The organism is Salsipaludibacter albus (genome assembly GCF_019798055.1).
Taxonomy (GTDB): Bacteria; Actinomycetota; Nitriliruptoria; order Nitriliruptorales; family Nitriliruptoraceae; genus Salsipaludibacter; species Salsipaludibacter albus.
In genome coordinates, this window is the sequence record NZ_JAHOPH010000022.1 from 1 (window position 1) to 42,887 (window position 42,887).

The 42,887-nt window shown below is 70.1% G+C and carries 34 protein-coding genes; 15 read left to right on the forward strand and 19 right to left on the reverse strand.

Annotation, left to right across the window (positions count from 1 at the left end; translation table 11 throughout):
- Positions 1-523: LysM peptidoglycan-binding domain-containing protein (locus tag KR546_RS13160; protein WP_238445179.1), on the forward strand; the 523-nt coding region annotated here is incomplete at its 5' end.
- Positions 524-864: 341 nt separating this feature from the next.
- On the opposite strand, the gene nrdR is transcribed toward KR546_RS13160, so the two are convergent.
- Positions 865-1,329 carry a transcriptional regulator NrdR gene (gene nrdR, locus KR546_RS13165; RefSeq protein ID WP_238445180.1) on the reverse strand — a complete coding sequence of 155 codons (465 nt, stop codon included), beginning with the start codon at positions 1,327-1,329 and terminating at the stop codon, positions 865-867.
- A 68-nt stretch (positions 1,330-1,397) separates the two neighbouring features.
- Entirely contained in the window at positions 1,398-2,522 is a 1,125-nt protein-coding gene (locus tag KR546_RS13170) for a CaiB/BaiF CoA transferase family protein (RefSeq protein WP_238445181.1), read from the reverse strand.
- A gap of 142 nt (positions 2,523-2,664) precedes the next feature.
- Between KR546_RS13170 and KR546_RS13175 the strand changes: the two genes are divergently transcribed.
- The 3 genes from KR546_RS13175 (at position 2,665) to KR546_RS13185 (ending at position 5,966) form a co-directional block, all read left to right on the forward strand.
- Positions 2,665-4,431, forward strand: coding sequence for an SLC13 family permease (locus KR546_RS13175; RefSeq protein WP_238445182.1), 1,767 nt, complete (start codon positions 2,665-2,667; stop codon positions 4,429-4,431).
- A 105-nt stretch (positions 4,432-4,536) separates the two neighbouring features.
- Positions 4,537-5,442: a hypothetical protein gene (locus KR546_RS13180; protein WP_238445183.1), complete on the forward strand. Its 906-nt coding sequence runs from the start codon at positions 4,537-4,539 to the stop codon at positions 5,440-5,442.
- Entirely contained in the window at positions 5,439-5,966 is a 528-nt protein-coding gene (locus tag KR546_RS13185) for a DinB family protein (RefSeq protein WP_238445184.1), read from the forward strand. Before KR546_RS13180 ends, KR546_RS13185 begins: the two co-directional genes overlap by 4 nt.
- A 49-nt stretch (positions 5,967-6,015) precedes the next feature.
- On the opposite strand, the gene KR546_RS13190 is transcribed toward KR546_RS13185, so the two are convergent.
- The 3 genes from KR546_RS13190 to KR546_RS13200 form a co-directional block, all read right to left on the reverse strand.
- The gene (locus KR546_RS13190) at positions 6,016-6,948 is read right to left on the reverse strand and encodes an LppM family (lipo)protein (protein WP_238445185.1); all 933 of its coding nucleotides are present in this window, start codon (positions 6,946-6,948) and stop codon (positions 6,016-6,018) included.
- Positions 6,949-6,995: 47 nt separating this feature from the next.
- Positions 6,996-7,964, reverse strand: a complete 969-nt coding sequence (locus KR546_RS13195) for a GNAT family N-acetyltransferase (protein WP_238445186.1) — start codon at positions 7,962-7,964, stop codon at positions 6,996-6,998.
- 104 nt (positions 7,965-8,068) lie between these two features.
- Positions 8,069-9,403 (reverse strand): AI-2E family transporter, encoded by a 1,335-nt coding sequence (locus KR546_RS13200; protein ID WP_238445187.1) that lies wholly within the window; start codon positions 9,401-9,403, stop codon positions 8,069-8,071.
- Between the two features lie 287 nt (positions 9,404-9,690).
- Here KR546_RS13200 and KR546_RS13205 point away from each other — a divergent pair, with 287 nt between their 5' ends.
- The 3 genes from KR546_RS13205 to KR546_RS13215 are packed head-to-tail and all read left to right on the forward strand — an operon-like array spanning position 9,691 to position 13,575.
- Positions 9,691-10,695 (forward strand): extracellular solute-binding protein, encoded by a 1,005-nt coding sequence (locus KR546_RS13205; RefSeq protein WP_238445188.1) that lies wholly within the window; start codon positions 9,691-9,693, stop codon positions 10,693-10,695.
- Position 10,696: 1 nt separating this feature from the next.
- Positions 10,697-12,406, forward strand: a complete 1,710-nt coding sequence (locus KR546_RS13210; protein ID WP_238445189.1) for an ABC transporter permease — start codon at positions 10,697-10,699, stop codon at positions 12,404-12,406.
- Positions 12,406-13,575: an ABC transporter ATP-binding protein gene (locus KR546_RS13215; RefSeq protein ID WP_238445190.1), complete on the forward strand. Its 1,170-nt coding sequence runs from the start codon at positions 12,406-12,408 to the stop codon at positions 13,573-13,575. Before KR546_RS13210 ends, KR546_RS13215 begins: the two co-directional genes overlap by 1 nt.
- A 352-nt stretch (positions 13,576-13,927) precedes the next feature.
- Here KR546_RS13215 and KR546_RS13220 read toward each other — a convergent pair whose 3' ends face one another.
- Positions 13,928-14,212 (reverse strand): hypothetical protein, encoded by a 285-nt coding sequence (locus KR546_RS13220; protein WP_238445191.1) that lies wholly within the window; start codon positions 14,210-14,212, stop codon positions 13,928-13,930.
- Positions 14,213-14,395: 183 nt separating this feature from the next.
- Between KR546_RS13220 and KR546_RS13225 the strand changes: the two genes are divergently transcribed.
- Both KR546_RS13225 and KR546_RS13230 read left to right on the forward strand, forming a co-directional pair.
- Positions 14,396-15,325, forward strand: a complete 930-nt coding sequence (locus tag KR546_RS13225; protein WP_238445192.1) for an ATP-binding cassette domain-containing protein — start codon at positions 14,396-14,398, stop codon at positions 15,323-15,325.
- Complete coding sequence (locus tag KR546_RS13230) at positions 15,325-16,128, forward strand: hypothetical protein (protein WP_238445193.1); 804 nt, start codon at positions 15,325-15,327, stop codon at positions 16,126-16,128. Before KR546_RS13225 ends, KR546_RS13230 begins: the two co-directional genes overlap by 1 nt.
- A gap of 33 nt (positions 16,129-16,161) precedes the next feature.
- On the opposite strand, the gene KR546_RS13235 is transcribed toward KR546_RS13230, so the two are convergent.
- From KR546_RS13235 to KR546_RS13250, 4 genes are all read right to left on the reverse strand, one after another.
- A complete protein-coding gene (locus KR546_RS13235) occupies positions 16,162-17,004 on the reverse strand; it encodes an MBL fold metallo-hydrolase (protein WP_238445194.1) in 843 nt (280 codons plus the stop codon).
- 41 nt (positions 17,005-17,045) lie between these two features.
- A complete protein-coding gene (locus KR546_RS13240) occupies positions 17,046-17,867 on the reverse strand; it encodes an alpha/beta hydrolase (RefSeq protein WP_238445195.1) in 822 nt (273 codons plus the stop codon).
- A 62-nt stretch (positions 17,868-17,929) separates the two neighbouring features.
- A complete protein-coding gene (locus KR546_RS13245; protein ID WP_238445196.1) occupies positions 17,930-20,677 on the reverse strand; it encodes an ATP-binding protein in 2,748 nt (915 codons plus the stop codon).
- A gap of 155 nt (positions 20,678-20,832) precedes the next feature.
- Positions 20,833-21,672 (reverse strand): alpha/beta fold hydrolase, encoded by an 840-nt coding sequence (locus tag KR546_RS13250; RefSeq protein WP_238445197.1) that lies wholly within the window; start codon positions 21,670-21,672, stop codon positions 20,833-20,835.
- Positions 21,673-22,288: 616 nt separating this feature from the next.
- Here KR546_RS13250 and KR546_RS13255 point away from each other — a divergent pair.
- The 3 genes from KR546_RS13255 to KR546_RS13265 all read left to right on the forward strand — a co-directional run bounded on the left by KR546_RS13255 (position 22,289) and on the right by KR546_RS13265 (position 26,765).
- On the forward strand, positions 22,289-25,105 hold the full coding sequence (locus tag KR546_RS13255; protein WP_238445198.1) for a vitamin B12-dependent ribonucleotide reductase: 2,817 nt from the start codon (positions 22,289-22,291) through the stop codon (positions 25,103-25,105).
- A 29-nt stretch (positions 25,106-25,134) separates the two neighbouring features.
- Positions 25,135-26,262 carry a DUF262 domain-containing protein gene (locus KR546_RS13260; RefSeq protein ID WP_238445199.1) on the forward strand — a complete coding sequence of 376 codons (1,128 nt, stop codon included), beginning with the start codon at positions 25,135-25,137 and terminating at the stop codon, positions 26,260-26,262.
- Between the two features lie 272 nt (positions 26,263-26,534).
- Positions 26,535-26,765: a hypothetical protein gene (locus tag KR546_RS13265; RefSeq protein ID WP_238445200.1), complete on the forward strand. Its 231-nt coding sequence runs from the start codon at positions 26,535-26,537 to the stop codon at positions 26,763-26,765.
- Positions 26,766-27,184: 419 nt separating this feature from the next.
- Here KR546_RS13265 and KR546_RS13270 read toward each other — a convergent pair whose 3' ends face one another.
- The 4 genes from KR546_RS13270 to KR546_RS13285 form a co-directional block, all read right to left on the reverse strand.
- Entirely contained in the window at positions 27,185-28,168 is a 984-nt protein-coding gene (locus tag KR546_RS13270) for a hypothetical protein (RefSeq protein ID WP_238445201.1), read from the reverse strand.
- Positions 28,168-29,856: an Eco57I restriction-modification methylase domain-containing protein gene (locus KR546_RS13275; RefSeq protein ID WP_238445202.1), complete on the reverse strand. Its 1,689-nt coding sequence runs from the start codon at positions 29,854-29,856 to the stop codon at positions 28,168-28,170. The genes KR546_RS13270 and KR546_RS13275 overlap by 1 nt, the downstream gene beginning before the upstream one ends.
- A gap of 77 nt (positions 29,857-29,933) precedes the next feature.
- Positions 29,934-30,968, reverse strand: a complete 1,035-nt coding sequence (locus KR546_RS13280) for a hypothetical protein (RefSeq protein WP_238445203.1) — start codon at positions 30,966-30,968, stop codon at positions 29,934-29,936.
- A gap of 135 nt (positions 30,969-31,103) precedes the next feature.
- Positions 31,104-32,126: a hypothetical protein gene (locus KR546_RS13285; RefSeq protein WP_238445204.1), complete on the reverse strand. Its 1,023-nt coding sequence runs from the start codon at positions 32,124-32,126 to the stop codon at positions 31,104-31,106.
- Positions 32,127-32,539: 413 nt separating this feature from the next.
- Between KR546_RS13285 and KR546_RS13290 the strand changes: the two genes are divergently transcribed.
- Positions 32,540-33,217: a DUF4062 domain-containing protein gene (locus tag KR546_RS13290; RefSeq protein WP_238445205.1), complete on the forward strand. Its 678-nt coding sequence runs from the start codon at positions 32,540-32,542 to the stop codon at positions 33,215-33,217.
- 569 nt (positions 33,218-33,786) lie between these two features.
- On the opposite strand, the gene KR546_RS13295 is transcribed toward KR546_RS13290, so the two are convergent.
- Positions 33,787-34,545 (reverse strand): LbetaH domain-containing protein, encoded by a 759-nt coding sequence (locus KR546_RS13295; RefSeq protein WP_238445206.1) that lies wholly within the window; start codon positions 34,543-34,545, stop codon positions 33,787-33,789.
- Positions 34,546-34,700: 155 nt separating this feature from the next.
- Between KR546_RS13295 and KR546_RS13300 the strand changes: the two genes are divergently transcribed.
- The gene (locus KR546_RS13300) at positions 34,701-35,900 is read left to right on the forward strand and encodes an exonuclease domain-containing protein (protein ID WP_238445207.1); all 1,200 of its coding nucleotides are present in this window, start codon (positions 34,701-34,703) and stop codon (positions 35,898-35,900) included.
- A 221-nt stretch (positions 35,901-36,121) separates the two neighbouring features.
- Positions 36,122-39,052 (forward strand): SNF2-related protein, encoded by a 2,931-nt coding sequence (locus KR546_RS13305; protein WP_238445208.1) that lies wholly within the window; start codon positions 36,122-36,124, stop codon positions 39,050-39,052.
- 24 nt (positions 39,053-39,076) lie between these two features.
- Here KR546_RS13305 and KR546_RS13310 read toward each other — a convergent pair whose 3' ends face one another.
- The 4 genes from KR546_RS13310 to KR546_RS13325 form a co-directional block, all read right to left on the reverse strand.
- Complete coding sequence (locus tag KR546_RS13310; RefSeq protein WP_274388076.1) at positions 39,077-40,477, reverse strand: PTS ascorbate transporter subunit IIC; 1,401 nt, start codon at positions 40,475-40,477, stop codon at positions 39,077-39,079.
- A gap of 66 nt (positions 40,478-40,543) precedes the next feature.
- Positions 40,544-40,828 (reverse strand): PTS sugar transporter subunit IIB, encoded by a 285-nt coding sequence (locus tag KR546_RS13315; RefSeq protein WP_238445209.1) that lies wholly within the window; start codon positions 40,826-40,828, stop codon positions 40,544-40,546.
- The gene (locus KR546_RS13320) at positions 40,825-41,280 is read right to left on the reverse strand and encodes a PTS sugar transporter subunit IIA (RefSeq protein ID WP_238445210.1); all 456 of its coding nucleotides are present in this window, start codon (positions 41,278-41,280) and stop codon (positions 40,825-40,827) included. Before KR546_RS13320 ends, KR546_RS13315 begins: the two co-directional genes overlap by 4 nt.
- 173 nt (positions 41,281-41,453) lie before the next feature.
- Positions 41,454-42,887: FG-GAP repeat domain-containing protein (locus KR546_RS13325; RefSeq protein ID WP_238445211.1), on the reverse strand; the 1,434-nt coding region annotated here is incomplete at its 5' end.

The window sequence follows — 42,887 nt, forward strand, 5'->3', positions numbered from 1 at the left end:
CCCTGACCCCGACCCCCTGACCCAGGAGCACCGCATGAGCGCCGCCATCCACCCCTTCCCGGGTCGCGACCCCAACCGGGCTCCGCACCACGGCACCGAGGCGGATCTCCTGGCCGAACTCGCCGCGGCCGTCGGTGCTCCAGCCCGGGCCTCGGCCGCGCGCCGGCCCTCGACCGTGACGGCCCTGCCCCCGGTGGGTGCGGCCGGCTCCAACGACCTGGTCGTGGTCGGGTCGCCGGTGCGTGGCCGGCGGGCGCTGGTGGTCGTGGTGGCCACGCTGGTCCTGGCGATCGCCTTCGCCCTGCTGGCCGGGTTCGGTGGTGCCAGTGCCGACGGGGACGCGCCCGTGGCGGCGACCGTGACGCTCGAGGGCGGCGAGACCCTGTGGGGGATCGCCCAGGAGATCACGCCCGCCGACGACGACGTCCGCACCACGGTGGCCGCGATCATGGACCTCAACGACTTCACCTCGCCGACCCTGCCCGCGGGCACGATCGTGCGACTGCCCGAGATGGCGGGCTGAGGCGACCGTCGTGGATGGCTCGAACGAGCTATTTGCGCGTTCAGCGCACGGTTTCGTTGGTTTCTGACCCGTCGAGCAAACCGCCGACGTTCAGGCTGCGAATCACCTCATGAGCCCGGTGCCTTGCGCCGCCCCGTCAAGTCACCGGGCCTCCCTGGTCGATGCGCCGGCGACATCAGTCGCCGGCGCATCGCCGTGTGTCACTCCGTGACACATTCGAGTTTGCTCGCCGCGTGTTGCTTCGCAACACATGGAGTTTGCTCGCCTAGGGGCTCGCAAACGTCCACGGGCGCCTGCGGTGCATGCTGAATGTCGGAGGAAGTGACTCTGGGCGGCTGGGTTCAGGGTTTTGGGGGGGCGTCCTTGCGGAGCTCGGAGAGCTCGGACTCGAAGTCCTCGGGTCCCTGGAAGTTCTTGTAGACCGACGCGAACCGGACGTAGGCCACCGGGTCGAGGTCACGCAGCTCGCCCAGCACCGCCAGCCCGACCTGCTCGGACGTCACCTCGTTGCCGCCCTCCCGTCGCAGCCGCGCCTCGACGGCCACGGCGGCCGCCCGCAGGTCCTCGAGCGGGACCCGGTTCTTGGCCGCACGCGACATCCCCTCCAGCACGTTCTCGCGGGAGAACGTCGTCGTGGTGCCACTGCGCTTCACGACGACCAGCGGGGGCTGCTCGATCCGCTCGAAGGTGGTGAAGCGCCGTCCGCAGGTGCCGCACTCACGCCGGCGGCGGATCGCGGTGCCGTCGTCGGCGGGTCGCGAGTCGACGACGTGGTCGTCGTCGGCCGCACACACGGGACAGCGCACGACAGGGACCTTTCGGAGGAGAACCGGAATCCTGGCCCGGCACCGAGGCGAACGTACTCGGGGCAGGGTCAGATGAGGATGCCGCGGTCGCGCAGGCCGGTGACCTCGTCGGGGTCCATGCCGGCGTCGCCCAGCAGGTCGTCGACGGCCCTGACGTCGGACCGGGTGGTCGGGACGGCGCTCGGCGTGGCCGAGAACCGTGGCGCCGGGGCGGGCTGCATCCGCCCGTCCACCTCGACGTGGGTCTGGCGGGCGGCGAGGTGGGGGTGGGACGGCGCCTCGTCCAGGGTCAGGACGGGGGCGTAGCAGGCATCGGTCCCCGCCAGCAGGTCGTCCCACTCGGCCAGCGGTCGCGTGGCCACGACCGCTGCCAGCGCCTCCGACAGCTCCTCCCAGTGGCGTGGGTCGTCCCCGTCCTCGAAGCGCTCGTCGAGGTCGAGCAGGCGGACGAGTTCCGCCCGAAACCGTGGCTCGATCGGTCCGAGCGCGAGCCAGCGTCCGTCGGCGCAGCGGTAGGTGTCGTAGAACCACGCCCCGGAGTCGAGCAGGTTGGTGCCACGCTCCGGGCGCCGCAGCCCCGTGTCGGCCAGGTCACGGGCCATCGCCATCAGGCTGCTCGCGCCGTCCACCATCGCGGCGTCGACGACCTGCCCGGTGCCGGTGGCACGGGCGTGCAGGATCCCGGCCAGCATCCCGATGACCAGGTAGGTCGCGCCGCCCCCGAAGTCGCCGACCAGGTTCAGCGGCACGGTCGGTGGTGCCCCGCGTCGCCCGATCGCGTCCAGGGCGCCCGTCACGGCGACGTAGTCGATGTCGTGGCCGGCGGCCTGCGCCCACGGTCCCTCCTGGCCCCAGCCGGTCATCCGCCCGACGACCAGCGCCGGGTTGTCGGCCAGCAGGACATCGGGTCCCAGCCCGATCCGCTCGAGCACGCCCGGGCGGTAGCCCTCCACCAGGCCGTCGGCGACGGTGGCCAGGCGTCGGACGACCGCCACCCCGTCCGGGTCCTTGAGGTCCACGCCCAGCCGCACCCGGCTGCGATTGATGATCCCGTGGCCCACTGGGTCCACGGCGCCGGGCCGGTCGACGCGCACGACCCGGGCCCCGAGGTCGGCCAGCAGCATCCCGGCGAACGGCGCCGGTCCGATCCCGGCCAGCTCCACGATCGTCGTGCCGGCCAGTGGTCCCGCCATCCGCCGCGTCCTGTCGTCGGGTCGGGACGCTAGCGGCGCAGGTGGTGGGGGGACAGCCCGGGCCGTCCGCCCGAGTGCTATCGTCTGGCCGTTTCCTCGTGCGAGAGGCGGCGTGGCCCGGCCACGCCCGAGGGTCACCCCGATGGGCACGGACGCCTGGATCACCGTCGCGGTGCTGGTCGTGGCGTTCGCCGCGCTGGCGTCGGATCGCCTCCCGCCGTCGGCGATCGTGCTGGCGGCCACGGTCTCGCTGCTGCTGCTCGACGTCATCACCGTGGACCAGGCGCTGGCAGGCTTCTCCAGCCCCGCCCCGCTGACCGTGGCGGCGCTGTACGTCGTCGCCCGGGCCGCCCAGAAGACCGGACTGCTCGCCCCGGTGACCGCCCAGCTGATCGGCGAGGGGCGGCGCTGGACCGACCTGGTCCGGCTCGTGGTCCCCACGGCCGGCGTGTCGTCGCTGCTGAACAACACGCCCCTGGTGGCCATGCTGGTGCCCGACATCGTCAAGGCCTGCGAGCAGCGTCGGATCGCGGCGTCGCGCTTCCTCATGCCCCTGTCCTTCGCCGCGATCCTGGGCGGGACGCTCACGGTCCTGGGCACCTCGACCAACCTCGTCGTGTCGGGTTTGCTCCAGGAGGTCGGCGAGGAGCCGTTCGGCCTGTTCGAGTTGACCCCGGTGTCCGGCCCGACGGCCGTCGTCGGGCTGGCGGTGATGGTCGTCGTCGCCTGGTGGCTGGTCCCGGTCCGGGTCAGCGCCGCGGGCCAGGCGACCGAGGACGTCCGCGAGTTCGTGATGGCGATGGAGGTCGTCGCCGGGGGACCGCTCGACCGGGCCCGCCTGGGTGACACGACGCTGGTCGGGCGACGGCACGTGTTCGTCGTGCAGGTCACCCGCGGGGACACGGTCATCGCGCCGGTGGACCTCGACGTCGTGCTGGCCGGGGGCGACCGGATCGCGTTCGCCGGGCAGGTCGAACAGGTCGTCGACCTCTACCGGGTCGCCGGGCTGCGTTCCAGTGCGGGCGAGCGGGTCGAGGAGGTCGCCCGCCCCGGCCAGCGCCTGCACGTCGCGGTCGTCGGCCGCACGTCGCCCGCGGCAGGCCACACGCTGGAGGAGGTCGACTTCCTCGCCCGGTACCAGGCCGCCGTGCTCGCGGTGCACCGGGACGGCCACCGCCTGACCGACGAGCCCCGCGACGTGCGGCTGCGTGCCGCGGACACGCTGATCCTGCTGGCTGACGAGGACTTCCCCGAGCTGTGGCGCGAGCGACCCGACTTCCTGGTCATCGCGCCGACCGGGGGCGACCCACCCCACGCCGGCAGGCGTGCCCCGCTCGTGGCGGCCATCACCGTCGCCATGGTGGCGATCGCGGCCTTCGGCTGGCTGAGCATCCTCGAGGCGGCGCTGCTGGCCGCGGGCGCCCTGGTGGCGACCGGCACGCTGTCGGCCACCGACGTCCGCGAGGCGATCGACCTGGACGTCATCGTGCTGATCGCCGCGTCGTTCGGCCTCGGCGCCGCCCTGGAGGTGACCGGGGTCGCCGACCTGCTGGCCGGCGCGATCGTGGGCGCCTTCGACGGGTTCGGGACCGCCGGGATCGTGTTCGGCCTGCTGCTGTCGGTGTCCCTGCTGACCGAGCTGGTGACCAACAACGCGGCGGTCGTGGTCGTGTTCCCCATCATGACCGGGATCGTGGGCCGGACCGGGCTGGACCTGCGGACCATGGCCGTGGGCATCGCCATCGCCGCGTCGGCGTCGTTCATGACCCCGATCGGCTATCAGACCAACACGATCGTGTACGGGCCGGGCGGCTACCGGTTCACCGACTACCTGCGGGTGGGCGTCCCGCTCAACTTCGCCGTGGTCGCGATGGCGACGGCGATGATCATGGTCGTGGCACCGGCCTGACCGACCCGACCGGCATCGGCGTCGGCGCCGCGCCGCGTCCCATTAGCCTCGGGGTCCGAGGTCCGCACCGGACCGCGACACCGAGACCAGGACGGGGCCGACGCCATGGACCAGCTCGCGGTTGGCACGGCCGTGGAGACCGAGCACGGTCACGACGTGGCGGTGTCCGCCCCCGGTGCCCTGTGCGGACCACCCGGCGTGCTGCAGGGCGGCCTGTCGACGGCCGTGCTGGCCCGGGCAGCCGTGGCGGTCGACGACGGTCGGCCGAGCCGGGTCGTGGCCCGGCTGCATCGGCCCACCCCGACCGACACCGAGCTCGTCGCCACGGTCACGGCCCCGTCCGACGACACCGAGGCGCCGGTCGCGTCGGCGCGCTCGACCTGGCAGGTCGCGACGTCCGTCGCAGGTGGGCCACCCGACGAACCGCTCGTCACCGGCCTGGTCGCCATCGGGGGACGCGCGGGCGACGCCGACGACCACGACGACCTGGTCGACATCGCCCTGCGTGACCCGCTGCCTCGTCCGCAGGCGGTCCCGGCCGCTCCCCACTGCGTCGTGTGTGGCGCGCGCAACCCCGACGGCCTGCACCTGTTCCCGGGTTGGTGCCCCGACGGTGCGGTGGTCGAGGCGTGGGAGGGCGAGGAGGCCCAGGCCGGGCCGGGCGGCACGTTCGTCCGCCCCGAGGTCGTCGCCGCGATCCTGGACTGCCCGACGGTGTGGGCGGCCCGGGACCACCTCCGCGCCAACGGCCATGGCGGGGCGATGCTGGGGGGCATGGACGTGACCTGGTACTCCCGGCTGCCGGTCGGCGAGGCCGTCCGGGTCGGGGCCGTCATGGACCACGCCGACGGTCGCAAGATCCGTGCGCGGGCCGGCCTGGTCGGGCGCGACGGGATGCTCTACGCGGTCGCCTCGTGCTTCCAGGTGGGCGTGGCGACCTTCCCCGGCGCCGACCCCGACCTCGACCCGTTCGGCGACGACCTCGATGAAGAAGAAGAGGGTTGGTCGTGATCGTGGAGGACCCGCGTGCGGACGAGCGCACGACCCTGACCCAGTCGCTGGACCTGCAGCGTGCGATCTTCCGGTGGAAGTGCCGTGGCCTCGACCGGGCCGGCATGACCGCGACCCGGGAGCCGTCGACGCTCCACCTGGCCGGCCTGGCCAAGCACCTCGCCGTCGTGGAGGAGGGCTGGTTCGCCGACTTCTTCGCCGGCGAGGACTCCTCGTCGCCCTGGGCCGACGTCGACTGGGACGCCGACGAGGACTGGGACTTCACGTCGGCCGCCGACGACGACCCGGCCGCGCTGATGGGCTGGCTCGACGCGGCCTGCGAACGCAGCCGGGCGATCGTCGCCGACACCGCGAGCCTCGACCAGCTGTCGGTCCGCGAGAACGTGCGCGGTCACGTCAGCCTGCGCTGGATCCTCGTGCACATGATCGAGGAGTACGCCCGCCACAACGGCCACGCCGACCTGCTGCGCGAGGGCGTCGACGGCGCGACGGGCGACCTGCCACCCGAGCACCCCCTCCACTGACCCCCGGGCCCGGGCGGGCCCGGCCGGACCTCGGCCCGGGCGCCGAGGTTCAGGCGGGCGGGGGAGGTGGTGGCATCGGCGTGGTGTCGTCGCGCGCGCCCGGGATCTCGACGGTGTCGTCGGATGACGACGTCGACGGCGGGGGTGGCGGCGGCGGTGGTGCGGACGACGGGCCGGTCCCGGTGGTGGGTGGCGGGGCTTGGCCCGAGGACGTGGCGGGCGGCGGCGCGGTCGTCGGCCAGCCCGAGGCGTCCGCACCGTCCACCGGTGCGCCGTCGGCCGTCGCCGGCTGACTGCGCCGACGCATCAGCAGGAACGCGACCGCGGCGAGCACGAGCAACAGGACCACGGCCAGCAGGATCCACAGCAGGTTGTTCGCGCCGCCCGGCTCGGCGTTGGCCACGGCCATGAACTCGTTGGCCCCGGTCAGCGACGGCTCCCACGTGACGGTCGTGCCCTCGACCTCGCCGTTGGTCTCGAGCACCTCGCCGGGGAAGGTCACCGAGACCTCGAGTTCGGCGTCGCCCAGGAACAGGCTCGGGTCGATCCCGAGGTCCTCGGACCCGGCCAGGTCCTCGGTGCTGCCCATGTCCATGTTCCCCGACATCCGGAACACGTCGCCGTCCCGCTCGATGCGAAGGGCACCGGCCTCGCCGTTGTTGTTGAACTCCTCGAGCGGGACGGCCTCGACGACGAAGCGCTGGCCGATGAAGTCCTCGTCCTCCCACTCCTCGACGGTGACGCCCTCGACGTCGGACGGCACCGGCGCCAGGTCCTCGCCCATCAGGTCGTCCAGCGATCCACCACCCATCTCGAGCAGGGCACGGTCGAAGCCCAGGATGATCTCGCCGCTGACGGTGTCGTCGGACGACACGGTCAGGTCGGTGTCGAACTTGATGCAGCCGGCCAGCAGCAGCGCCACCGCCGCGACCACCAGCAGCCGCGCCCCCGAGCGCCGACGTGTCGTTGTCTGTCGTGACATCCCGGTTCCCCTCGGATCGTTGGCCTCGATCCTAGGCGAGGACCTCGTCAGGCATCGACGTCGGCGGGCAGCGGCATGCGATCGCGTTGCGCCGGGTCCTCGGCCGTCACGACGGGGGAGGGGTCGGCACCCCTGCGGTGCAGCAGGGTGCGTCCCTCGCGGCCGTCGTCGTCGGTCCAGTCGTTGATCAGCTGCAGGTTGCCGTCCGCGCCGGTCTGGATGACCAGGCGTCCGGTGCCGGTGATCAGCGAGCCGTCCTCGATCCGGTGGTAGTCCTGGACGTAGCGGTAGTCGACGACGTCGTTGTGGAGGATCCCGGCCAGCTCGCCGTCGGAGACCTCGTGGGAGGCGAAGGTCGCGGTGACCCGCGCGCCCTCCTGCAGGAACCGGAAGGTCAGCCCGTGGGAGCCGACCGTCGGCCCGTCCAGGACGTCCTCGACGTCGAACACCAGGCCGTGCAGGTCGTAGCTGCCGCCGTCGGGGCGGTGGCGGTCCGCCTCCCAGTCCCGCCGGGTCAGCGCATAGGCCCACAACTCGGCCGGTGGGGCGTCGTCGCTCGTGACCCAGTCGCGGTAGCGGGCCTCCATCCGGAAGCCGGCGGCGTTGAACGCACGCTGCATCGGGAGGTTGCGCTCGTGGACCTGGCCGGCGATCCGCGACAGGTCGGGGTCGTCGGCGAAGTGGTGGTCGGCGATCTTGCGCAGGACCTCGCGCCCGATGCCCTGGCCCCGCCGGTCGGCCAGCAGCCGGATGTGCAGCACCGCGTCACCACTGTCGATCCCGGTCAGCAGGATGAATCCCACGGGTTCGCCGTTGAGCATGATCGCCCAGCCCCACCGGTCCTCGGCGGCCCAGCGACCCGTGTCGAGGTCGTCGGCGAGGCTGGGGAGGTCGAAGCCCAGCGAGGGTGCGAGCGTGGACGACGTCGCGTCGTTGACGGCGAGGACCCAGTCCAGGTCGGACAGGGTCAGCAGTCGCAGCCGGATCTCGTCGGCGAGGTTCGGTCGGTCGGCCATCTCGGCCCCTTCCTCGGGTCGCTCGTTCCCGGCACGTCCAGCGTGCCAGACGGGGTGGCCGGTTGTCTCGGCCACTCGGGGGGAACGGTGATTCGCGCCGCCGCTCAGGTGTCGTCGTGACCGGGGGTGATGTCGCCCGGCAGGTCCTCGCGCGCGGCCGGGTCGGCGGCGGCCTCCTCCGGGTCCTCGACCTCCGTGTCCAGGCTGCCGCCGGGCCCCCCCAGTGGTGCTGAGGGCGCTGCACCGGCGGTCGCGGCCGTCAGCAGGCCGGCTCGACCACGCAGGCGCAGCTCGTTGCCGACCGCCGCGAGGACGGCGGCGATCGGGACCGAGATGAACGCCCCGATGATGCCGGCGATCGCGGCTCCGGCGCCCAGGGCGACCAGCACCACGATGGGGTGCAGGGCCACCGCGCGACGCATGATGATCGGCTGGAGCACGTTGCCCTCGACCTGCTGGACGCCGATCACGACCGCCAGGGCCAGCAGCGCGGTGACGATCCCACCGTCGGCGAGCGCCACGAGCACGGCGACGAGCCCGGCGATGAAGGCGCCGATGACCGGGAGGAAGCCACCGAAGAACACCAGCAGCATCAGCGGCAGGACCAGCGGGACCCCGAGCAGCAGCAACCCCAGGCCGATCCCCAGGGCATCGATGGCGGCGATCGCCGCGGTGCCGCGCACGTAGCCCGACAGGGCCGACCAGGCGCGCTGGCCGATCGCGCTGGCGGTGGGCCGGTGGTTCGACGACAGCAGCCCCCGGACCCAGGCCACCATGACGTCGCCGTCCTTGACGATGAAGAACAGCAGGACGACGGTCAGGGCCAGCCCGGCCAGGAACTGGCCGGCGACCGACAGTCCGGACACGATGCTGCCGACGACCTGGGAGCCGCCACCCCCACCCGAGAGCATCGCGCTGCGGACCTGGTCGAGCACCTGTCCGAGGTCCACCTCGATCCCGAACGGGCTGTCCTCCAGCCAGGCGATCACGGCGTCGGAGCCGTCCTGGATCGTCTCGCCCAGCTCGCCGATCTGGTCCACGAAGCCCGGGCCGATCGCGGCGAACAGGCCGACCAGCACCACCAGCCCGCCGATGACGACGATCGCCGCCGACAGGGCCGGCGGCACGCCGCGCCGCACGAGGCGCTCGCGCAGCGGCCAGCACAGCGTCGTGAGCACGATCGCGATGATGAGCGGGAGGGTGACGACCAGCAGTTGGGCCATGAACCGCAGCACGACCCACGTGACCACGCCCAGGATCCCGAGGCGCCATCCCCAGCCGGCGGCGAGCCGCAGCCACGCCGGGGGCTGGGCCACCATCGAGTTGTCGGCGTCGGCCCACCGTTGACCGCGCGGACCGTCGGGATCGGCCACCGTGGACGGGTCGTCCCGGTCGCGGTCGGGCGCCGCCTCGGTGGAGGCGTCGGGGGGGAGGTCCATGACCATCCTCGGGTCGGGGCGTCGCGCGTGCCGTCGGCGACGGGACATGGCACGTCGCATCGCGACGGGGCACGGCGGTGGCGATCATAGGCTCCCGGTCGAGGACGGACCCCGGGGGGACCCCCCGCCTCGGTCGTGGCCGTGTGCGGGTCGATCGGCGGGCCGAGACAGCCGACCTGCGGGGATCGCCAGCGGTGGGGTAGGTTAGGGATACCTAACTTGGCGGGTTTCGCCCCGTCGACGCCCCGGTCCCCGTCCGCTTCCCCGTCCCCAGAGGTCGCGTCCGCATGCCCGTCCCCGCCCGCCGCCTGCTGGTGCTGCTGTCCGTGCTGGCCCTGCTCGCCTCCGGGTGCTCGGGGTTCGGCGACGATCAGGTCGTGCGGGTCTACTCCGGCCGCCACTACGACCTCGAGACCGCCTTCGAGCAGTTCGCCGACGAGACCGGCACCAGCGTGGAGTTCCTGTACGGCTCGGACGCCGAGCTGCGCGAGCGGATCGTCGCCGAGGGCGAGGACACCCTCGCCGACGTCTACATGACCGTCGACGCCGGCAACCTCGCCCTGGCCGCCGACGAGGGCCTGTTCCAGCCGATCGAGTCCGAGATCCTGGACGAAGCCGTCCCCGAGAACCTCCGTGACCCCGACGGACTGTGGTACGGGCTGTCGTTGCGCGCCCGCACGATCGTCTACGACCCGGCCGACGTCGACCCGTCCGAGCTGTCGACCTACGACGCGCTGGCCGAGCCCGAATGGGCCGGTCGGCTGTGCCTGCGACGCTCGACCAACGTCTACACCCAGTCGCTGGTGGCCAGCCTGATCGCCAACGAGGGGCAGGAGCGGGCGCTGGAGATCGTGACGGGCTGGGCCGACAACGCGCGCATCCTGAACAACGACGTCGCGATCCTGGAAAACATCGCGGCCGGCTCGTGCGACGTCGGGATCACCAACCACTACTACCTCGCGCGACTCCTGGAGGACGACCCGGACTTCCCGGTCGAGGTGTTCTGGGCCAACCAGGACACCACCGGCGTGCACGTCAACGTGTCCGGCGCCGGCGTCACGGCCGAGGCCGACGACCCCGAGCTCGCCCAGGAGCTGATCGAGTGGCTCGCCACCGACGGCCAGGAGGCGTTCGTGTCGGGCAACCACGAGTACCCGGTCAACCCCGACGTCGCGCCGGACGAGCTGATCGCCGACTTCGGCGACTTCACGGTCGACCCGCTCAACGCGGCCGAGTTCGGCTCGCTCAACGCCGAGGCGATCCAGCTGATGGCCGAGGCGGGCTACGAGTGACATGAGCACCGCACCCGCCACCGAGGCCACCCCCGCCCACGCGCCGCTCCCACCGGCGCCGGGCTCGGCACGCCGACGCGGGGACGGGCGCCGCGGCTGGCGGCTCGCCACCGGCGTGATCGCCGTGCTGGTCGTGCTGCCGGTGGCGCTGGTCGCGGGCAGCATCCTCACCCCGAGCCTGGACGTGTGGCGCTTCCTGGTCGATGCGGGCCTGGGCTCGATGGTCGTGTCGACCGTGGTGCTGATGGTCGGCGTCGTGGCCGGCACGACCGTGCTTGGTGCCGGGCTCGCCTGGCTCGTGTCGACCTACACCTTCCCGGGGCGACGGGCGTTCGCGTGGCTGCTGGTGCTGCCACTGGCGGTGCCGTCCTACGTGCTCGCGTTCGTCGCGGTGTCGCTGCTGGACGCACCCGGTCCGCTGCAGACCTTCGCCCGCGACACCCTCGGCTGGTCGATCAACGTCGCCGCGCCGCAGGGCATGGGCATCGCGATCGTGGTGATGAGCCTGGCGCTGTACCCGTACGTCTACCTGCTGGCCCGGGCGGCGCTGGCCGAGCAGGGCGCGACCACCTACCTCGCCGCACGGACCCTCGGACGCGGACCGATGGAGGCCGCCCGCCGGGTCGTGCTGCCACTGGCCCGGCCGTCGCTGGCCGCCGCCGGGGCGCTGGTCGCGATGGAGACCCTGACCGACTTCGCGACGATCCAGTACTTCAACGTCCAGACGGTGTCGGTGGCGATCTACCAGGTGTGGAACGGGATGTTCGACCGTGCAGCCGCGACCGAGCTGGCCGCGCTGGTGCTGGTGTTCGCCGTCACGATCATCCTGGTGGAGCGCGCGATGCGGGGCCGGGCCCGCTACTCCCAGTCCGGTGGCCAGTCGCCCACGATCGAGCCGGTGCACCTGGCCGGGTGGAAGCGCTGGGCCGCGACCGGGGTGTGCACGCTGGTCGTGGGCGTGGCGTTCGTGGCGCCGGTGTTGCGGCTGGTGACCTGGTCGAGCATCTCGGTGCTGCAGTCCGCCGACGGTGGGTTCGACCCGCGCTACCTCGGCTACCTCGGCAACAGCGTCATGGTCGCGGTGATCACGGCCGTCGCCTGTGTCGCGGTCGCCGCGGTCGTGGTCAACGCCGCCCGGCTGACCCCCGACCGCCTGACCCGGACCTTCGCCCGCCTGACCACCATCGGCTACGCCGTGCCGGGCCCGGTCGTCGCCATCGGCGTGCTGCTGTCGCTGGCCGGCATCGACGCGGTGCTGGACGCGGCCGGGATCGGCTGGGGCGCGGCACTGGTCACCGGCTCGGTCGTCGGACTCGTGATCGCCTACGTGATCCGCTTCCTCGCACTGGCCACCAACTCGATGGAGGCCAGCCTCGACAAGGTGACCCGCTCGACCACCTCGTCCGCGCTGTCGCTGGGCGCGTCGCCGGCCCGGGTGGTGCGTCGCATCCACCTCCCGCTGATGCGCTCGGGCGTCGGGGTGGCGCTGGTGCTGGTCGCCGTCGACGCGCTCAAGGAACTGCCCGTCGTCCTGCTGCTGCGACCGTTCGGGTTCTCGACCCTGGCGGTCTGGGTCTACGAACTGGCCTCGGAGTCACTGTGGAACCTCGTCGGACTGCCCGCCCTGACCATCGTCGTGGTCGCCAGCATCCCGGTGCTGCTGCTGTTCCGCGCCCAGGTGCGGGTCCCGCGACCGGGGGAGGCGTCCTGATGGTCGATCGCCCGGACCAGCGCACCACGGCCACGGCCCCGACCGGGCACCCTGTGGGCATGCACGAGCACCCGACCGACCCGATCCCCACCACGGACCCGATCCTCCAGCTCGACGGTGTCACCCGTCGCTACGGATCGGTCGTGGCGGTCGACGATGTGTCGCTTCAGGTCGGGACCGGCGAGCTGCTGGTCATCGTCGGCCCCAGCGGCTGTGGCAAGACCACCCTGCTGCAGACCATCGCCGGGCTGACCGCCCCCGACGCCGGCCGGATCACGATCGCCGGCGAGGTCGTGACCGGCGACGGCCCGATGGTCCCGCCCGAGCGTCGCCGGGTGGGCGTCGTGTTCCAGGACCACGCCCTGTTCCCGCACCTGACCGTGGCCGACAACGTCGAGTTCGGGATCGCCCGGGACGCCGATCGTGCCGAGCGCCGACGCGAGGTGCTCGACCTGGTGCAGCTGCGCCACCTCGCCGACCGCTACCCCCACGAGCTGTCGGGCGGCGAGAAGCAGCGCATCGCGCTGGCCCGGGCGCTGGCGCCACGCCCGGCCGTGATGCTGCTGGACGAGCCGTTCTCGAGCCTGGACCCCAACCTGCGCACCGCCCTGCGCCAGCAGACCGCCGCGGTGTTGCGCGAGTCCGGCACGACCGCGGTGTTCGTCACCCACGACCAGGTCGAGGCGCTGTCGATCGGGGACCGGGTGGCGGTGCTGAATGCCGGCCGGCTCGAGCAGGTCGACCGTCCCCACACCGTGTTCGACGCCCCCGCCAGCCGGTTCGTCGCGAGCTTCCTGGGCGAGGCCGACATGGTCGCCGGGGTCGTCGTCGACGGCACCGCCGACACCGTCGTGGGTCGCGTCGGCGTGATCGACCCGGAGCTGTCCGGGCTGGCCGAGGTGATGGTGCGGCCCCACGAGGTCGTGCTGGACGCCGACCCCGAGGGTCTCGGCACGGTCCTGGGCTCGGAGTTCCGGGGCGGGCTGGTCCAGCACCGCGTGCGGCTGGCCGACGGCACCGTCCTGCGGGCCGACCGTCGTCACAGCGAGCAGCTGGCTGCCGGGTCCCGTGTCCGGGTCACCGTCGACGCCGGCCACCCCCTGGCCGCGTTCCCCGCCGGCGACGACGTCTCGTCGTCCTCCCCGGACACCGCGCCCACCCCCACCTGACACCGGCTCCCCGGCTCGGGGCGGATCCTCCGTCTTCTCGGGCTCGAAGCCTCTCCTCCGTCGTCGCCGGCCCGAAGCCGATCGTCCGTCGTCGCAGGCTGCTGGTCCGTCGTCGCGGGCCGCGACGTCCGGCCCGTTCGCCCCACCCGATGTGAGTTGGACGCAGCGATGTGAGTTCGACGCGTCACGGCGAGGAACTCACATCGCGATCACGAACTCACATCGCGATGGGTGGTCGGGCGCCCGGGGGCCCGAGGGCGCGGTGCGGTGCGACGGGAGTTCGCAGGGAGGTGGGGGCGGCGACGGCTGGCCCGTGGCCGCCGGCCCGGGCGCGGTGCGGCTCGCCGACGAGCTACTCGGAGGGCGACTCGCTGACGCCGGAGCCGCTGGCCGACTCGGACTCGGTCATCTCGGAGCCGGAGCCGCTGCCGGAGGCGTCCTCGGACTCGCTCATGCCCGACCCGGAACCGCTGCCCGACCCGGAGCCGGAGCCCGAGCCGCTGCCGGACCCGGAGCCGTCCTCCTCGGTGCCGATGTTGGTGACGTCGCCGTCGTCGTCAGCACCCCCGCAGGCGGCGGTGCCGAGCACCAGGGCGGCGGCGAGGGTGGCGTGGGCGATGGTCCTGGACGTGCGCATCATGACTCCGGGAACGGCGTCGGGAATGGGGGAGAGGTGAGCCTAACCTTCCCTCGGCCCCACCCGCCAGTCCGGGCGGACACCCCGAGTGGCTCAGGGGAGACCCGGGGTGCCTCACCCATCGGGGGGACGCGAGTGCGGTCGTAGCGTGCTCCGAGTTGGTCGCCGAACCCGGAGACGCCCGTGATCACCCTCGACACCCTGTCCAAGCACTACGGCGAGACCGTGGCCGTCGACCAGCTGACCGCCGAGGTCGCGCCCGGCCGGGTCACTGGCTTCCTGGGTCCCAACGGGGCCGGCAAGTCCACGACCATGCGGATGGTCGTGGGGCTGGACCGTCCCACCGCCGGCCGGGCGCTGGTCGGCGGCCACGCCTACAGCGACCTGCCGACCCCGCTGCGCCACGTCGGCGCCCTGCTGGACGCCGAGGCCTTCCACCCGGGCCGCCGCGGCCGCACCCACCTGGTCGCACTGGCCCGCAGCAACGGGATCCCGCTGGCCCGCGTCGACGAGGTGCTCGAAGAGGTCGGGATGGCGTCGGTCGCCCACCGCCGCGTCGGGGGCTACTCGCTCGGGATGCGCCAGCGGCTGGGCATCGCCGCGGCCCTGCTGGGCGACCCCGGCGTGCTGCTGTTCGACGAGTCGGTGAACGGCCTGGACTCCGACGGCGTGCGCTGGGTCCGTGACCTGCTCCGACGCCTGGCCGCCGAGGGCCGCACCGTGCTGGTCTCCAGCCACCTGATGAGCGAGATGCAGCAGACCGCCGACCACCTGCTGGTCATCGGCCGTGGGCGCCTGTTGGTCGACGCCCCGGTCGGCGAGGTGCTGGCCGGTGGTGCCGTCCTGGCGGTGCGGGTGCGCACCCCGGAGCCGGACCGCTTCGTCACCGCCATGGAGGGGCTCGCCGAGGTGCACCCGGCCGACGACGGTGACCCGCACGACCTGCTGGTGCACGGCACGACGGCGGTGCAGGTGGGTGAGGCCGCCTTCCGGGCCGGCGTGCCGTTGCACGGCCTGCGCGACCTCGAACGCTCGCTGGAGGACGCCTACGTCGACCTCACCACCGACAGCGTCGAGTACGTCGCCCGCCCGACCGTCCTGGAGAACGCCTGATGACCACGACCCTCAGCCCCACCCGCCCCGGCCAGGCCGGGGCCCGATCCGACCTGGCAGCGCCCGGCACGATGACCGTGCTGGCGCGGGCCGTCGCGGCCGACGCCGTGCGGCTGCGCAGCCTGCGGTCGACCTGGTGGTCGCTGGCCGCCGGCGCCGCCATGATGCTCGCCCTCGCGCTGGCCGTCGGGCTGGACGGGGAGGAGGTGGCCCCAGCGTGGCTGGCCGGCGAGATCGGGATCGTGTTCGCACAGTTCGCCCTGCTGGTGCCCGCCATGCTGCTGGTCACGTCGGACCACGCGACCGGGACGGTGCAGTCCACCCTGCTGTCGGTCCCGCGACGGGGCGTGCTGGCCGTCGCCCGCCTGCTCGTCGCGGTCAGCTCCACGGTCGTCGCGGCGGTCGTGCTGGCCGCGATCGCCGACGCCACGGCGTGGGTGGCCATGGGGCAGCCGGCGGACACGACCATCGGCGAGGTGGTCGCCAGCCTCGGCGACGTGGCGATCGTCATGGGGGTCGGGACCGTCCTGGTGGTGGGGACCGCGACCGTGTTGCGCAACGCCGCCGGCACCCTGACCGCGGCCTTCCTGGGCCTGCTGGTCCTGCCGGCGATGCTGCCCGAGTTCGGGGTGCCGTGGCTGGCCACGATCGGCGAGTCCCTGCCGGGTGCCGGGACGATGTCGATGCTCCAGGCGTTCGGCGACCCCCTGCTGTCGACCTCACGCGCCGTCGTGGTGATTGTCACCTGGGTGGTCGTCGCGGTCGTCGCGGCCACGTGGTCGCTGGTGCGTCGCGACGCCTGAGACGCCGCCGCGGACGAGCCCGCCCGACCGTGCTCAGCCGGTGACCGGCGCCGACACCACGGTCGGCGTCCCGTGCGCCAGCCAGCGGACGCGAGCCTCCACGTCGGGCGGGGCGCCGGCGAACGCCCGCTCGACGTCGGCACGTCCGTCCGCGAAGTGGCTCCAGCCCTCGTAGTGCACCGGCACGACGACCCGTGGCCGCAGCGCTGCGACCAGTTCCACGGCGTCGGCCCCCGTCATGCTGTAGCGCAGCGGGCCGGTCAGCCCGAAGCGGACCCCGCCCAGGTGCAGCACGGCCACGTCCACGTCCAGCCGTCGCACCACCTCCCGGGTGCCATCATGGGCGACCGTGTCACCCGAGACCCACACGTCCACCGGCTCCCGGCCGGGTCCCGACCCGGCCCCCGACGCACGGTCGTCCCACCGCAGGGCGAACCCGACCACCGCCCCCGCCACCGGGCGGCTGAGCGGCGGACCGTGGCGACACGGCGTGGCGGTCACGACCAGGTCCGGCCGGCCGGGCCCGACCACCCGGGTGGTGGCCCACGCGGCCAGGCCCCGGACATCGCCCGTCGTCTCGTCCAGTCTCCGTGCACCGGGCCGGGTCGTGACGACGATCGGCACGTCGGCCAGCAGCGCCCGCCCGGCGTCGTCGAGGTTGTCGGCGTGGTGGTCGTGGCTCAACAGGACGAGGTCGACCCGGCCCAGGTCCCCCATGGCCACGGCCGGGCCGACCAACTTGGTGGACGACGTGCCCCACCCGAACCCGTAGCGGCGCCCGGGCGGGTCGAAGGTCGGGTCGGTGAGGATCCGCCAGCCGCCGACCTCGAGCAGCACCGTCGGACCGCCGACATGGGTGATCGTCAGGTCGTCCATGCGTGCTGCCTCCCCGTCACGACGGTTGGCAGGCCAGCAGGTCAGGCCGGCTGGGCCCGTGGTGCGCCGGCGTGCTCCTCCGCCCAGTCCAGCGCGAAGTCGGCGATCTCCTCCCACCCCGGCGAGGCCGGGAGCAGGTGCGGCTGGCCGTCGTACTCGACCACCTCGGTGACGGTCGCGTCGTCGTACTTCTTCGCGTTGGCGCGTTGCACGCTCGGCGGCATGATGTGGTCCTCGGACCCCGAGATGAACAGCAGCGGGGGACGGTCGGCCCGGTGGAAGTCCACGTGGGCGTCCTGTGGACCGGGCATGAAGTTCGCCAGCACGCTCGACCACAGGATCCGGCCGGACGCCGGGACGTGGTAGCGCTCGTACAGCCGCAGGGACTCGGCGTCGTCGAAGGTGTTGGTGAAGGCGTAGTGCCACTGCTCGGCGCTCAGCGGCACGGGGCGGTGGCGGTTGGCCGGGTTCTTGAACGCCGCCCAGGTCGAGCGGAGTTGCGACAGCGGCGTGGTCCGCACGCCCTCGGGCGGCGCCGAGTTCAGCCCCACCCCGACCGCCCCGTACCCACGGTCCAGCAGCAGCTGGGTCAGCGCGCCGCCGGCCGAGTGGCCGATGAGGATCGGGGGGGTGTCGAGCTGGCCGACGATGGCGGCGAGGTGGTCGACGATCGTGTGCAGCTCGAGGTCGCCGATGAACTGCGGGTCGGCGTTGATCGCCTCGACCTCGACCTCGAAGCCGGGGTAGGCGGGCGCCAGCACGGTGTAGCCGCGGGCCTCGTAGTGGGTGATCCAGTGCTCCCACGAGCGTGGGGTGACCCAGAAGCCGTGGATCAGGACGATGGTGTCGGGGGCGGTGGTCATGGCGGTGCCTTTCGGGCAGGAGGCTCGTCGTCGACGCTACGAACGGGCCCCGGGGCACCGCATCAGTCAGTCGACTGCACGTCCGTCGGCCCGTCGTGGGTGGCCAGCACGTCGCGCAACTGGGTCCGGGACGTGATGCCCAGCCGGGGGAAGATCCGGTAGAGGTGCGAGCCGATCGTGCGGTGTGACAGGTACAGCCGCTCGCCGATCTGGCGGTTGGACAGCCCGCTCGCGGCCATCCGGGCGACCTGCAGCTCCTGGGAGGACAGGTCGTCGAGGACCGAGCGGGCCGGGGTCGTGCTGGCCACGCCCGCCGCGCGCAGCTCGATCCGGGCGCGTTCGCTCCACGGCCGGGCGCCCAGGGCGTCGAAGGTCTCGCGGGCCGTGCGCAGCGGTCCACGGGACTCCGACGTGCGGCGCATCCGGCGCAGCCACGTCCCGTGGGCCAGCTGGGTCCGGGCACGCAGGAACGGCCACGTTGCGACCGGTCCGGCCAGGGCGGCCGTGAACGCGTCGTCCGCCGTCGCGTCCGGCGCCACCAGGGCGTCGGCCAGCGCGAGCACGGCACGCATCCACGGCGACGGGTCGTCGCGGTGGATCGTGTGCTGGTCGGCGAGCACCGGCAGGACGACGGACCGGCGGTCGGCGTGCAGGGCCGCGTCGACCAGGTCGGCGACCGCCCACCCGGCGATGAACGGGTGGCAGGAGGGGTCGCCTGGCGTGACCAGCCGGGTGAGCTGCTCGCAGGCGCCGACGTGGTCGCCGTCGGCGGTGGCTGCCGCGGCGCGCACCATCTGCACCGAGCTCAGCAGGAAGCTGATGCCGTGGGCCACCAGGACCGGTTCGGCGTCGTCGACCATCCGGGTCGCCTCGGCGCCGTCGCCGTGGAGCGCGGCCACGTAGGCCCCGACGATCCGGCCGGCGGCACCCCAGACCGGGTCGTTGGTCTCCGCCGCCAGCGTGACGGCCTCGTCGGCAAGGCCACGCGCGGTCTCCCAGTCCCCACGGTGCAGTTCGCCCCACGCCGTCAGGAACAGCACCCGCGGGAGCTGGCCCAGTCGGCCCCGGTCACGGAGCGTGGCGGCGACGTCACCCAGCAGCGCCGCACCCTCGACGAACGACCCCGTCGCCACGGCGGCCGTGCCCAGCAGTTGGCGCGGGCCGACGCGGTCGTCGAGCTGAGCGGCGTCGACGCGGATCGCCCGGGCCACCAGCTCGCCATGGGTCGGTGGATCGGCCACGGCCAGCGAGACGACGACCCGGGGGTCGTCGACCGGTCCGAGCCGGCGCGCGACCTCGACGACCTCGGCCCGGGCCGTCGCTCCGGGATCGGCCCACCAGGTCCGCAGCGCCACCAGCCACATCAGGTCCAGCGCCAGCTCGTGGTCGCCGGAGCCGGCCGCGGTGTCGACCGCGCCGAGCAGGGCCCGCCGGACGCCCTCGGGCAGGACGCGCGGCTCGGCCTGCTCGCGGACGAGCGCAACCCGGGCCTGCTCCACCGGGGCCAGGCCCAGCGCGACCGCCTCGGCGAGCAGGTCGGTGACCATGCGGGGCCGGCCGAGTTCGAGACCCTCTTCGGCGGCCGCCACCAGCCGGCGGGCACGCTCGGTGCGGGTCGTCGACAGGTCGGCCGCGCGACGCAGCGCCTCGACCGAGCTCGCGACGGCACCCCGTCGATGTGCCCGTGCGGCCGCCTCCTCCAGGGTCTTGGCCACCGCGTCGTCGGGGCCGGTCGTCCCGGCGGCGAGGTGCCACGCGTGCCGGTCCGGCCGGTCGACCAGGACCGACGCCAGGGCGAGGTGGGCGGCACGACGGACGTCTTCGGGCGTGGCGTGGTGCACCGCCGAGCGCACCAGGGGGTGGTGGAACCGGACCCGATCGTCGTCCAGGACCACCAGGCCCGCGTCGACGGCCGGCAGCACGGCGGCCAGGTCCAGTCGGTCGTCGCCCAGGGACCGGCCGGCCGCGAGGACGTCGCCGAGCCGTCCGTCCGGGACCAGTGCCGCGATCTGGACCACCTCGCGGGTCCGCGGGGGAAGGTCGGCCAGCCGCGCGGCGAACGCCCTCTCGAGTCGTTCCGACAGGGGCAGCACGGCGGGCACGGGCTCGCCCCGCTCCAGGAAGCCGGTGAGGATCCGGGGCAGCTCGACCAGGGCGAGCGGGTTGCCGGCCGCCTCGGCCAGCACGCGTGTGGCCAGGGCGGGCTCGAGGTCGGGGGCGACGTCGGACAGCAGTGCTCGCGCGGCCGGCCCGGCCAGTCGGCCCGGGGTCAGCACCTCCAGGTCGGCATGCAGCAGCGGCGAGTCGCGGTCGGTCCGGACCGTGGCGAGCAGGAGCACCCGGTCACGCTCCAGCCGCCGGGCGACGAACGCCAGCACGTCGCCGGTCGGCCGGTCGAGCCACTGCGCGTCGTCGACCACCAGCACGATCGGGCGGGTCGCGGCGGCCTCGGTCAGCAGCGACAGCGTGGCCAGCGCGATCAGGAACAGGTCCGGCGTGGCGTCGACCTGCCCGAACGCGGCCCCGAGCGCGCGGGCCTGCGGGGCGGCGAGGTGTGCGACGCCGTCGCGCAGCGGATGGAGGAGCTGCTGGAGGCCGGCGAACGGCAGCCGTGTCTCGGCCTGGACCCCGGTGGCCCGCAGCACGGTCGCGCCACGGGCGTCGGCGGACTCGGCGGCAGCGCTGACCAGGGCGGACTTGCCGATGCCGGCCTCGCCCCGCAGGACCAGCGCGCCGCCACGTCGGTCGAGGTCGGCCACGAGCGCCCGGAGCCGTGCGAGCTCCGCATCACGCCCCACCAGCCTGCCCACGGCGGTCCCGCTGTCCGGCCCCGTCGCGGGACGGGGCGCCGGCGGGCGGACCGGACGGGCCGCCCTGCCGCTCGAACCCTAATCCGTCGGGTCGGGCGAGGGGACGGCGATGTCGCGGGGCCGCACCTGCGGCCCCGCGACGACGATCCCGAGGGTCACGACACGGCCAGCGCCGCCTGGTGCACGAACCGGGCGAAGCGGCCGGCGTAGTGGGTGTAGCCACCGACGTGGCTGGCCGACGGGAAGGTGATCACCTCGGCCCCGGCACGAGCCGCCATCCAGCGTTGCAGCGGCTCGTCGATGACCAGGTCCGCGGCCGACACGGCGTAGAACGTCGGCAGGTCACGCCAGGCCACCGGGCCGGAGGGCGACACCAGCAGGGCAGGGCTGGCCGGTCGCTGCCCGGCGTCCAGCTCGGCCGCCTTGGACGGGGAGAGGTCCGCCGCGAACACCTCGCGGAACGCGTCGTGCTCGATGTAGACGGGCGACGCCCACGGCTCGCCGGTCCACAGCAGGTGGTCCAGCACGGCCGGCGGCGCGTACTCGACCTGGCCGGCGCCCATGTGGGCGATGTCGTCGCCGACGTCGGGGACGTAGGCCGCGGTGTAGACCAGGCCGACCACGTCGTCACGACCGACGGCGGCGTTGGACACGACCACCCCGCCGTAGGAGTGGGCGACGAGCAGCTTCGGTCCCTCGATCGCGTCCAGGGTCGCCCGCACGATCGCGACGTCGGCGTCGATGGTCACCAGGCCCAGTTCCGGCGCGGCGGTGGCGTAGCCCTGGCGCGCGAGGTGGTCGGCGAGCTGGTCCCAGCCCGGGGCACTGGCCCACGCGCCGTGGACCATCACGATGGTCGGTCGCTCGCCGGCCGCGTCGGCACCCGACGGTGGGAACGTCGTGACGAGCACGGCCACGAGCAGGAGCAGGGCGAGCAGGATGCGGGTCGGTGCGGCACGGCGGATGGCCGGCGCAGGGGCCGGGGTGGTGGACACGGTGGTCTCCTCGAACGGTGAGGTGCCAGCGTCCGTGCGGGGGTCCGTCCCGTCTTCGGTCAGATGACTGCGTCATCGACGTCCGTGCCACGTCCGGGGACGAGCGGCCGCCTCGCGGGTCCCAACCACCGGTGTGCACCCAGCGCGCTGTCGAGAAACTCGTGAGTGGTGTGCACCGGGTGTTGACGACAGGCTCGAGGATGTGGACACGTTGGGGACAAGGCTGGGGATGAACCAACCAAACCACAACATGTAGTGGTTCGCACTGGGGACGAACCCCAACAGGTTGTGTTGTGCGGCTGACGTCGTGCCGATTCAATGGTTGACATCACCCGCCCCCAGCCGCTGTAATCACACAGGTGTTGTTCCCCGGATCGCGGAGGTCCGGGACGGCCCGCGGGACGTCCTCAGGACTTCCCCGTCGGTCACCGGCGCACTCGACGGCCAGTTTCGTCACTGCGCCAGGGTCACGACCCGTGGTGATCGCGTCCCGCGCCCGACCCATGAGCGACCGCCGAGCACGACCACCCCGACACGACCGCCCAGTACGACCGCAGAGTCCCATACGACGTTCGCATCGTGCGCTGAGCCGGTGCGGGAGAGAGAGCCAGCACCGATGGCAGCCACCGAGACCCCCAGCCAGACCACGTCCACGGATCCGTCGCAGCCGCTGACGGTCGACAAGACCGACACCGGCCAGGGCCTGACCTTCGCCCGCCACTTCACCCACGAGGGCATCCATCCGTACGACGAGGTCACCTGGGAGCTCCGTGACGCCGTCATCAAGAACTGGCGCGACGGCACGATCTCCTTCGAACAGAACGACGTCGAGTTCCCGTCGACCTGGTCGATGAACGCCACCACCATCGTGGCCCAGAAGTACTTCCGCGGGACGCTGGGCACGCCGCAGCGCGAGTCGTCGGTCAAGCAGATGATCGACCGGGTCGCCGACACGATCACCGGCTGGGGCCGCGCCGGTGGCTACTTCACCGACGAGGCGTCGGCCGAGGTGTTCAACGCCGAGTTAAAGCACCTGCTGGTCAACCAGAAGGCCGCGTTCAACTCGCCCGTGTGGTTCAACGTCGGCACGACCGACAAGCCGCAGTGCTCCGCCTGCTTCATCCTCCAGGTCGAGGACACGATGAGCTCGATCCTCAACTGGTACGTCGAGGAGGGCACGATCTTCAAGGGCGGCTCGGGGGCGGGCATCAACCTGTCCAACATCCGCTCGTCCAGGGAGATCCTCAAGGGCGGCGGCGAGGCGTCGGGCCCGGTGTCGTTCATGCGGGGCGCGGACGCGTCCGCGGGAACGATCAAGTCGGGCGGCAAGACCCGTCGCGCGGCCAAGATGGTGATCCTCGACGTCGACCACCCCGACGTCGAGGAGTTCATCTGGACCAAGGCCCGCGAGGAGGAGAAGATCCGGGTCCTGCGCGAGGCCGGGTTCGACATGGACCTCGACTCGCCCGACTACGCGTCGGTGCAGTACCAGAACGCCAACAACTCGGTGCGGGTCACCGACGAGTTCATGGAGGCGTGGGAGGCCGAGGAGGACTACGACCTCAAGGCCGTCACGACCGGCGAGGTCGTCGAGCGCAAGTCCGCACGTGACGTCATGCGCCAGTTCGCCGAGGCGACCTGGGCGTGCGCCGACCCGGGCATGCAGTACGACACGACCATCAACGACTGGCACACCACCCCGAACTCGGGTCGGATCAACGGCTCCAACCCGTGCTCGGAGTACATGCACCTCGACAACTCGGCCTGCAACCTCGCGTCGCTCAACCTCAAGAAGTTCTTCGACTACGACGAAGGCCTGTTCGACGTCGAGTCGTTCAAGCGTGCCGTCGAGGTCATCTTCACCGCCCAGGAGATCATCGTCGGGTTCTCGAGCTACCCGACCGAGGCGATCGGCAAGAACGCCAACGACTACCGCCAGCTGGGGCTGGGCTACGCCAACATCGGCGGGCTGCTGATGTCGCTGGGCCTGCCCTACGACTCCGACGAGGGTCGTGCGTTCGCCGGGGCGATCACCGCGCTGATGACCGGTCACGCCTACGCCCAGTCGGCCAAGTACGCCCAGGTCGTCGGCCCGTTCGCCGGCTACGAGGGCAACGAGGAGCCGATGCTGCGGGTGATCGGCAAGCACCGCGCCGCCGTCGACGACATCGACGCGGAGCTGGCGCCGACCGACCTGTTGACCGCGGCGCGTGACGCGTGGGACACCGCACTTGCCGAGGGGGGCGAGCACGGGTTCCGCAACGCCCAGGCGTCGGTGCTGGCCCCGACCGGCACCATCGGCCTGATGATGGACTGCGACACGACCGGCATCGAGCCCGACCTGGGGCTGGTGAAGATGAAGAAGCTGGTCGGTGGCGGCTCGATGATGTTCGTCAACCAGACCGTGCCGCAGGCGATGAAGTCGCTGGGCTACACCCAGTCGCAGATCGACCAGGTCATCGCCTACATCGACGAGAACAAGACGATCCTGGACGCGCCGGAGCTCAAGGACGAGCACGTCGACGTGTTCCAGTGCGCGATGGGCGACAACGCCATCCACTACATGGGCCACGTGCGGATGATGGCGGCGGCGCAGCCGTTCATCTCCGGCGCGATCTCCAAGACGGTCAACCTCCCCGAGGAGGCGACCGTCGAGGACATCGAGCAGCTGCACGTGGACGCGTGGAAGCTGGGGATCAAGGCGATCGCGATCTACCGCGACAACTGCAAGGTGGCCCAGCCGCTGAGCGTGTCCAAGAAGGGCGACAAGGCTGCCGGGGCTTCTGCAACGCCGGCCGGGTCGGCGGCAGCGTCTGCGCCGCCTGCCGCCGGCCCGGTGCGGCGGAAGCTGCCCAAGCAGCGTCCGAGCCAGACCATCAGCTTCCGGGTCGGGGACGCCAAGGGCTACCTGACCGCAGGGGAGTACCCCGGTGACGGGCTGGGCGAGGTGTTCGTCAAGCTCGGCAAGCAGGGTTCGACGCTGAGCGGTCTGCTGGACGCGTTCGCGATCGCGGTGTCGATCGGGCTGCAGTACGGCGTGCCGCTCGAGACGTTCGTGCGCAAGTTCATGAACATGCGCTTCGAGCCGGCCGGGATGACCGACGACCCGGAGATTCGCTTCTCGGCATCGATCATCGACTACGCCGCACGGAAGCTGGCGATCGAGTACCTGCCCTACGAGGAGCGCGAGGCCCTTGGGATCTTCACCCTGGACGAGCGCACCGGGATGCTCGACGACGACGAGCCGACCGTGCCGACGTCACCGACTGCCGAGTCCGTGGCCAAGGCCGCCGACCTGGACGCCGCGGCCGAGCAGGGCAAGGTCCGCGTCGACCACGATGCCCCGATGTGCTACTCCTGCGGCATCAAGATGAAGCGCGCCGGTTCCTGCCACGTCTGCGAGTCCTGCGGCACCACCAGCGGCTGCAGCTAAAAGGGGAAGGGCATGAGGAGGGATGGCCGATGACTGACATGCCCGAAGCGCCCGATGAGTATGGCGAGTTGGGAGACCTCGAGGAGGATGTCCTTGACGTCGACCCAGATGAAGAGGTTCTGGAGCTTCAGTCCGAAATCACTGCCTACGGAGCTGACTATCCCGTGGATGGTTTGGTCAAGAGATTGAATCAAAAGGACATAATCGTTCCAACGTTCTACCCTAATACGCCAGGTATAGAAACGAATGCCTTCCAGAGGCAGTTTGTTTGGTCCAAGCCACAGATGGACAAGTTCATCGAGTCATTGTTACTCGGATATCCGGTACCAGGGATTTTTCTTGTACGCGAGAGGACTGGGAAGCTGCTTGTACTAGACGGTCAGCAAAGACTTCGGACGTTGCAACACTACGTGAACGGCACTTTCAGAGACAAGACGTACCGGTTGTCAGCCGTCCAGGATGAATTCGAGAATCGATCCTATAGCGACTTGCCGGATATCTATCGGCGCCGTCTTGATGACAGCATTATTCATGCCACTATTCTTCGACAAGACGATGATAGCAGTAGCCTCGGTGACTCTATCTATGCCATTTTCGAACGGTTGAACACAGGTGGAAGCATTCTCAACCCGCAAGAGATTCGAATTGCTCTCTACCACGGTCCATTCTTGAGCGCGATTGCCGGTCTGAACGAGAATGAGGATTGGCGAGATCTTTATGGGAACCGCTCCCCGAGATTCAAGGACCAAGAGCTCATACTCCGAACTCTTGCACTCTTCGAACGAGGGGACAGGTATAGCCGCCCCTTGAAGGGCTTCCTGAACGATTACGCTGAGGATAATCGGAGTCGTGGCGTTAAGAATCTGACACCCGTATTGGAACTCTTCTCGTTTGCCGCGAGAATCTTGAACGAAAGCGTAGGGCGTCGAGCCTTCAGACCAGTTCGAGCGATCAACGCTGCCGTGCTGGACTCGCTACTTGTAGGAGTTATGGTAAGCAAGGAGCGTATCGAAGGAATGACTAAGGATGAGTTCGTGTCAAGCTATGATGCACTCATTGGCACGGCAGAATACACAGAGGCGACGACAAGTTCGACAGCTGCTGAGGAAGCGGTTGAGACGCGCCTGCGGCTTGCGCGAGAAGCCTTCGCGGAATAGCGTCGGCTGTGACTACTTCCACATCTGCGGGAATCCGCTCTTATCGCAGGAGAAGTCAGAGGGTAGATGCAACTATTGATCGAGTCAAGCGCGAACTATTGGATGTCAAAGACTTGGAATTTCACGCTGACTCGGCTAAGTATTTGTGCGTAGTTCTCTCCGGATACTATGAATCCTCGCTCGTAGATCTTCTGTCAGCGACCGTCGAGCATCACTGTGGCAGCAACCAGGCGCGGTATGTAGTCAGTAAGGTCGATCGACGACTGACCAATGTGAAGCAAGACAAACTTCAGGGTGAGATTTCCGTCCTTGCTCCCAATGTCTGGAAGGGTATGGCCGGCGATTCCCGTTTGGACGTGATTGATTCCATGGTTTCTCAGCGTCATCCTATTGCTCATGGGAGATGGAATGATTCAACAGTGACAATGGTGCAAGTAGAGCAATACCGCGATGCAGTTGATTTCGTGCTCGAAGAGCTGGCTAAGGTCCTCGTTGGTCCCTAGTAGATCAAAGCCGGGTGAGTCCCCCACCTGGTGGTCTAGCAGGTCCGCCTCGTCGGGACACCTCGCCGGCGGCCGAGATACCCACAGAAGGCCAGGTCGCCGTGCAGCCCAGGGCCACGGGTGATGTCGTGAACGCTTCGAACGTGCCCACGCATGCCGAGGCCCGGTGCACGACGACATTCTCCGCTCCGGCAGTTGCACGGCCAGAGCTGGTCGCCGTGGACGGGCGGCGAGTGCGGCATGGTGAAATCGTCGCACACGACCTAGTCGGAGTCGACCTCCACGACGCCCGTCACCGAAGCGATCGTCCCGCTCGCAGTCGATTGTGTTCGGAACCCCGAAGGCGGTGGCGTGGGTGACTGCACCTTGCGCCACCGCCAACCGGTTCACGTGACAACGGTCCTCTCAAGGACTCGTCACTAGGACTGAGGGTGGCCCGAGTCGCCCTGGGGTGACCGCCGACGGGCCCGGACCTCCGGGTAGACGCCGGTCGGCATGTGGTGGAGTGCCTTGCCCAGCAGGGTGGCGAAGAACTGGCTGGCCGCGAGATGGTCGGGAACACGGCCGGCTAGAACCTGGACGGGCTGAACGTCGACAGCGTCCGGAGCGTCGTCTTCGCCCGCGTCGTCCTCGGCATTAATCGAAAGGTCCAGTTCGGGGATCGAATCAAGCGCTGCCGGCTCATCTAGTTCGTCGGGTTCCTCTGCTGCGACTTCCTCGTCCTCCTTGGCGGCGGTGTCGACAACCAGTAGGCACGCGGTGTCATAGACGTCCGGCTCACTCGTCAACTTCGTCATCATGTCGATGGCGAAGTCCAGTTCGCTCTCCTCGGCGTCGGCCCCCATGACGAACAGGAAGCCCAAGGCGGCCAGGGGATGGCGTCCACGGAGGTTCTTGGCGTCTCCGTAAGCCTCCTCGAAGCGGTTGCGCAGGTTCTTGGCGTAGCTGGAGAGCATGGTCTTGGTCGAGATCATCAGCTCGAGCCCGGCGGCCCACGATGCCACCACGACATCCGCCTGCTTGCTATACGCGCTGCCCATCACCCGGGCGTCGGTGGGAAGTGCGCGGCGTGCCCCAGGCGAGGAGTACCGCTGCTGGACCTGTTCGCGCAGACCGACGGTCAGGCCGTGCTCGACGAACTTGCGGACGTCGCGAGGCATGATCCGGGGGTCAGTGCGCCGTGGCCAGACGTCATCGGGGTGCATCCCGGCGCGTCGAAGCTCCTCGGCTGCCCAGATGTCCACGGCACCGGCGACGACGCCGGATCGCTGGGACGTCCCCTCCGCCACCCCGAGCAAGCGCGCCAGCAATGCGAGGTCCACCTCGAACGACCCGTCCGCCTGCCACGGGTTCACCCACGGCTCGGCCGGGACGTGCGCGTCGAAGCGGTCGAGTTTGCCCATCAGGTATCGCCGACACCCCGGAGTGCGTGGGCGAGCGCTCGCGGGTCGACGTCGTAGGAGGAGCAGGCGGCACGGGTGGCGGCGCCGCGGTTACGGGCCTGGAACGCGTGGCGTAGGTCGTTGCGCAACTCCTTCGTCAAGGATGCCGGGTCGGGGACCCGGATCTGGCGCAGATACTGGGCCTGGAACCGGTAGGTCCCACCCCGCATCTTCACGCAGTAGGTGCTGATGAACAGGTTGGTCACGTCGGACAGCAGGAGCCCGCCCAGCACCTCCAGGTCCCAGGCCTCTGACACGACGTAGTAGAGGTTGTGGTGGGGGTAGTGCCCTCCCGGGTCCAACACGGGTTCGGCCGCGGCCTTCATGTCCTGCAGCAACAGCTTTGGCGTGTCCGTCAGCGACGGATGGACGCGATCGATGGTGCGATACCACTGGTCGGGACGTTGGCGGGCGACGTAACGTCCCCTCACTGCGGGGGCGTGCTGGTCGAGGTAGGCCGCCAGCCCCGGCCAGTCTTCCAGGTCCTCCAGGCCCTCGTCGCCCCACGGGTTGACCAGGTACTGGCCGGACCAGTCCAGCGTGCCGGACGCGATGTCGCCACCTGTGGCGAGGGGGAGCAATCGCTCGGGCTCGACCGACCCCGGTGTGGAGGTGATGAAGACGTCATCGACACCGGTAGCGACACCGATCCCGACCCGCGTGCCGGTGGCGCGGTCTTCGAGTGGAGCGAAGTCCGCCTCCAACCGCTGGACCAGTCCGACGGCCTCGGGGGTGCCAGAGGGCCACAATCCGGATCCCTGCGGCCAGTCGGGGAGCCGCGCAGCCGAGAAGGAGTCGCTGGCCGCGATGCCCCCGTTGCTGGCGGCCGCCACCAGGTGCTGCGCGTCCCGGTGGTCGAAACCCCCCGAAGTCGCCGTGACCAGGACCTGGCCCTGCTGTCCACGCCGGAGAACCGTGATCGCCGGGTAGGCGGACACCGTGTCGACGAAGGCATCTACATCGTGCATCGACACGATGGTGTCGACCGCGAAGTCGCTGGTGATGAACGCGCGGAGCTGTGCGCCGTACTGGTTGTGCATCCAGCGGTCCGCACAGATGAATGCCACCCGTCCGTCCTGGGCGAGCAATTGGAGGCCCCGCTCGTAGAACCCGACGTAGAGGTCACTGCGCCCACGCATGGTCGACATGGCGCCGCGGTAGGTGGCCATTCGTTCCGCGCCAACGGATTCCAGTCGGACGTACGGCGGGTTCCCGACGACGAGGTCGACAGTGCCGTCCTCCAAGCCCAGATCGTCCAGCAGGAAGTCGCCGGTGGCGATCCAGCGCTGCGCGAGGGCCGAGGCGTCGCGTTCGGGGACACCGGCATCGACCAGGATCGTGGACACGGCCTTGCGGGCACGGTCGGTGTTGGCGGCCAGCAGGTCGAACGCGCGGATTGAGTCCTGGCAGTTGGTGATCTCCTCGGACCCCACCGACGCCAGGAGGCGTTCGACGATCGCTTCCAGAAACGCCCCGCTGCCGCACGAAGGTTCGACCACCAGCAGCGCTGCCAAGTCCTCGGACGATCGGTAGCCGGCGAGGTCAAGGACGAGGTCGACGACCCAGCGACGGGTGAACACCTCGCCGTGGTCCATGCCGGGATCCGGCGCGTCGTCGAGGGTGGGCACGGTCAGTTGGACTCCGGGCATGGGGGCTCCCTGCAACCTACAAGGTCGCCCCCGAACTGTCGGTCAACCAGAGCATGCCGGAGTGATGTGACAGCCTGCTACGGATCAGACAACGGTCGGCCCACGCGGTGCTGCGGTGGGTCATCCTGATTTGGGTTGTGACGCCGACGTCGCGCCTCAGCGTGCTCGCCCACAGGGGACCGGTCGAGCACGCAGTGGGCCAGTCCTGCCAAGCATGGGCCGAGCATGAGATCTGGCTCCCCGTGCTCTCGGACGTTCACGGCCTCGGGGATGTCCCCGAAGAGGTCGAGGAAGCGGTCGTCGGCCTCGGGTGGACTTGTCCGCGTCCGTGGCCAGCCTCCGGTCATCTCCAGTGGATCCGGCCAGCCCCCGATTGTGGTGTCGGCGTAGTCGAGGAGAACGAGGCACGTAGCGTCAAAGAGGTCCCGCCCGCGCAGTGACCGAAGCATGTCCAAGAGCCGCGCGTACGGTCCGCCCTCCTCGAGCACCGTCGAGCGTGCGGTGTACACAAGACCGAGGGCTGCCATGGGGTGGCGACCGCGAAGGTTGTGCGCGTCGCCAACAAACTCCTCAAATCGGTTCGTGACGTTGTTTCCAAAGGAGCTCATCTGTGCCTTTGTCGAGACCATCAGCTCGGCGCCGCGGTCCCAAGATGCCATGAGAACATCGACTTGCTTGAAGTAGTGTCGTCCCAAGATTTGAGCCGTTGAGAGCCCCTGACGGTCGAGCTCCTCCCTGATCGCCTCACGGTTCCGAGCAAGGGATCCTTCGAGGAGATCCGCGGTTTCACCCGGCCAAACGCGAGGGTGTGACGCGCGCGGCCAGATCGACCTCTTATCGAACCCGGCCCTGCGCATCTCAAATGCGATGTACGCATCAAGCATCTTCCCCATCCGGCCCGTGTTCGGATGCGCGTTCTGCAGCACCGGGATCGCCGTCAGCCGCTCTAGCGGTTCCAGGTTGGGCGTGTAACCCAAACTGTTCACGTAGGCCGGGCCGACGTGCCAGGGGTTGGTGAGGCGAGGAAGATCGCCTTCAACGACTTCCCGAACCGCCGCGAATACAGCTGCTGACGCGTCCGCTCGCGCCTTCTTCTCGGCATCCGTCGCCACTCGCCCACTCCTCATGTCTCGGACCTCAACCAAGCACATGAAACCCGGTATGAGTCCGGCGGGCACATCGTGGAGCAACGACGCAGGCGTGACCCAAGCCGAAATCACTGCCGGCCGAACGTGTCTGCGATTCACTCAGCCGAAGGTGTTGTCGGCGGTGTTGAGGAGCCAGCCGCCGAAGCGGGTGCCGTTGCCGGCCAGGAACGGGACGCGGAAGGTGGTGCCGCGCGGCCGCAGGACGCCCAGGCCCCAGCCGCTGGTCACCAGCACGTCGGCGGAACCGTCGCCGCCCAGGGGGTTGAACTGCACGAACTGGTTGGCGTTGGTGTCGATGATCCAGCCGTCGATCCTCGTGCCGTTGGCGGCCATCACCTGTGACGTCAGCGCGCCGCCGGACAGGCCGAGCACGCCGATGCCCCACGGGCTGGTGATGAACAGGTCGTCCTGGCTCCGCCCGAACCTCACCGCCGCGCGCAGGTGGTTGTCGGCGGTGTTGAGCAGCCATCCGCCGAACCGCGTCCCGTTGGGCGCCATCGTCACCGGCTCCAGCGTCGAGCCGGTGAACCGCAGGATCCCCATCCCCCACGGACTGGTCACGACGACCTCGTCGCGGCCGTCACCGTCGACGTCGGCGATCGGGCCGAACCGGTTGTCGTGGGTGTTGAGCAGCCAGCCGTCGAAGCGGGTCCCGTTCGCGGCCATCGCCGGCGCGGTCATCCCGCCGGGAGCCAGCGCCAGGTACCCCAGGCCCCAGGGGCTGTGGACCAGCACGTCCGAGGTCCCGTTGCCGTCCAGGTCGGTCCGCCTCCCCGGCTGGCCCGCACCCGGCCCGGCCACCCCGCTCGGCACGCCCGGGCGCACGATCGGGACGGTGCGCACCCCACCGCGGTCCAGCGCGAACGTCCGCGACGTGTCGCCGGCGACCAGGCCCGGACGTACCGGCGCCAGCACCTGCCCGAACGCGACCTCGTCGGCACCGGTCCGGTAGGCGTGCACCTGCAGGCTCGCCACCTCCCAGTCGGCCCCCAGCGAGCGGCCGAGTGCGGAGATGAAGCCCTCGCGGGACTCCTCGGTCTGGCGCATGAACGCACTGCTGAACGCGTCGAAGGCCTCTCGGCGGATGATGTGGGTTCCTCGGAGGTCGTCGACGCGACTCACCAAGGGTCTCGTACTTCCGGTGTCGCACCCTTGTGTCACCCTCAGTATCCGCGAAAGGGGCACTCACGTGAGTCAGTCTGAACCCAGATTCAACGCAAGCGTTCACGTCCGCTGCGGCTGCGGCGGGACCATCAAGTTCTGCATGCCGATGGGCCGGCCCATCCCTGAACCACTTCGTTGCTCACTCGGCCCCCCCGGTGGAGGAGGCGCAGGGGCGCTGCGCTGCCCGGCGGGCCATCCCTGTGGCATGGACGTTGCGGAGATCCGCGCCCGCGCGCTGGCGGAACTGGATCGTGGACTGGGACCTCACGTTCGCGAGCGGGCGATCATCCTCGACTGCAAGAACTGACGTCCGGGCCCTGGCCATGCTCACTGAAGCGAGGGGTGTCGCACCAGTTCGCCACACTGAGGGCATGGATATCTTCATCAGTTCTGTTGTCGGGGGCTACGAGTCCTATCGAGACGCTGCGGTCGAGGCGATCGAGACGCTGGGTCACCGTGCCGTCCGGGCCGAAGACTTCGCGGCCTCGCCAACCACTCCACAGCAAGCCTGCCTCGCGGCGGTCAGGACCGCGGACGTGGTCCTGTTGCTTGTGGGATCAAGCTACGGAGCGCCGCAGGCGTCTGGTCTCTCGGCCACCCACGAGGAGTACCTAGAGGCGCGCGAGGACAAGCCGGTACTCGTGTTCGTCGAGTCCGAGGTGGAGCGACAGGGAGCTCAGCAAGACTTCCTGCCCGAGGTGCAGGCGTGGTCGACGGGTCACTTCCGGGCCGCCTACGACTCACCGGAGGAACTGAAGTCGTCAGTCATCCGGGCACTTCACGAGTTCCAGATGTCTGCCTCCGCCGGTCCCGTGGACGAAACGGGGATGGTTTCGCGAGCCCAGCAGCTGGTCGAGACTGCACCCCGCACCGCGAGTGCTGTGTTGGTGGTGGGAACGGTTGGTGGCCCGGCGCAGCCGGTCATCCGGCCTGCCGAACTCGAGGACCCCGAGCTGGCCAGGGACCTGCAACGTGAGGCCCTGTTTGGGGACAACGCCGTCCTCGACTCCTCCGTAGGAACACGGATCGAGATCGAGGGAGCAGTCTGATCCTCGACCAGGGCCAAGGATCGCTCACGGTCGACGAGGCGGCAGCCGTCCGGATTGTTCAGCCGGCCACTGCCGAGCCGAATCAGTGGGCGGCAGGCATCCAAGCCCTGATCCATGAGGACGTCACTGAACTGATCCAACGGGCGGTCCGGTTCACCGGGTGGGTTCTCGATCGCCAGGATCCGACAGGACGTGTGACGGACGTGGTGGTTGCCGCTCGACTCATCGGTTCCGGGCACATGCCGTGGCGGACTCGCGACGAGCACCGGGCGAGCCCGAATGCCGGCAACTTGAGCATGGGTGAAGTCGATCGAACGGTCATGCTCATGCCGCCACGCAGACATCGTCAGGCCCTCACCCACGACGCGGACGGCATCGCAACCGACCTCGCCACCCTCCTCCGTCGGTCGCGGAGACGATGAAGGAAACAACGATGGACGTCGATTTCCAGCGCTTCAGGTGGGATGACGCGCGACGGGCCCACCATCTCGTTCGCGGAAGTGGAGACCGTTTCGATCGCGGAGGGCTGGCTCGGCTCGTCGGGGATCTTCACGTGTGGATGCTCGTACTCACTGCCGATTCAGTCCCCGTTCCATGGGACCGGAGTCCTGATCATGTGGGCCAGGTTCTTCTCCGTCGTCGAGCTTGCGCAGTTGGAGAACGCTGTTGACCGTGCGTGTGGCGTCGTCCTTCGCGAACTCGTGGAGCCACTCGGCCGTCAGGTTGATGGCGTCGCGCCGGGCCATGAGCTGATGGACCGCGACGGCGGCTTCGACAATCTCGGACGGGTTTGTGGTCGGCTGGTCGACGAGGTCCTCGTCGAGTCGGCGGAGCAGTTGGAACGAGGTCGTGGACGGCTCGACCTCGCGCAGCTCGAGCCACTCGGCAAGGAGCATTCCGGATCGGTGGGCCATGTCGGTCAGTGCAGCGCCGGTCGCAACGTAGGGGAGACGAAAACGGAAGAGCGGCCCAGAAGTCGATCCGCTGGTGGCGGACTGGAACGCGGCGTCTGCACACCACGGTCGCAGGATGGAGTTCGCTGGGGCATCGATGTCACCGGTCGAAGCCGCCCGCTCCACCGCGTCCGCGATGTCCTCACCGGCACGGTCGCGCGCCCAGGCCTCGGGGTGGCGGTCGGTGTCGAGGACGTCGCGGATGGCATCGTGTGCGCGTGCCAGGGTCTCGGACAGTTCGTGCCACTCCCAGTACGCCACGGGATGCGAGTCCGGTTGGCATCCCATCGCCCGAAGGAGCTGGCCGCGCAGCGATGGTGACTTGCTCCTGGACTTGCGGAGATCCTTGGCAGTGGCGGCAAGCAAACCTGGCACGCGGACATCTCCTTCGTCAGCAAGTCACTGTAGAGAGCCTTGATGCCTCCATGTGCGACTTCATGTCCCAATGATCCTTTAGGTTGGTTGTGTGATGGCCAGGCAACTGTCTCACCCGCTCTCGAAGGAGTCGTACAGCCATGAGGTCACCTGTATTGGGCAGCGCCGACAACTTCGTGGTGGTGGATGTCGAGACCACTGGGTTGTCGAATCGCGATCGAATCGTGGAGGTGGCGGCGGTGACCGTCGCCCACGACGGGACGATCGTGGACGAATGGGACACCCTGGTCGATCCACGGAGAGATGTCGGGCCGACCCACATACACGGCGTCACCGCGTCGATGGTCTCCGCGGCGCCCGTGTTCGACGAGGTGGCCCCGGCCCTGGCGAGTCGGCTGTATGGCTCTGCGATCGTGGCGCACAACCGGAGCTTCGACGTCCGCATGCTCACCAATGAGTTCTCGTCAATCGAGGCCCGTCTCTTGCCCGGCAACGGTCTCTGCACCCTCCAGATCGCCGGCGGCAAGTTGTCCGACGCGTGCCGGTTCCACGGCATCGACCACGTCCATGCCCACCGAGCCCTCGGCGATGCTCGGGCGACGGCGCGACTGCTCGCCGCCGTGCTTCGAGAAGACGTGGGCACCTGCACGCCCGCTCGCATCTTCGACCTGTCGAATGACTACCGCCCCAGAACCCTTCAGCGTCAATCGGTGGACGGCGCGGAGGCCGATATGCCGTACCTGGCGCGTCTCGGCGCCCACGTCCATCACTACGGCGAGCAGGGGGAGGTCTTGGCCTATCTGGACCTGCTGGACTGGGCGCTTGCAGACATCGTGATCAGTGATGAGGAGCACCAGGCGCTCGACGAGCTGGCCCATGATCTCGGACTCAGCTCGGTCGACGTGAGTGGCGCCCACCGGCGATACATCGACGAACTCGTGGCCGCCGCACTTCGCGACGACATCGTGACAGACGCCGAGTACTCCCTGCTCGTTCGGTGCGCAGAGGCGCTGGGAGTCCCCGGACGAGTGGTCGAGGAGCAGACCGCGGCGTGGCGGATCGACACGGGGTCGGTCGGGCTGGAGGCGGGCTTGCGTGTCTGCTTCACCGGATCGGCGACGTACCCGGATGGTCGTGAGCTCTCGCGTTCGAGACTTCGCGAGATCGCCGTGCAGCGGGGCCTCGAGTCGGTGTCGGGCGTCACGAAGTCGAAGTGCGACGTGTTGGTGGCCGCCGACCCGTCCTCGACGTCTGGCAAGGCCCGGAAGGCACGGAAGTGGGACATCCCGATCGTGGACGTCCAAGATTTTCTGATCGCCCAAGCGGGTTCCTCGGTTCCGGCGGTGATCATCTGATGCGGCGAGGCCCGTCGCCGGTCAAGCCCGAAGGCACGATTCGGTGGTCCATGGATCACGCTCATCAGGGCGCTTCGTAGCTTCACTGTCGCGAGGAACAGGAGTACGAATTGGCATCCGGCCGGCGTGTGGCGACCAGGCTGTCAGGGCGTGGGCGTGTGGGGGTAGTTGGGGAGGCGCACTACCAGCCGGCGTTGGAGCGGGCGGCTCGGGGGCAGGTGGTGGGACCGCGCGACCTGGCCGGCGCCATTCCGGTGGCGGCGGAGTTGGTGCCCGAGCCGGACAACCCGTACGACGCCAATGCGGTGCGGGTCGACGTGGGTGGAGCAACGGTCGGGTACCTCAGTCGTCACGTTGCACCGCAGTACCAGCCCGTCCTCCTCGAACTCGAGCGGTCGGGACGCCGCGGTTGGTGCCAGGGCTGGATCATGGGTGGGGGACACCGCAACCACGGCATCCACCTGTCCCTCGGCGAACCCCACCTCCTGGTCCCCGTCAACTCCACGTCGGGGGAGGGGATCCTCGAACCGAACACGATGGTGACCGTCGTGGGCGAGGACGCCCACCAGGACACGCTCGCCCCGATCCTGCAGCTCGCCGATCCCGCGGTCGTGCACGCCGAGTGTCGGCTCGCCCCAGAGTCCGACGGCGAGGGACCTCGCATCGAGGTGCTGGTCGACGGCGACGTGGTCGGTGAACTGACGCCGAGGATGACCGCGCGATACCGAGCGGTCGTCGCCGAGGCCATCGATCGGCACGGCACGGCCGTCTGCGAGGGCATGGTCCATCGCACGCCCCGCGGGATCGAGGTCGAGGTCTTCCTCCCGAAGTTCGCGGTCGGAACCGGGACCCCCGACGACGGCACGCCGGGCCCGGACGCGACGCCGCGCCCGGGCAACGACCCGCCGGTCCTCGAGCGACCGGGACCGTGGCCGCCCAACCTCGCCATCCCGCCGGCGCCGACGCTGGACACCGACCTCCTCCCCACCACCAAGCCGGGAGCTGCCACCAGGGGCCTGATCGACCGCGCCGAGGAAGTCGCCGGCGACCTGGCCAACGAGCAGAGCCCTCTGGCGGTCTCGCAGCGACGTGTCCGGGAACTCGCGGAGGCCGTCCTGGAGGACGCGGTGCAGGAACGGTTGGCGAGGCTGGACGTGGAACGCCTCGCCGACCTGGTCGACGGCCAGTCCCGGATCGGGACACTGGTGGCAGGCGGTGTCACCACGGTCGCACAGGTCGTCGACCACCACGATCTCACGAGCATCCCTGGCATCGGACGCACGACGACGAAGCGGCTCGAGGGTGCGGCCCACCAGGTCGCCGCCCTGGTCCGCGACAGCCTCGGCCTGCGCTTCGACGTCGACGCCCGCCCCGCGGACCACACCCGGCTGCTCGCCCAGCTCCGCCACCACCACACCCTGCGACAGGTGGAACCGGCGCTGGCAGCGCGGGCCGCCGGGGCCAGGACGACCCTCCGGGCTGCTGCCACGGCCGCGCAACCTGCGGCACGGGGGTTCGTGGCGCGACTGTTCTCGCGCGAGGACGAAACCGCCCGCCTGGCCGTCGTCCGGCTCGAACGTGCCCTCGACGGCGTCCGCGACGACGACCTCGTCACCCGGGTCCGCCAGCTCTTCGTCGTGCCGGACAACCGCGACAGCCGGGAGGCGGCCTGGGAGTGGTTCGAGGCGGATCCGCCGGTGGCCTACGGCCTGCTGGAGGAGCTCGCCGGGCTGGGCGCGGGACACGAGACCCAGGAGGGCCACCTCCCCAGCGAGATCGTGGCGGCCGTGCGTCGCCAACGCCTCGACACGCGGTTCCTCGACGTCACGCTGCGTGGCTACCAGGCCTTCGGGGCGAGGTACGCACTGGTGCAGGAGCGGGTCCTGATCGGCGATGAGATGGGCCTGGGCAAGACCATCATCGCCCTGGCGGTGGCGGCACACCTGTGGGCGGCCGGGTGCCGCCACGTCCTGGTGGTCTGTCCCGCCAGCGTGCTGCTGAACTGGCGACGCGAGATCGACACGCACTCCAAGATGCCCTCGGTCCACCTGCACGGCGACGGTCGCGACGCGGCGTACCAGCGATGGAGGCAGGAGGGCGGCATCGCCGTCACGACGTTCGGCACGGTCGGTGCGCTCCCCGGCCCGGACCCGACCGACCTGCTCGTGGCCGACGAGGCCCACTACGTGAAGAACCCCCAGGCACAGCGGTCCCAGCACGTCACCGGGTGGGGCCGCCACGCCGACCGGGTCCTCTACCTCACCGGGACACCGCTCGAGAACCGCGTGGAGGAGTTCCGCGAGCTCGTCGGCCAGCTGCGGCCCGACGTGGCCGAACCGCTGGACGACCACTTCGTCCTGGCCGGCTCCGAGGCCTTCCGGACGAAGGTCGCCCCGGTGTACCTGCGTCGCAACCAGGAGGACGTGCTGACCGAGCTGCCTCCCCGGCTGGAGGTCGACGACTGGGTCGAGCCGACCACGCAGGACGCCACCGCCTACCGGGACGCCGTCGCCACGGGCAACTTCCAGGCCATGCGCCAGGCGGCGTGGGTGCACGCCTCGTCGGGGCAGTCGGCGAAGATGCAGCGGCTGGTGGAGATCATCGAGGAATCGGCCGCGCAGGGCTGGAAGGTGGTCGTGTTCTCCTACTTCCTGAACACCCTCGCCGCGATCGCCGAGGGACTGGACGGGCGCGTGTTCGGGCCGTTGACCGGTGCGACGTCGTCGGCCGACCGGCTGGCGATGGTCGACGTGTTCACCGACCACGACGGTCCCGCGGTGCTGGTGTCCCAGATCATCGCGGGCGGCGTCGGCCTCAACATCCAGGCCGCGCCGGTGGTCGTGCTGGCCGAGCCGCAGTGGAAGCCGAGCACGGAGGACCAGGCCATCGCACGGGCCCACCGGATGGGCCAGGTCCGACGGGTCAACGTCCACCGGCTGCTGGTCACCCCCGGCGTCGACCAGCGCATGAAGGAACTGGTCGCCCAGAAGGCCGCGATCTTCGACGAGTACGCGCGCCAGTCCTCGGTCGTCGAGGCGGCCCCGGACGCCGTGGACCGCACCGAGGCGTCGATGGTGCAGCAGATCATCGACGAGGAATCGCAACGCCTGGGCGTCGTGCCGGCAGGTCCGCCGGAATCGTCGTCACGCTGAGGCGTGGGGCTTCGATGACCGCCGTCAGGCGACCTGGTCGGCGTCGGCGTCGGCCTCCTCGTCGACGACGTCGCCCTCCGCGCCGCGGGGTCGCAGCGCGGGGAAGAACTGGCCCACGGCAAAGGTCGCTGCGACCAGGATGGCCGCGAGGACCCAGGCGAAGGTCACGCTGGCCTCGACGAGTGAACCGAGGACCAGGCCGAACCAGCCGAAGTCCGAGTCACCGAAGGTCGTGTTGGCCAGGCCCAGGTCACCGAGGTAGTTCAGCAGGAACGCTGGCAGGAACGTGATGAGCAGGCCGCTGACGAAGGCCCCGATCACGGCGCCGCGGCGCCCGCCCAGGGCATTGCCGAACACCCCGGCGCCCCCACCGACGAAGAAGTGCGGAACCATCCCCGGCAGGATGAGTGCCAGGCCGATCGGGCCCAACAGCGGCAACGCGACCAGACCCCCGAGGAGGCTGGACCCGAAGCCGATGACCACGGCGGTTGGCGCGTAGGGGAAGACGATCGGGATGTCGAGGGCGGGGAGGGCGTCGGGGATGAGCTTCTCCGAGATGCCCTCGAAGGCCGGCACGATCTCGGCCAGCAGCATGCGAACGCCGACGAGGATCACCCAGACACCGGCCGCAAAGGTCAACGACTGGATGAAGGCATAGACGTAGGGGTTGGTGTCACCGCTGAGCTCGCGGACCACACCCGGTCCGGCGATGATGGCGAAGATCATGTAGACGATGATCATCGCCACGGCTGTCGAGACCAGGGTGTCGCGGAAGAACGACAGCCCCTTGGGCACGTTCACGTCTTCGGTGGACTTCTCGGGGTCTCCGAGGTACTTCCCGGCCAGGCCGGCTGCGACGTAGCTGAGCGTGCCGAAGTGGCCGACGGCGATGGGATCGCCGTCGGTGACCTTGCGGGTGAAGGGCATGGCGAACGCCGGCATGAGGACCATGAGGCTCCCCACGCACAGCGCTCCCGGGATGATCAGTTGGGAACTGGAGGCTCCCGCGGATCCGATGATCACGGCAACGAGTGCACTCATGAACAGCACGTGGTGGCCGGTCAGGAACACGTAGCGAAGCTTGGTGATGCGGGCGAGCACCAGGTTGATCAGGAATGCCAGCCCCATGATGCTGGCGGTCTGGCTGCCGAAGTTCTCCTGCGCCAGGCCGACGACGGCCTCGTTCGTCGGAATGACCCCTTGCAGGCCAAGGCCCTCCGACACCATCGTCCCGAGCGGGTCGAGGGCCCCGATCAGGATCCCAGCGCCGCCGCCGATGATCAGGAAGCCAGTGATGGTCTTGATCGTGCCCGACACGACGTCCTGAACCGGGGCCTTCAGGAACAGGAGCCCGACCATGGCCAGCAAGCCGACCAGGATCGCGGGCGTGCTGAGGATGTCGCGTAGCAGGTCAAGGACACCCATGGGGGACCTCGTTGTCGTGGTTGGACAAGGGGATGGGCGGTGCTGGTTGGCTCAGGGTGGCTCGGCTCAGTCGGTGTCGAGCCCTGCAAGCGCCTCGTTGACCGTCGCCGTGATCTCGTCACGATCCGTGAAGTTCTTGATCACGTGGACCGACGCGGTCTTGTTCTTGATCTTGTCCGCGAACTCGGCAGAGGTGAAGATCAAGTCGGCCGATTGCCCGTTGGCCGCACTGGCGTCGGTGACCTCGATGTCGTAGTCGACGCCGGCCTCGTCCAGCGCCTTCTTCAGGCGGCTCTTGAGTATGACGCTGGTACCCAGCCCCATACCACACACGGCAAACACCTTGATCATGGTCCGTCCTTCATCAGTCGGGCAACGGCTTCGGGCGAGTCGGCGTCGCGGAGTGCCTGGACGTTCTCCGGTTCGCTGATGTGCTCGGCGAGCGCGCCGAGGGCTTGCAGATGGGCTTCGGAGTCGTTGGTCACCAATCCGAAGACGAGGTCGACGGGATCGTTGTCCTTGGCACCGAACTCGACGGGATGTGCCAGGGTCACCACGCTGATCCCCACATCCAGACCACCGGACTCGGGGCGTGCGTGGGGGATCGCGATGCCGGGAGCCAAGACCACGTAGGGCCCGTGTTCGTGGATGCCGTCAACGATGGCCTGGACGTACCGTTCTTCGGCCGCCCCGACCTCGACAAGCAGGGTTCCCGCGCGGCGAACCGCATCCTCCCAGTCGCCGGCCTCGTAGCGGACGTCGATTGCGTCATCGTGGAGGACCGAGGCGAGATCGACATCCATCATTGCCCTTGTGCAATCGATTGAAGTGTGAACCATCCAGCGTTCGGTCGAACAGGCCCATCAGTTCGGACGCTAGTTACAGATGCATGGAGGTGCAACCGTCTCGGGGATTTTGGCGGTGGGCGATGGCTCGGGCCGGCGGGTCCGCCGGCCCGGACCGTCCCCCGGCGCGCTCAGCCGAAGGTGTTGTCGGCGGTGTTGAGGAGCCAGCTGCCGAAGCGGGTGCCGTTGCCGGCCAGGAACGGCACGCGGAAGGTGGTGCCGCGCGGCCGGAGGACGCCGAGGCCCCACCCGCTGGTCAGCAGCACGTCGGCGGAGCCGTCACCGCCCAGGGAGTTGAACTGCACGAACTGGTTGGCGTTGGTGTCGATGATCCAGCCGTCGATCCTCGTGCCGTTGGCGGCCATCACCTGCGACGTCAGCGCCCCGCCGGACAGGCCGAGCACGCCGATGCCCCACGGGCTGGTGATGAACAGGTCGTCCTGGCTCCGCCCGAACCTCGCCGCCGCGCGCAGGTGGTTGTCGGCGGTGTTGAGCAGCCATCCACCGAACCGCGTCCCGTTGGGCGCCATCGTCACCGGCTCCAGCGTCGAGCCGGTGAACCGCAGGATCCCCATGCCCCACGGGCTCGAGATCACCAGCTCGTCGCGCCCGTCACCGTCGAGGTCGCCGACCGGGCCGAAACGGTTGTCACCGGTGTTGAGCAGCCAGCCACCGAACCGGGTGCCGTTGGCGGCCATCATGATCGGGACGAGGTTCGTGCCGTCCCAGCGCAGGATGGCCATGCCCCAGCCGCTGGAGATCACGACCTCCTCACGACCGTCACCGTCGAAGTCGCCGACCGGTCCCAGCACGTTGTCGGCGGTGTTCAACAACCATCCCCCGAACCGGGTGCCGTTGGGCGCCATCATCACCGGCTCCAGCGTCGAGCCGTTGAACCGCAGGATCCCGAGGCCCCACGGGCTGGTGATCACCACCTCGTCCCGCCCGTCACCGTTGACGTCGGCCACCGGACCCAGCCTGTTGTCGGCGGTGTTCAGCAACCACCCGCCGAAGCGGGTCCCGTTCGCGGCCAGCATCAGGCCACGGAAGCTCGTCCCGCTCACCCCCAGGACTCCCAGGCCCCACGGGCTGGTCACCACGACCTCGTCACGGCCGTCGCCGTTGACGTCGGCGATCGGGCCGAACCGGTTGTCGTGGGTGTTGAGCAGCCAACCGTCGAAGCGGGTCCCGTTCGCGGCCATCGCCGGCGCGGTCATCCTGCCCGACGCCAGCGCCAGGTACCCCAGGCCCCAGGGGCTGTGCACCAGCACGTCCGAGGTCCCGTTGCCGTCCAGGTCGGTCCGCCTCCCCGGCTGGCCCGCACCCGGCCCCGCCACCCCGCCCGGCACGCCCGGGCGCACGATCGGGACGGTGCGCACCCCACCGCGGTCCAGCGCGAACGTCCGCGACGTGTCGCCGGCGACCAGGCCCGGACGCACCGGCGCCAGCACCTGCCCGAACGCGACCTCGTCGGCACCGGTCCGGTAGGCGTGCACCTGCAGGCTCGCCACCTCCCAGTCGGCCCCCAGCGAGCGGCCGAGTGCGGAGATGAAGCCCTCGCGGGA

Coding starts and splice junctions, on each gene's coding strand:
- KR546_RS13170 (WP_238445181.1), bottom strand. CDS start 2,522: ATGGCGGGACCACTGGCCGGCACGACGATCGTGGAGCTGGCCGGGATC.
- KR546_RS13175 (WP_238445182.1), top strand. CDS start 2,665: ATGGGCACGGACGCCTGGATCACCGTCGCGGTGCTGGTCGTGGCGTTC.
- KR546_RS13180 (WP_238445183.1), top strand. CDS start 4,537: ATGGACCAGCTCGCGGTTGGCACGGCCGTGGAGACCGAGCACGGTCAC.
- KR546_RS13190 (WP_238445185.1), bottom strand. CDS start 6,948: ATGTCACGACAGACAACGACACGTCGGCGCTCGGGGGCGCGGCTGCTG.
- KR546_RS13195 (WP_238445186.1), bottom strand. CDS start 7,964: ATGGCCGACCGACCGAACCTCGCCGACGAGATCCGGCTGCGACTGCTG.
- KR546_RS13200 (WP_238445187.1), bottom strand. CDS start 9,403: ATGGACCTCCCCCCCGACGCCTCCACCGAGGCGGCGCCCGACCGCGAC.
- KR546_RS13205 (WP_238445188.1), top strand. CDS start 9,691: ATGCCCGTCCCCGCCCGCCGCCTGCTGGTGCTGCTGTCCGTGCTGGCC.
- KR546_RS13210 (WP_238445189.1), top strand. CDS start 10,697: ATGAGCACCGCACCCGCCACCGAGGCCACCCCCGCCCACGCGCCGCTC.
- KR546_RS13215 (WP_238445190.1), top strand. CDS start 12,406: ATGGTCGATCGCCCGGACCAGCGCACCACGGCCACGGCCCCGACCGGG.
- KR546_RS13220 (WP_238445191.1), bottom strand. CDS start 14,212: ATGCGCACGTCCAGGACCATCGCCCACGCCACCCTCGCCGCCGCCCTG.
- KR546_RS13230 (WP_238445193.1), top strand. CDS start 15,325: ATGACCACGACCCTCAGCCCCACCCGCCCCGGCCAGGCCGGGGCCCGA.
- KR546_RS13235 (WP_238445194.1), bottom strand. CDS start 17,004: ATGGACGACCTGACGATCACCCATGTCGGCGGTCCGACGGTGCTGCTC.
- KR546_RS13240 (WP_238445195.1), bottom strand. CDS start 17,867: ATGACCACCGCCCCCGACACCATCGTCCTGATCCACGGCTTCTGGGTC.
- KR546_RS13255 (WP_238445198.1), top strand. CDS start 22,289: ATGGCAGCCACCGAGACCCCCAGCCAGACCACGTCCACGGATCCGTCG.
- KR546_RS13260 (WP_238445199.1), top strand. CDS start 25,135: ATGACTGACATGCCCGAAGCGCCCGATGAGTATGGCGAGTTGGGAGAC.
- KR546_RS13270 (WP_238445201.1), bottom strand. CDS start 28,168: ATGGGCAAACTCGACCGCTTCGACGCGCACGTCCCGGCCGAGCCGTGG.
- KR546_RS13275 (WP_238445202.1), bottom strand. CDS start 29,856: ATGCCCGGAGTCCAACTGACCGTGCCCACCCTCGACGACGCGCCGGAT.
- KR546_RS13290 (WP_238445205.1), top strand. CDS start 32,540: ATGGATATCTTCATCAGTTCTGTTGTCGGGGGCTACGAGTCCTATCGA.
- KR546_RS13310 (WP_274388076.1), bottom strand. CDS start 40,477: ATGGGTGTCCTTGACCTGCTACGCGACATCCTCAGCACGCCCGCGATC.
- KR546_RS13315 (WP_238445209.1), bottom strand. CDS start 40,828: ATGATCAAGGTGTTTGCCGTGTGTGGTATGGGGCTGGGTACCAGCGTC.
- KR546_RS13320 (WP_238445210.1), bottom strand. CDS start 41,280: ATGGATGTCGATCTCGCCTCGGTCCTCCACGATGACGCAATCGACGTC.